The organism is Citrobacter freundii complex sp. CFNIH9 (genome assembly GCF_002903305.1).
GTDB classification, from domain to species: Bacteria; Pseudomonadota; Gammaproteobacteria; order Enterobacterales; family Enterobacteriaceae; genus Citrobacter; species Citrobacter portucalensis.
Genome location: NZ_CP026238.1, coordinates 2,757,873 through 2,815,543 on the forward strand (window position 1 = coordinate 2,757,873; position 57,671 = coordinate 2,815,543).

At 51.7% G+C, this 57,671-nt stretch carries 54 protein-coding genes and 1 pseudogene (2 of these 55 cut by a window edge); 34 read left to right on the forward strand and 21 right to left on the reverse strand.

What is annotated here, in order from left to right:
- The 5 genes from C2U43_RS13945 to C2U43_RS13965 all read right to left on the reverse strand — a co-directional run.
- Window positions 1-220, reverse strand: the beginning of a protein-coding gene (locus C2U43_RS13945; RefSeq protein ID WP_103285328.1) for a mandelate racemase/muconate lactonizing enzyme family protein. Its footprint begins 881 nt before the window's first position; 220 of the gene's 1,101 nt are visible here — the first part of the coding sequence; its start codon is at window positions 218-220; its stop codon lies beyond the left edge, outside the window.
- Window positions 221-267: 47 nt separating this feature from the next.
- Window positions 268-1,263 (reverse strand): aldo/keto reductase, encoded by a 996-nt coding sequence (locus tag C2U43_RS13950; RefSeq protein WP_103285329.1) that lies wholly within the window; start codon window positions 1,261-1,263, stop codon window positions 268-270.
- A gap of 28 nt (window positions 1,264-1,291) precedes the next feature.
- Window positions 1,292-2,671 carry a PTS transporter subunit IIC gene (locus C2U43_RS13955; protein WP_053069329.1) on the reverse strand — a complete coding sequence of 460 codons (1,380 nt, stop codon included), beginning with the start codon at window positions 2,669-2,671 and terminating at the stop codon, window positions 1,292-1,294.
- A 13-nt stretch (window positions 2,672-2,684) separates the two neighbouring features.
- Window positions 2,685-3,539, reverse strand: a complete 855-nt coding sequence (locus C2U43_RS13960; protein ID WP_053071041.1) for an amidohydrolase family protein — start codon at window positions 3,537-3,539, stop codon at window positions 2,685-2,687.
- A gap of 522 nt (window positions 3,540-4,061) precedes the next feature.
- Window positions 4,062-5,057 (reverse strand): LacI family DNA-binding transcriptional regulator, encoded by a 996-nt coding sequence (locus C2U43_RS13965; RefSeq protein WP_048216224.1) that lies wholly within the window; start codon window positions 5,055-5,057, stop codon window positions 4,062-4,064.
- Window positions 5,058-5,231: 174 nt separating this feature from the next.
- Here C2U43_RS13965 and C2U43_RS13970 point away from each other — a divergent pair, with 174 nt between their 5' ends.
- The 3 genes from C2U43_RS13970 (at window position 5,232) to C2U43_RS13980 (ending at window position 8,971) form a co-directional block, all read left to right on the forward strand.
- Complete coding sequence (locus C2U43_RS13970; protein WP_103285330.1) at window positions 5,232-6,668, forward strand: glycoside hydrolase family 32 protein; 1,437 nt, start codon at window positions 5,232-5,234, stop codon at window positions 6,666-6,668.
- Between the two features lie 30 nt (window positions 6,669-6,698).
- Window positions 6,699-7,646, forward strand: coding sequence for an aminoimidazole riboside kinase (locus tag C2U43_RS13975; protein WP_103285331.1), 948 nt, complete (start codon window positions 6,699-6,701; stop codon window positions 7,644-7,646).
- A gap of 65 nt (window positions 7,647-7,711) precedes the next feature.
- Window positions 7,712-8,971, forward strand: coding sequence for an MFS transporter (locus C2U43_RS13980; protein WP_071446227.1), 1,260 nt, complete (start codon window positions 7,712-7,714; stop codon window positions 8,969-8,971).
- A 76-nt stretch (window positions 8,972-9,047) separates the two neighbouring features.
- Here C2U43_RS13980 and C2U43_RS13985 read toward each other — a convergent pair whose 3' ends face one another.
- The 4 genes from C2U43_RS13985 to ycgZ all read right to left on the reverse strand — a co-directional run bounded on the left by C2U43_RS13985 (window position 9,048) and on the right by ycgZ (window position 10,583).
- A complete protein-coding gene (locus C2U43_RS13985) occupies window positions 9,048-9,599 on the reverse strand; it encodes a LuxR family transcriptional regulator (RefSeq protein WP_103285332.1) in 552 nt (183 codons plus the stop codon).
- Window positions 9,600-9,732: 133 nt separating this feature from the next.
- Window positions 9,733-9,999 carry a biofilm development regulator YmgB/AriR family protein gene (locus C2U43_RS13990; RefSeq protein ID WP_008784990.1) on the reverse strand — a complete coding sequence of 89 codons (267 nt, stop codon included), beginning with the start codon at window positions 9,997-9,999 and terminating at the stop codon, window positions 9,733-9,735.
- 34 nt (window positions 10,000-10,033) lie between these two features.
- Complete coding sequence (locus C2U43_RS13995) at window positions 10,034-10,306, reverse strand: hypothetical protein (protein ID WP_008784991.1); 273 nt, start codon at window positions 10,304-10,306, stop codon at window positions 10,034-10,036.
- A 40-nt stretch (window positions 10,307-10,346) separates the two neighbouring features.
- Entirely contained in the window at window positions 10,347-10,583 is a 237-nt protein-coding gene (gene ycgZ, locus C2U43_RS14000; protein ID WP_003833500.1) for a regulatory protein YcgZ, read from the reverse strand.
- A 318-nt stretch (window positions 10,584-10,901) separates the two neighbouring features.
- On the opposite strand from ycgZ, the gene C2U43_RS14005 reads away from it, so the two are divergent.
- The 17 genes and pseudogenes from C2U43_RS14005 to C2U43_RS14085 all read left to right on the forward strand — a co-directional run bounded on the left by C2U43_RS14005 (window position 10,902) and on the right by C2U43_RS14085 (window position 31,575).
- The gene (locus tag C2U43_RS14005) at window positions 10,902-12,131 is read left to right on the forward strand and encodes a diguanylate phosphodiesterase (protein ID WP_103285333.1); all 1,230 of its coding nucleotides are present in this window, start codon (window positions 10,902-10,904) and stop codon (window positions 12,129-12,131) included.
- 203 nt (window positions 12,132-12,334) lie between these two features.
- Entirely contained in the window at window positions 12,335-13,066 is a 732-nt protein-coding gene (locus C2U43_RS14010) for a MerR family transcriptional regulator (protein ID WP_008784993.1), read from the forward strand.
- A gap of 309 nt (window positions 13,067-13,375) precedes the next feature.
- Entirely contained in the window at window positions 13,376-13,906 is a 531-nt protein-coding gene (locus tag C2U43_RS14015; RefSeq protein ID WP_003833507.1) for a Csu type fimbrial protein, read from the forward strand.
- A 14-nt stretch (window positions 13,907-13,920) separates the two neighbouring features.
- Window positions 13,921-14,643, forward strand: a complete 723-nt coding sequence (locus C2U43_RS14020) for a fimbrial biogenesis chaperone (RefSeq protein WP_003833508.1) — start codon at window positions 13,921-13,923, stop codon at window positions 14,641-14,643.
- 55 nt (window positions 14,644-14,698) lie between these two features.
- Window positions 14,699-16,984, forward strand: a complete 2,286-nt coding sequence (locus tag C2U43_RS14025) for a fimbria/pilus outer membrane usher protein (RefSeq protein WP_103285334.1) — start codon at window positions 14,699-14,701, stop codon at window positions 16,982-16,984.
- Between the two features lie 13 nt (window positions 16,985-16,997).
- Window positions 16,998-17,970 (forward strand): annotated as a pseudogene (locus C2U43_RS14030) (Csu type fimbrial protein).
- A gap of 322 nt (window positions 17,971-18,292) precedes the next feature.
- The gene (locus tag C2U43_RS14035; RefSeq protein WP_020996616.1) at window positions 18,293-19,567 is read left to right on the forward strand and encodes a Glu/Leu/Phe/Val family dehydrogenase; all 1,275 of its coding nucleotides are present in this window, start codon (window positions 18,293-18,295) and stop codon (window positions 19,565-19,567) included.
- A gap of 325 nt (window positions 19,568-19,892) precedes the next feature.
- Complete coding sequence (gene dhaK, locus C2U43_RS14040; RefSeq protein ID WP_003833521.1) at window positions 19,893-20,963, forward strand: dihydroxyacetone kinase subunit DhaK; 1,071 nt, start codon at window positions 19,893-19,895, stop codon at window positions 20,961-20,963.
- An 11-nt stretch (window positions 20,964-20,974) separates the two neighbouring features.
- Window positions 20,975-21,607: a dihydroxyacetone kinase subunit DhaL gene (dhaL, locus tag C2U43_RS14045; protein ID WP_103285335.1), complete on the forward strand. Its 633-nt coding sequence runs from the start codon at window positions 20,975-20,977 to the stop codon at window positions 21,605-21,607.
- Between the two features lie 10 nt (window positions 21,608-21,617).
- A complete protein-coding gene (gene dhaM, locus C2U43_RS14050; RefSeq protein WP_103285336.1) occupies window positions 21,618-23,048 on the forward strand; it encodes a dihydroxyacetone kinase phosphoryl donor subunit DhaM in 1,431 nt (476 codons plus the stop codon).
- Between the two features lie 170 nt (window positions 23,049-23,218).
- On the forward strand, window positions 23,219-24,931 hold the full coding sequence (locus tag C2U43_RS14055) for an alpha,alpha-trehalase (RefSeq protein ID WP_103285337.1): 1,713 nt from the start codon (window positions 23,219-23,221) through the stop codon (window positions 24,929-24,931).
- A 207-nt stretch (window positions 24,932-25,138) separates the two neighbouring features.
- Window positions 25,139-26,161, forward strand: coding sequence for an ABC transporter substrate-binding protein (locus C2U43_RS14060; protein ID WP_079934752.1), 1,023 nt, complete (start codon window positions 25,139-25,141; stop codon window positions 26,159-26,161).
- Window positions 26,162-26,187: 26 nt separating this feature from the next.
- A complete protein-coding gene (locus tag C2U43_RS14065; RefSeq protein ID WP_416242372.1) occupies window positions 26,188-27,147 on the forward strand; it encodes a FecCD family ABC transporter permease in 960 nt (319 codons plus the stop codon).
- Window positions 27,144-27,905 carry an ABC transporter ATP-binding protein gene (locus C2U43_RS14070; protein ID WP_103285339.1) on the forward strand — a complete coding sequence of 254 codons (762 nt, stop codon included), beginning with the start codon at window positions 27,144-27,146 and terminating at the stop codon, window positions 27,903-27,905. The genes C2U43_RS14065 and C2U43_RS14070 overlap by 4 nt, the downstream gene beginning before the upstream one ends.
- A 9-nt stretch (window positions 27,906-27,914) precedes the next feature.
- On the forward strand, window positions 27,915-28,727 hold the full coding sequence (locus tag C2U43_RS14075) for a class I SAM-dependent methyltransferase (RefSeq protein WP_032943738.1): 813 nt from the start codon (window positions 27,915-27,917) through the stop codon (window positions 28,725-28,727).
- Window positions 28,724-29,581 carry a ModD protein gene (gene modD / locus C2U43_RS14080; protein WP_103285340.1) on the forward strand — a complete coding sequence of 286 codons (858 nt, stop codon included), beginning with the start codon at window positions 28,724-28,726 and terminating at the stop codon, window positions 29,579-29,581. The genes C2U43_RS14075 and modD overlap by 4 nt, the downstream gene beginning before the upstream one ends.
- A gap of 23 nt (window positions 29,582-29,604) precedes the next feature.
- Window positions 29,605-31,575 (forward strand): TonB-dependent receptor plug domain-containing protein, encoded by a 1,971-nt coding sequence (locus tag C2U43_RS14085; protein WP_103285341.1) that lies wholly within the window; start codon window positions 29,605-29,607, stop codon window positions 31,573-31,575.
- A 41-nt stretch (window positions 31,576-31,616) separates the two neighbouring features.
- Here the strand turns inward: C2U43_RS14085 and C2U43_RS14090 are convergent, their stop codons facing one another.
- On the reverse strand, window positions 31,617-31,871 hold the full coding sequence (locus C2U43_RS14090) for a GlsB/YeaQ/YmgE family stress response membrane protein (RefSeq protein ID WP_048212573.1): 255 nt from the start codon (window positions 31,869-31,871) through the stop codon (window positions 31,617-31,619).
- Between the two features lie 201 nt (window positions 31,872-32,072).
- Between C2U43_RS14090 and ycgR the strand changes: the two genes are divergently transcribed.
- Entirely contained in the window at window positions 32,073-32,807 is a 735-nt protein-coding gene (ycgR, locus tag C2U43_RS14095) for a flagellar brake protein YcgR (protein ID WP_008785008.1), read from the forward strand.
- An 11-nt stretch (window positions 32,808-32,818) separates the two neighbouring features.
- Here the strand turns inward: ycgR and emtA are convergent, their stop codons facing one another.
- Window positions 32,819-33,430 (reverse strand): membrane-bound lytic murein transglycosylase EmtA, encoded by a 612-nt coding sequence (gene emtA / locus C2U43_RS14100; protein ID WP_016153365.1) that lies wholly within the window; start codon window positions 33,428-33,430, stop codon window positions 32,819-32,821.
- Between the two features lie 98 nt (window positions 33,431-33,528).
- Here emtA and ldcA point away from each other — a divergent pair, with 98 nt between their 5' ends.
- Complete coding sequence (gene ldcA, locus C2U43_RS14105; protein WP_103285342.1) at window positions 33,529-34,443, forward strand: muramoyltetrapeptide carboxypeptidase; 915 nt, start codon at window positions 33,529-33,531, stop codon at window positions 34,441-34,443.
- A gap of 97 nt (window positions 34,444-34,540) precedes the next feature.
- The gene (locus tag C2U43_RS14110) at window positions 34,541-36,271 is read left to right on the forward strand and encodes a potassium/proton antiporter (protein WP_103285343.1); all 1,731 of its coding nucleotides are present in this window, start codon (window positions 34,541-34,543) and stop codon (window positions 36,269-36,271) included.
- Window positions 36,272-36,375: 104 nt separating this feature from the next.
- Here C2U43_RS14110 and dadX read toward each other — a convergent pair whose 3' ends face one another.
- Window positions 36,376-37,446 carry a catabolic alanine racemase DadX gene (dadX, locus tag C2U43_RS14115; protein ID WP_103285344.1) on the reverse strand — a complete coding sequence of 357 codons (1,071 nt, stop codon included), beginning with the start codon at window positions 37,444-37,446 and terminating at the stop codon, window positions 36,376-36,378.
- Window positions 37,447-37,458: 12 nt separating this feature from the next.
- Complete coding sequence (locus tag C2U43_RS14120) at window positions 37,459-38,757, reverse strand: D-amino acid dehydrogenase (protein ID WP_003833553.1); 1,299 nt, start codon at window positions 38,755-38,757, stop codon at window positions 37,459-37,461.
- Window positions 38,758-39,079: 322 nt separating this feature from the next.
- On the opposite strand from C2U43_RS14120, the gene C2U43_RS14125 reads away from it, so the two are divergent.
- Window positions 39,080-40,612, forward strand: coding sequence for a SpoVR family protein (locus C2U43_RS14125; protein WP_003833557.1), 1,533 nt, complete (start codon window positions 39,080-39,082; stop codon window positions 40,610-40,612).
- A gap of 102 nt (window positions 40,613-40,714) precedes the next feature.
- Here the strand turns inward: C2U43_RS14125 and fadR are convergent, their stop codons facing one another.
- The gene (fadR, locus tag C2U43_RS14130) at window positions 40,715-41,434 is read right to left on the reverse strand and encodes a fatty acid metabolism transcriptional regulator FadR (protein WP_003833559.1); all 720 of its coding nucleotides are present in this window, start codon (window positions 41,432-41,434) and stop codon (window positions 40,715-40,717) included.
- Between the two features lie 236 nt (window positions 41,435-41,670).
- On the opposite strand from fadR, the gene nhaB reads away from it, so the two are divergent.
- From nhaB to C2U43_RS14145, 3 genes are all read left to right on the forward strand, one after another.
- Complete coding sequence (gene nhaB, locus C2U43_RS14135; protein WP_103285345.1) at window positions 41,671-43,215, forward strand: Na(+)/H(+) antiporter NhaB; 1,545 nt, start codon at window positions 41,671-41,673, stop codon at window positions 43,213-43,215.
- A gap of 141 nt (window positions 43,216-43,356) precedes the next feature.
- Entirely contained in the window at window positions 43,357-43,887 is a 531-nt protein-coding gene (gene dsbB / locus C2U43_RS14140; protein WP_103285346.1) for a disulfide bond formation protein DsbB, read from the forward strand.
- A gap of 110 nt (window positions 43,888-43,997) precedes the next feature.
- Window positions 43,998-44,339, forward strand: a complete 342-nt coding sequence (locus tag C2U43_RS14145) for a DUF1971 domain-containing protein (RefSeq protein ID WP_003020940.1) — start codon at window positions 43,998-44,000, stop codon at window positions 44,337-44,339.
- 29 nt (window positions 44,340-44,368) lie between these two features.
- On the opposite strand, the gene C2U43_RS14150 is transcribed toward C2U43_RS14145, so the two are convergent.
- The 3 genes from C2U43_RS14150 to C2U43_RS14160 all read right to left on the reverse strand — a co-directional run bounded on the left by C2U43_RS14150 (window position 44,369) and on the right by C2U43_RS14160 (window position 45,930).
- Window positions 44,369-44,815, reverse strand: a complete 447-nt coding sequence (locus C2U43_RS14150) for a YcgN family cysteine cluster protein (protein WP_003020944.1) — start codon at window positions 44,813-44,815, stop codon at window positions 44,369-44,371.
- Between the two features lie 92 nt (window positions 44,816-44,907).
- Window positions 44,908-45,567 carry a fumarylacetoacetate hydrolase family protein gene (locus tag C2U43_RS14155; protein ID WP_057066794.1) on the reverse strand — a complete coding sequence of 220 codons (660 nt, stop codon included), beginning with the start codon at window positions 45,565-45,567 and terminating at the stop codon, window positions 44,908-44,910.
- A gap of 69 nt (window positions 45,568-45,636) precedes the next feature.
- Window positions 45,637-45,930, reverse strand: a complete 294-nt coding sequence (locus C2U43_RS14160; RefSeq protein ID WP_103285347.1) for a YcgL domain-containing protein — start codon at window positions 45,928-45,930, stop codon at window positions 45,637-45,639.
- A gap of 126 nt (window positions 45,931-46,056) precedes the next feature.
- On the opposite strand from C2U43_RS14160, the gene minC reads away from it, so the two are divergent.
- From minC to minE, 3 genes are read left to right on the forward strand one after another with little or no spacing between them, the layout of a single operon-like run.
- Window positions 46,057-46,764: a septum site-determining protein MinC gene (gene minC, locus C2U43_RS14165; RefSeq protein WP_003833736.1), complete on the forward strand. Its 708-nt coding sequence runs from the start codon at window positions 46,057-46,059 to the stop codon at window positions 46,762-46,764.
- 23 nt (window positions 46,765-46,787) lie between these two features.
- Window positions 46,788-47,600: a septum site-determining protein MinD gene (gene minD, locus C2U43_RS14170; RefSeq protein WP_003020956.1), complete on the forward strand. Its 813-nt coding sequence runs from the start codon at window positions 46,788-46,790 to the stop codon at window positions 47,598-47,600.
- A 3-nt stretch (window positions 47,601-47,603) separates the two neighbouring features.
- Entirely contained in the window at window positions 47,604-47,870 is a 267-nt protein-coding gene (gene minE / locus C2U43_RS14175) for a cell division topological specificity factor MinE (protein ID WP_003833739.1), read from the forward strand.
- Window positions 47,871-47,956: 86 nt separating this feature from the next.
- Here minE and C2U43_RS14180 read toward each other — a convergent pair whose 3' ends face one another.
- Window positions 47,957-48,874 carry a LysR family transcriptional regulator gene (locus C2U43_RS14180; protein ID WP_103285348.1) on the reverse strand — a complete coding sequence of 306 codons (918 nt, stop codon included), beginning with the start codon at window positions 48,872-48,874 and terminating at the stop codon, window positions 47,957-47,959.
- Window positions 48,875-48,977: 103 nt separating this feature from the next.
- Here C2U43_RS14180 and C2U43_RS14185 point away from each other — a divergent pair, with 103 nt between their 5' ends.
- The 4 genes from C2U43_RS14185 to C2U43_RS14200 all read left to right on the forward strand — a co-directional run bounded on the left by C2U43_RS14185 (window position 48,978) and on the right by C2U43_RS14200 (window position 54,119).
- A complete protein-coding gene (locus C2U43_RS14185) occupies window positions 48,978-50,060 on the forward strand; it encodes a tartrate dehydrogenase (RefSeq protein ID WP_103285349.1) in 1,083 nt (360 codons plus the stop codon).
- 251 nt (window positions 50,061-50,311) lie between these two features.
- Window positions 50,312-51,913, forward strand: coding sequence for a BCCT family transporter (locus tag C2U43_RS14190; RefSeq protein WP_048216200.1), 1,602 nt, complete (start codon window positions 50,312-50,314; stop codon window positions 51,911-51,913).
- A gap of 44 nt (window positions 51,914-51,957) precedes the next feature.
- Window positions 51,958-53,082: a carnitine monooxygenase, oxygenase subunit YeaW gene (gene yeaW, locus C2U43_RS14195; protein ID WP_048216199.1), complete on the forward strand. Its 1,125-nt coding sequence runs from the start codon at window positions 51,958-51,960 to the stop codon at window positions 53,080-53,082.
- 71 nt (window positions 53,083-53,153) lie between these two features.
- Window positions 53,154-54,119: a PDR/VanB family oxidoreductase gene (locus tag C2U43_RS14200; RefSeq protein ID WP_103285350.1), complete on the forward strand. Its 966-nt coding sequence runs from the start codon at window positions 53,154-53,156 to the stop codon at window positions 54,117-54,119.
- 49 nt (window positions 54,120-54,168) lie between these two features.
- On the opposite strand, the gene rnd is transcribed toward C2U43_RS14200, so the two are convergent.
- From rnd to C2U43_RS14220, 3 genes are all read right to left on the reverse strand, one after another.
- On the reverse strand, window positions 54,169-55,284 hold the full coding sequence (gene rnd / locus C2U43_RS14205; protein WP_133158640.1) for a ribonuclease D: 1,116 nt from the start codon (window positions 55,282-55,284) through the stop codon (window positions 54,169-54,171).
- 84 nt (window positions 55,285-55,368) lie between these two features.
- Window positions 55,369-57,054, reverse strand: a complete 1,686-nt coding sequence (gene fadD / locus C2U43_RS14210) for a long-chain-fatty-acid--CoA ligase FadD (protein ID WP_122984213.1) — start codon at window positions 57,052-57,054, stop codon at window positions 55,369-55,371.
- A gap of 204 nt (window positions 57,055-57,258) precedes the next feature.
- Window positions 57,259-57,671: the 3' portion of a Slp family lipoprotein gene (locus C2U43_RS14220; RefSeq protein WP_003020975.1), read on the reverse strand. 172 nt of this gene lie beyond the right edge of the window; 413 of the gene's 585 nt are visible here — the last part of the coding sequence; its start codon lies off the right edge, out of view; the stop codon is at window positions 57,259-57,261.

Sequence of the window (57,671 nt, forward strand, 5' to 3'; positions counted from 1 at the left end):
CCTGACCAATCAATTTCGGTAACAGGTGATCTCGTAACAGCGCAACCACAGATGAGCCGCCGGTGCCAATTGTGTAGGTATAGCCCTCACCAATTTCTCCACTCGATGTTGTTAAACGAATAATCGGCGTCTCTTGTGAGACAAAAGACTGAATCGCATCGACACGTTTTACTTTAGGTTTCAAATCAACCATAAAGATTTCGGCTTTAACTATTTTCATTACATCCTCAATATCTGTTAATTTTTTCGCAAAGTTACAAATGATGCTTACTGAATACCAATGCTGGCCAGTTCATCCCACAATTCCTGCGGAATATCCCAGTTAGCCCAGGCAAAATTAGTCAACGCTTGTTCTACGGATTGAACGCCGCAGGTTACGGTGACCACATTTTGGTTTCTTAATGGGAATTGCAGCGCCGCAGCACCAATCGGTACGGCATGTTTTGCACATAGCGCTTCTATCGCATTTACTTTTTCAATAACCTGCGCTGGCGCGGAACCGTATTCATACAACGCCTTAGATTTATCTTTCGCGACTAAAACTCCGGTAGCGAAAGGTGCAGCAACAGCCACCGAAACATTGTTGCTTTCACATTTGGCAAAGAACGCCTGGCGGTCTGTTTCCAGCAGGTTGTAGCGGTTGGCGAGCATTAAGATATCCGGGGCAGCGTTATCCATCACCTCCATCAGGATTGCCTCTTCATTCGCGCCTGCACCCCAGGCTTTGATATCACCATTGCGCTTTAGCTCTTCTAAAGCCTTCTGCCCTGACTCGCAGAAGGCTTTAAAATGTTGGCGTTCCAGTTCCGTATTGCCGTAGGTATAAGTGCCTAGATCGTGTACATAGAGAATGTCGATATAACGGGTTCCCAGCCGCTGGATAGAGTTTTCGTATGAGCGCATGATGCCCTCATAGGAGTAATCAGCCTGTCGGTTAAAAGGGTTCTCATCATAAAAAAATTCCCCTGCGTCAAGGCCTGGCTCTTGTTTCCGGGATTGCAGCAGGCGACCAACCTTGGTGGACAAAACATATTCGCTACGCTCCAGTCCACGTAATCCCAGACCTAAACGCAGTTCAGAAAGTCCGCTGCCATAATGTGGTGCAGTATCAAAGTAGCGCCAGCCAACCTGAATGGCCTTATCAACAATGTCCATGGCTTCGTTATTGCTCAGCGTTCTGAATAAATTAGCCAGGCTGGCTGCGCCGAAGGTTAAAGAAGGTACACTAAGCCCTACACTTTTAATTGTATTCTGAGTGATCATAATATTCCCCTGATGTTTATCAGTATTCTTAGTCAACTTTGTTAGCAGTTAATGAGGCCGCGGTCGTTGATTTATTATTAATATTAAAAATCAACTTCAGCACATAAATAATAATCCCAGTCACTACGATAGAAAAAAGACACAAGAGTGCAGGATTCATTCCTTTTAACAGCTCGAACATTTTGTAGAAGATATAAGATATAGCGTGTGAGCCACCATCAATTGATGAGGCCATCATCTCTTTTGGCACATTCAGTTGCGCCTTTTCGGCCAAAGCCTGCGACACAACCGCGAGATCCGAACCAAACCACAGGATCCCACACACGATGACAATGCCATTAATTAATCCGCGGAACATGTTTCCGTTGCATGCAACCGTGCCAAAGACAACAAATATCGGCAGATAAGGAATATCGGCGAATGGCATCATGGTATTAAAAGGCAAAATAGTACTAATCAGGATCGTGAGTGGCACCATCAAAATACCTACAGACAATACCGCAGGATTTTTAAAAGCAATTTCACCGCTGATACCAAAATAAAGTGACTTTGTTGGAAAACGTTTCTTTACCCATTCAGAAGCAATTTCAGTAATCGGTACCAGACCACTGACCAGCACTCCCGCCATCGTCGGTAATAACACCATGACCGCAGCAAAATTCATTCCACTCTTAATAATATCGCTGAACGGTAGCGCGCCAAGCATACCGATGATCACCCCAAGAATGGCCCCCATCGCTAACGGACTACCAAAAAACCCTAGTTTGGCTTCAATTTTGCTGAGATTAAGGTCAATTTTGTTAATCAACGGAATGCGATCAATTACACGGTCCATTAAAAATGCCAGCGGGGCCCATGCGACGATCTCCGCCTGAGTAATGGTCACGTTTGGCGTGTCACAGAATTTCTGCACATGTGGGGCAATGTAATCGGCGATTTTTAGCGTAATAATAAATGTGATCCAACTTGCAAAAATCCCCATCCAAAATGAACCCGTCACCTGTTCAACGATGATTCCGGCAAATACAAAGTGCCAGTAATTCCAAAAATCAACGTTAAGAGTTTTGGTGGTATTGGTTGAAATCATCAACAAATTAGTGGCAAAACATAACGCATAAACAATCGGCAGAGAAAGCGCAGCCAGACTGAAGGCGCTAATTAACGGCCAGCCCAGATCCAATACTTCATAATGAAGATTGAGGTTTTTTACCATCGCTTCTGTCGAGCTGCTAAGTGATGTCACCATAAAACCGATCAGCAACGAAAGACCGAGAAACCCAATACCTACCGTCATTGCATTTTTCGCCGCATCGGCAAGTTTCGCGCCAAATAGCACGGCAAATAAAAACATAATCATTGGAATGACCACTGCCGGGCCAAATCCGAGGATATATTGAACGACTTCCATAAGTGCCCCCCTGTTACTTTAATGAGTAAACCTTCTCTGCCACGCGATAAAAAAAGTTATCGCTGGAAAGAGCCTGGTGAGATTGCAGGTAGTTCTGGTAAAGCCCTAAAGTGTCGGCATACGGTAATGCCAGTAGAGAAACAGGCCAGTCGGATCCATACATCACTCGCTCATCACCAAATGCGGCAAAAACCGAGCTAAAATAAGGTTCAAGCTCCTGGCTCGCCTGCCCAGGTCCCGTCCAGCGGGCATAATCTGCTTCCGTGACCAGGCCTGATAGTTTGCAAAAAACATTGCTGTAAGCCTCACCAATCAACATTAACTGTTCACGCCAGCGGGTAATTTCTCCGTCGCGAACTGCGGGTTTTGCCGCATGTTCGATAACAAAGGTCACTTCCGGACAAGCAGAGATAAGCTGGCTTGCCGCCTCCAGCTGTTGGTGCGTAACCAGCAGTTCATACACCAGCCCCTGCTCTCCAACGCAACGTACCCCCTGGATAAATTGCGGGGTCACTAAATGGCTCTCAGGCAAGCCCTGAGACATATAGCGGATCCCTTTCAGATAGCGGGATTTTCTCTGCAGTCTCTGCAAATCCTCTGCGATCCCAGCCCCGTGGTTTATATCCACCCATCCCACAACACCTTTTACTTCATCGTGATGCTCAGCTATTTCCAGCAGCCATTCGGTCTCCTCAATTGAAGGGATGGCTTGTACTAAAATGGCGCCTTCGATGTGGTTTTCAGCCAATACGGCCTGCAAATCGTCAATAAGAAAATCACGGCGAATTGCCGCCAGATCGTCTGTGATCCAGGCAAAATGCTCTCCCTGGCAATGCCAAACATGGTTATGGGTATCAATCACTTTCATACTCACCATCCTGTATTTTAATTGTATACAATGAGAATACAATAAAAGTCTGTGTTTAAAAGGCAACCACGGAATGCACTATCTGAGTACGGGATCACAATTTTCACGGTTTATCTGTAGGCTAAAAAAGGGACGTAAAAGCCTATAACCGCCGTAGAATCCGATGTCACTGAGCTGAACTATTGCATGCGGTTAATGTGGTGGACGCTTGTGCGTCCCGCTGAAGTTACAGAAGCAGAATGAGCAGAGAAGAGCGATAGATGGGTAAGTACGAACTAAAATCTAAACGTTTCGTAAGTTACGATGTATTGATACGTTAACATTAATAAATAACGGTTATTTTCTTGAAACCCTAAATTACGACGAGAGCTTAATACACGCCCCAACTTTGAGCCTTGCGCGCTAAACCGTGACTTAGCAGTACCCCCACGTTTCAGTTTTGTAACATCCACCAGCAAATTAGCGCCCCCCCCACATAATTCACACATCCCTCCGGTTGATGAAACGAAGCAGTTAGGTTAATCATATTGAGGCGCGCGGAAGCCAGGGGCTGTCTACCCGCACGGTATCCCGGTGATCGAGCCCCTGGATAAGATGCAGCGCGCTAAGACGACCGATTTCATAGTGCGGCAGCTGTACCGTTGAGAGCGGCGGCAAAAATAGCTCGCCGGTGCCCACCATATTGTCATAGCCCAGCACAGCGACGTCCTGCGGAATGCGCAGCCCTCGCCCCAGCAAGAGCTGGTAGATAACAAAAGCCACGCGGTCGTTACCGCACACCACCGCATCGAACATCGGGCGCGCGCCGCTCAGGTAATGCCCGGCAATCTCCGCCGCATCAATATGGTGGCGCTCGCCCGGCGGAAGATAGTGGTGGAACATTGCATCAGGGTCGACACCCGCTTCACGACAAGCCCTCTCCATTCCCGCCCGACGGCGATCGGTCGCCACAATTCCTTTCGGTAGGTGGATACACAGCAGTCGGCGATAGCCTGCGGCCAACAGAGCTTTCACGCCAAGATATTGCCCTTGTTCATCATCGGGAATATAGGTGGGGAAAGGGCCGCTTGTGCTTTCACAGTTCGCCAGCACGCAGCGATACTTATGCAGCTTTTCCGGTACCGGTACCTGGCGCAGTCCCATCGCGGTGTAGATAATACCGTCCGGGCGATGCGCCAACAGCAGATCAACCATTTTCTCTGGCTTGTCATTGCTGAACATATTCACTACAAAGCTATTCCAACCGTGCGCCCGCGCAGTCTCTTCGATAGAGAGCGTTATCTCCACGGAAAATGGCGTAGTCATGGTGTCCAACGCCAGCACCCCAATCGTGTTAGCTGTGGTTTTCGCACCACGAATTTTTTTAGCGGAGAGATCGGAGACATACCCCAGCGCATCTACCGCTTCCATCACCTTTTTATAGGTTTCAGGCCGTAGTCGTTCGGGCTCGTTAATCGCCCGCGATACGGTCATTAACGAGACGTTAGCCCGCTGCGCCACATCCTTTAAAGATGCCATACCCTCTCCTTCGCCGATGTTCACTTTGCCGGGGTCTGAAAATGCGATCTCGATAACGCCCGCAAAATGTTAACGTTAACTTTTGTGATTAACATCGATATTACCATCAAATCTGCGAGAAAACCGAGAATGTTAACGTTATCTTTTGGACAATTCACTTACAGGGACAAGCAAATGTCGTCACTACTTTCCAAAGCCAACGAAGCCTTAAGCCAGCAGAAAGACCTTATAAACCCGCGCTGGTATCCACGCTATCACCTGGCGCCACCGGCGGGTTGGATGAATGATCCCAACGGTCTGTCCTGGTTCGATGGTTACTACCATGCGTTCTATCAGCACTATCCGTGGCAGGCGGTCTGGGGACCAATGCACTGGGGCCATGCGCGCAGCCGCGATATGGTGAACTGGGAGCACTTACCCATCGCACTGGCACCAGAAGGGCCGGAAGATAAAGACGGCTGTTTTTCCGGTTCAGCGGTGGTTGAAGGTAATAAGCTGGCCCTGATCTACACCGGACACAAGTTTGACGGCGAGGCGAAAGAGGAAAACCTGTATCAGGTACAGTGCCTGGCCACCAGCACCGACGGGATTCACTTTGAACGCCAGGGCATGATTCTGGATACCCCGCGAGGCGTACACCATTTTCGCGATCCGAAAGTCTGGCAAGAGGGAGACAACTGGTACATGGTGGTGGGCGCCCGGGTCGATGACGTGGGCGAAGTGCAGCTCTATCGCTCGCAAGATCTACAGCACTGGCAGTTTGCCAGCACGCTCGGCAGGGCCGATGACGGCATGGGCTACATGTGGGAGTGCCCAGACCTCTTCCCACTCAACGATAAGCTCGTCTTCATGTTCTCGCCTCAGGGCATCGCCGCAGACGGATACGATTGCCGTAACCTGTTCCAGAGCGGCTATATGGTCGGCGAATGGCAGGATAATCTCCATTTTCACGTCACCCACGCCTTCCAGGAGATGGATCACGGGCATGATTTTTACGCCCCCCAGTCATTTACCACCCCGGATGGGCGCCGCATCGTGATTGGCTGGCTGTCGATGTGGGAATCGCCAATGCCAGAACAAGCCGACGGCTGGGCGGGCATGCTTACCCTCCCCCGCGAGGTGACGCTCGATACCGATCAGCGGCTGCGTATGAACCCGGTGAAAGAGCTGGAATTATTACGCGGTGAGCTTCATGTCTGGCCGGTCAGCGAACTGCACAATCGCATCCTGATGGTAGAGGAGCAGGCGCACGCTATTGAAGTCGAACTGAGCATCGATATCGCCCGCAGCAGTGCTGAAGAATATGGTATCGCGCTGGGTGGCGGACTACGGGTCTACGTCGATGCTCAGGCACAGCGTCTGGTGCTGGATCGTCGCTACCCGCAGCATGGTCTCTCTGGTTATCGCAGCGTGCCGCTGCCAGTTGGTGACCGGCTGGATCTGCGCTTATTTATCGACAGCTCCTCGGTAGAGGTATTTGTCAATCACGGTGAATATACCCTTAGCAGTCGTATTTATCCTGAACCGGACGATCGCCAACTGACCTTATTCAGCCTGAACGGACACGCCATTTTTAATCAAGGGCATGCCTGGCCGCTCAGCGCCAAATAAACACCCGTCCTACTGCTTTGGGGAAAAATAATGACTATCTGGACGCTCGGAGACGCTGTGGTGGATTTATTGCCGCGCGACAATATGCAGTTTGAAGCCTGCGCGGGAGGCGCTCCCTTCAATGTGGCAATCGGCGTGGCTCGCCTTGGCCGCGCCAGCGGTTTTATTGGCCGTGTGGGCAATGACACTTTTGGTCGCTTTCTGCATCAGACGCTGGAAACAGCGCAGGTGGATACAGGAAGTCTGGAGTTTGATGCACATCAGCACACCAGTACCGTACTGGTTTCACTGGCTCCCAACGGCGAGCGGCAGTTTGAGTTTTTGGTCAATCCGTCTGCCGATCAATTTCTCAGCCCGGCGAGCCTGCCCGACTTTGGTGCCGATATTCTGCACTTCTGCTCGCTGGCGCTGGTTGCCCCTGACTGCCGCGCCACCCTCGCCCAGGCTATGGCCGCATTGCGACAGACCGGCGGCACTCTGAGCTTTGACATCAATCTGCGTCCGCAGATGTGGAGCAACGAGATGCAGATGTTTGACCTTGTCAACGAGTTTGCCCGGCAGAGCGACATTCTGAAGATGTCGGAAGAAGAACTGCTGTGGCTAACGCAGACCAACTGTCTCAGTAGCGCCTGCGAACGTCTGGTTGATTTTCCTGCACGCCTGAAAATCGTCACCCGCGGTGCCGACGGCGCTATCGCTTTCTGGCAAAACAGCAGGCTAACTTTAAGCGGCTATAACGTCGAAAGTATCGATACCACTGGCGCCGGTGATGCCTTTATGGCCGGGTTGCTGGCGGCACTCGCCGAGGAAGGCTGGCCCAAATCGACGTCAACGCTACTTCCACTTATCGAGCAGGCCAGCGCTTGTGGTGCTCTGGCGACCACCCGGCGTGGCGCGCTAAGCGCGTTTCCCGACAACCAACAACTGAGCAGCTTTATTCAGTCACAACCGTCGCTACGGAGGACGATTACCCCGTAATAAAGCGCACTCGTTACGTCGTATCAGAAAGACCTTACAATGACCTGATCTGGATTGGAAAAATCATGAAGATAAATATGCCGTTCAGTAATGACAAATATCGGTACTCGTCCGGGTATCTGCTTTTTTTCTTTGCCGCCTGGTCGTTGTGGTGGTCTTTTTATGCGATATGGCTAAAAAATAAACTTGGCCTGTCCGGAACGGAGCTGGGAATGCTGTATGCCGTAAACCAGTTCTTTAGCATGCTGTTTATGCTGGTCTACGGTTTTCTGCAGGATAAGCTCGGCACCCGTAAACACCTTATCTGGCTGATGGGGATAGTCATCACGCTCAGCGGCCCGTTCCTGATTTATGTTTACGAACCGCTGCTGACCTCCAACTTCAAACTTGGTATGGCGCTGGGAGCCATTTTCTTTGGCCTTGGCTACCTCGCGGGTTGTGGTCTGGTAGAAAGCTTCGTCGAAAAAGTGAGCCGCAAATTCAACTTTGAATTCGGCACCGCCCGCTTGTGGGGATCGCTTGGCTACGCCGCAGGGACATTTGTTGGCGGTATCTTCTTCAGCATCAACCCACACATTAACTTCTGGTGCGTATCGGTAATGGGGGTGTTATTCCTGTTGATTAACGTGTTGTTCAAAACCAACTCACCCGCCCCATCTTCTGTAAAAACGCGTTCTCCTGAACCCGATGCGCTGACCCGAAAGGATTTTCTCACTATCTTTAAAGATACGCAGTTCTGGTTTTTCGTTATCTTTGTCGTCGGTACCTGGTCGTTCTATAGCATCTACGATCAGCAGATGTTCCCGGTGTTTTACGCCAGCTTATTTGACGATCCCGAACTGGCACCACGCGTATACGGCTACCTCAACTCGGTACAGGTCTTTATGGAAGCCGTCGGTATGGCGCTGGTTCCATTCCTGATTAACCGCATCGGGCCTAAATCCGCATTGCTGCTGGGTGGCACAATCATGACCTGTCGAATCCTGGGTTCAGCACTGTTCACCGATATCTATATTATCTCCTTGATTAAAATGCTTCATGCGCTGGAAGTCCCACTGTTTGTTATTTCAGTGTTTAAATTCAGCGTAGCAAATTTTGATAAACGCCTGTCATCAACGATATATCTTATTGGCTTCAATATCGCCAGTTCCATTGGCATTATCGTGCTGTCACTGCCTGTCGGTAAGTTGTTTGATAAAGTGGGCTATCAGGAAATCTTCCTGATTATGGCCAGCATTGTGGTAATAACGCTAATATTTGGCTACTTCTCGTTGAGCAAAAAACATCATCAGCAGAAGATGGGAAATGAACTGGTGACAGAGTAGCGAAGTTTAAAATATATCGGACAGGGCCATTAGCCCTGTCGTATCCCCCAAAAGTAAGTACGAACTGTCGATTTACTCAGGCATGTTCCAGCCATTTGCGGAATATTTTCGCTCGCAGTATTCCCTGAAAATCAATCAGCCCAGAACAACCAAGCTTCTTGATCAGATTCTGCCTGGCCTGGTAAATCGTTTTCAAATGTAGATTTAACAAGGCGGATATCTCAAAAATAGTTCGACCTTCTCCTAACTGCATTAGAATATATTTATCTCGCGCAGTCAGCGAAATATTTAGTTCTGACTGATTGTCGTGTATACCGCCAGAACGAGTAATATCAATAATAAATTGTTTGAATGTGGCAACGCTAACATCTATTGGCAGTCTGTAAAGTGATAAATCATTGAGATATCTGTACAGATGACCATCAATCAGCAGTACCAGACGATGCGTTTTCAGATCGTAATTTTGCCTTTTTACCGCCTCAAAGTGATTGGCGGTGAAAAAAACCAGATGCGTCTTATCATCTTCGAAAACAATATCTGCAAGAATATTCTTTAGCCCTTGCCTGATAAAAATATCATCAATCCATAACTCTGCGTTTCCAGTGTGTTCCTGAACGATGTTCATCATTATGGCCTCAATGAAAAATCACAATTGTTCTAGAGAGGGTGCTATGTATAGTCTTAATCAAAAAAATGCTCAGCATGAGTGCTTTCAGCATATAACAAAGGTACTGTACATATTATATTAACATGAAGACTTTTTAGACGTCGTCAGCTGTGTAGCGCAGCACTATTTCCAGGGTTTTTCTGATAACATCTGCCTGGACAACGTCAACTGTTGATTCCAGAGAACTAATCAGGCTTAAAATGATGTTTTTATTATTAACATTATCACCTGCCAGAATTACATTTGTTACCGCCTGTCCCAATACCACAGACTCATCTGCTAATAGCTCACCTGCATTATGGAAGTAACTTGATAAAGCTTTATCCGTCATTACACTGTGGACATTAATTTCATGAAGCATGGTAACCTCGCTTGTATAGTCTGGAAGATTATCTTTAATGTAATTTAGGGTTTTTGCTGGCACTGAAAGCACTCTCATCTCTGGTTTTATCCGGTTTTCTACTTATCTTCCCCGGATTAATGTTTGTAAAATCATTGATAACGCTGTCAATTAATTGCTTGCGTGTGCCATCTATTTCACTGGCCTGCATAAGTCGCAATTGCTTAATCACTGCAGCTAACGAAACGTCTGTATGCATTCGCAAAATTTCTAGCACAGCCAAACCTGTAATTTCATGTTTCAGGCGTTCACTATCAGTTTTCTTCATAACTCCTTCACTACTTACCCCTATAAGTAAGGGGTTTATTTTATTCAAAAAGCAGACCAATTAACGCATTGTAATGTTTCTGTTCTTTCTCCCCGGATGCTTTTTCAAGACGACACAGAAGCTTGGTGCAAAGTGATTTGCGGTTCAGATTTCGTCCATCCTTGAGTATCTCAGTGACGATTTCTCCCAATGTTTCCTGTTGAGTTGGCAGATGCGCCTTCGCAAAGTAACGAGAAATCGCGCTTGCAGTATCAGTGCGAACGGTATGCTGCTGCATGTCATGCTCCTGTAACAAAATGCTGGTGAATATTAAGTTTTATAACAGTAGCAAAGTTGTACCAAAAATGTGTACAACGCGAACCATCAATTTTTATCAAAAAGTGCTAAATAAATATAATCAGTAACTTATATCAATATCAAACTACATAAAATCAAATCCAGTTGTACAATCCACTTCATTTAACGAATGAATTCGATCTTTTTAAGGGCCTTTGTTTGTAAAAATAAAGTTAGAATAATGTATTAAAATCAGGACATAAGATGGTTTGTTTGATACTGTCCATATCTCTTCCCTTCCCTTGATACCGGACTGTCCATGCTCACGACCATTATTTATCGTAGCCATCTACGTGATGACGCCCCCCTCAGAGCGCTTGAGGATATGGTGACAGCCGCAAATCTAAAAAACCGGCGATCCGATGTTACGGGAATTTTACTCTTTAATGGCCACCACTTTTTCCAACTGCTTGAAGGACCTGAGGAGCAGGTAAAAGAGATTTATCGTTGTATATGTAACGACCCACGGCACCACAATATCGTTGAGCTGATGTGTGATTACGCGCCTGCGAGAAGATTCGGAAAGGTGGGAATGGAGTTATTTGATTTACAAAAACATGAACGCAATGACGTCCTGCAAGCGGTACTTAACAAGGGAACATCAAAATTTCAGCTCACCTATGATGACCGGGCATTACAGTTTTTCCGCACATTTGTCCTTGCGACGGAAAAATCGAGTTATTTTGAAATACCTGCGCCTGATTACTGGAGTTTTATTGCCGACAACTCTTGTACTCTCCTGGATGGAAGCACACTCCAGCCCAATATCGATTTCAGCTTTGCTTTTCAACCCATTATCGATCCTATGTCGCAGCGCGTCATTGCTCTGGAAGCACTTATTCGTGGTAGAGACGGTGAAACGCCCGCAACTTATTTTGGCAACTTAAATCCTGAAGAACTGTATACCGCGGATCTGCAGAGCAAAAAGACTGCTTTTGCAATGGCAAGCGCGCTGGGACTTAACGACAAAATGCTGTCAGTCAATCTGCTCCCCATGACCCTGGTAAACAAACCCGATGCAGTCAGCTTTCTGATAAACGAAATCGCGGCGCACGGACTGGTGCCTGAACAAATCATTGTAGAGTTTACCGAAAGCGAAGTTATATCGCGCTTTGATACGTTCGCGCAGGCCGTAAAGTCACTCAAGGCTGCGGGGATCTGTGTGGCGATAGATCATTTTGGGGCAGGTTTTGCCGGGCTTCAGCTTCTGTCTCGTTTTCAACCCGACCGAATTAAGATAAGCCGCGAGCTGATCACGGATGTGCATAAAAGTGGACCAAGACAGGCCATCATTCAGGCAATTATCAAATGTTGCACTTCACTGGAAATCATGATTTCCGCAGTCGGCGTTGAAAAACCTGAAGAGTGGATGTGGCTTGAGTCCGCAGGTATTGAGATCTTCCAGGGTAACCTTTTTGCACAAGCCTGCCTGAATGGTATTCCGTCTGTTGCATGGCCAGAGAAAAATGATTTCTCAGCGTCAAAATAACTAACGCATTGTTATAAATAAACAATCACCACAACCGCCCTCATGCTGAACATAAAAATTCAGCATTTACTCCCTGCGTGATAGTAAAGTAAATCTTAATTTTGCTAGAATCCTCTGTATGTTTTGTACAATTTGATGCATGTTGTACAAAGTAACAGGAACCGCATATCGGTGACGGAGAATCAGGGGTGCCCGGGGGAACTATGGCTTATTACAGCATTGGGGATGTCGCAGAACGTTGCGGGATAAATCCTGTCACCCTTCGGGCATGGCAACGACGTTACGGTTTACTCAAACCTCAACGCAGTGAAGGTGGCCACCGACTCTTTGATGAAGAAGATATTCAGCGTATTGAAGAAATAAAACGTTGGATTAGCAATGGCATACCTGTTGGGAAAGTTAAGGCATTGCTGGAAACCAGTACCCGTCAAGCTGACGACGACTGGAATCAATTACAAGAAGAGATGATGAGCATTCTTCGCATGGCGCATCCGCCGAAGCTGCGAGCCAAAATTACCGCACTCGGTCGCGTTCACCCCGTAGATGCGCTGATCGATCACGTTTATCTTCCCGTACGTCAACGGCTGATACTTGACCATAATACATCCCGCATAATGAACAGCATGCTTGATGGCGCATTGATTGAATATGTTGCCACACTGCTGTCTGAAACGCGGCGCAAGTCAGGAAAGGATGCCCTCCTGATGGCCTGGGATGTTGAAGACAGAACCCGTCTGTGGCTCGAAGCCTGGCGCTTATCGCAATCTGGTTGGCATATTGCCGTTCTGGCTGAACCCATTGAATCGCCAAGACCTGAACTTTTCCCTGGGCAAACCCTTTTTGTCTGGACCGGTATTACGCCAACCCGCAGACAAAATGAACTGCTCCAACACTGGAATGAACAAGGTTATAAGGTCATTTTCCACAGCCCGTAACCTACACGTAATACGTGTAAGATAAATCATACAACTCTCATTTTTTGGCTGGTTATTTTGAGTACCCCCCAAGGAATATGTTGCCCTCTATCCTCCTGACTTAACCCCGGCCATAGCATAAAAATAAAACAATATACTAACCCATTGGTATTATTTTTTTGCAGACGACATCACCTTTTTCCTAAGTAAAATTCATTAGATCAACTGGCGTACGTCTAATACTTATTCTAGGGTTAAATTATGTCTTCTTATGCCACATTATTGTTTTTCTAAAGTAATAAATGTGGTTATTTGAAAAAGGTAAAGGATATGGCTCTAGTCTTAGACAAACGCTTAATTCTTTGTTGCTGCGCCTTTTCCATTATTTCTGTGGCAAATGCAGCAACCGTTAACGGAACATTTCAGGTGCTGATGACGATTCAAAAGGCCTGTACCGTAACTGCCGGTTCGGCTTCAAATATTACACTTGGTCCGGTGAATACCACGGCGACAAATACCAGTGCAAGCAACACTATTTCAATTAATTGCTCAAAAACCACGCCCTACTTTATCGGTCTGGCACCGTCGGCTGCCAATGGAGGGACGACAACAGGATCTGGCGCCATGTCCTCCGTAGCTAACGCTGCCACCAATACCGACAAAGTGCCCTATCAGCTAAATCGTACATCAGCAACAGGTCCGGTGTGGGGGAATACCGCCACCGACACCGCACCTGGAAATGGGGTAGCGGCGACGGGTACAGGTCTGGCGCAAACGTATACTGTTTATGCCACCGCACCGAGCGCCAACTTCACTCCTGACGACTATGCCGACACGGTAACGGTTAACGTTAACTACTAACTTCAGGAAGCCATATGAGAGTAAAACTGCCTGTAAAGCAGTGTGCCTGCGCATGCCTGCTAGGGATGGTTGCGAGCGTCAATCTTGCCACCGCCAGCGGACTGCAAATAGCCCCGGTCACGTTAACGTTGCAAGCGACGCAAAATGCCGATGGTATCTGGCTGAGTAACGCGGGTGAAAATGTGCTCAATGCCCAGGTTCGGGTTTTTCGCTGGAGTCAAAGCGCTTATGACGACAAACTCTCCCCCTCTCAGGGGCTGGTGATTAGCCCGCCGATGTTAGCATTGGCCCCTGGAGAACGACAGCTGATACGCGTTATTCGTACAAGCCCTCCCTCGGCACATGCCGAAGACGCTTATCGTTTGTCGATAGATGAGTTACCGCCTGCAAAAGTAGAAAAAAACAAGCTTCAGTTTGTGCTGCATTATTCTGTTCCCGTTTTCATTCAACCAACATCAGCGGCACAAACGCAGGCAAAACTGCAATGGAAATTACAGCAACTGGATGGCAAAAAATTTATTGAAGTCAGTAATCAGGGAAATGGGCATGCACAGTTATCTGCTGCAACATTTATAAGCCCTGACGGTACTAAAAAAGTCATTACACCCGGACTATTAGGCTACGTTTTACCCGGATCAACAATGCGCTGGATAGTTTCCCCGTCAGCCAGGAATAATCATTACGGCGGGAAAGTTGAAGTCACAATCAATGGCCAAAAAACAGTACAAGATCTGTAACAGATCCTGGCTTCTGGTGAAATATTGCTTTCTCAATGGAGTATTAATATCGGGAATGGTTTGCGCACAAACGCTGAATAATAACCAGAACGAAAATGATGTTATTAATAGCGCCTCGCAGATTACGGGAGTCGATTTGTATCTCGACGTCACCTTAAATGGGAATCCCGTTGGGCTGGTACATTTTGGCTACGATAATGGAAAGCTTTATGCAGGAGCAGATACTCTGCGTAAAATGGGCTTTCGCTTTGCTCCAGACGCCACTAACGCCGTCTGCCTGAACGATATCCCCCAGCTAACCATTGACTACAACGTTCAGTTGCAAACGCTCTCGCTTACTGCGCCGCTCAGTTCACTCGATCTTGCGACCACGCAGCTTAACTCGCCCACCGAAACCGCGCCAACGGCAACAACATCACGCGGGGCGCTGCTCAATTATGATATCTATACGCAACAGGGGGATGAAAGCGCAATCAATACCTTCAGCGAAATTCGCGCCTTCAATGCGACCGGCGTGCTCAGCAACACTCAGTTGACGCAGTACTCTACCGAGGAATATGCCGATAACAGCGTTGAGCGCCTCGACACCAGCTGGCGTACGTCATTTCCTGATTCGATGTTGGCGTTAACCGTGGGCGATACCCTGACTAGTTCACTCATCTGGTCCCGACCGACGCGAATCGGCGGCATTCAGATAGGCACCGATTTTGGGTTACAGCCCTATATGCCAACCACCCCGCTTCCAGCATATCTGGGATCCGCGACGTTACCGTCAAACGTTGAGCTGTACGTCGACGGCGTCAGGTACTACAACGGAGAAGTCCCCGCAGGTAGCTTTCAGATCAACACAATGCCTAACATCAGCGGCGCGGGAACGGGTCAGGTGATGATGACAGATGCGTTGGGCAGAACGAGCGTACAAAATTTCTCGTTCTACAACGATCAGCAACTCCTGCGGGAAGGATTAACCGCCTGGTCGGCAGAATTAGGCACGGTACGCGAAAATTATGGTTACTCCTCTTTTGATTATGCCAGCGCACCAGTATTGAGCGCTACGTGGCGTCGCGGGTTTAGCAATACGTTCACCGCCGGGACTCACGCGGAAACCAGCGATGGACTGATTAACGCGGGCTTCAGTAACGACTGGATCCCAGGAACCCGCAGCGGCACGTTTTCGACCTCACTTGCCGCAAGTACCGACTCAGGAAAGAACGGGTTTTTGTATAGTTTTGGTTACCGTTGGTCCGGCGAACGGTTTAATTTCAGTACCAGTACCACGGCAACTTCCGGCGATTATCGCGATGTCGCCACCCATTACGGTGAGCCGCCCCCCACGCTTAACAGCAACACGGTTATTGGTTATTCGCTGGAAGCAGCTGGAAATGTCAGCCTGAGCTATTTGCAGTTTCGATATCCACACGAAAATGCGGTGCGCTACGCCAATGCCAGCTGGTTTAAATCTCTCACCGACAACATCTCACTCAATGCCGGATTCAACCAGAACATTGACGACAACCGCGATCGCAGTCTCTATTTGATGGTGACCATCACGACCGACAACAATCTGAGCGCCAGCAGCACCCTACAACGTACCAACGACGAAACCGGTTACCAGCTCAACGCCAGCCTGACGCCCCCTGCCGACGGCGGCTGGGGCTGGAATCTGGCTGCCAGTCAGCAGGCTTCCCGGCAAAGTGGCCAGGGCGAAGTGGGATATCTGGGACGTTATGGTAAAGCGTACGCGGGATTCAGCCGTTTACCGGATAACCATTACGGTTATGCAGGCGCAACCGGATCGCTGGTGACCATGGGAGGCGGCCTGTTTGCAGCAAGAGAAATCAATAATGGTTTTGCCGTCGTCTCAACTGACGGCGTGCCTGATGTTCCGGTCAAATTGCAAAATAACCTGATTGGTCGCAGCGATGACCAGGGACTACTGCTGGTCACACCGCTTAACAGTTATCAAAAAAACCTGATCAGTATTGACCCGATGGATCTCCCTGCCAATATGCGGATCGCACGCGTTGAGACGAATGCCACGCCAGCCGATCGTTCCGGTACTTTGGTTAGCTTTGGCATCACCCCCGTCCGCGCTGCGCAGATTATCCTCGTCGATAATCAGGGTAAGCCAATTCCTGAAGGCAGCATGGCTTACGCCATCAACGGAAAAGGACAATCGTCTGTCGTTGGCTTTGATGGAATGACATGGTTCGACACTCTTGAGCAGCACAACACGCTGCGCGTTGATATGGACACCGGTAGTTGTCGCGTGCAATTTGACTATCCCGCGTCAGCAAAGGGGATTGTGCAAATAGGTCCACTGGTTTGTCGCCCACACTAACAGGAGTGCGCTCATGAGGTTAAGACATCTGCTACTCATCGCTGCCGTACTTTTTTGTCCGGCAATTAGCCATGCGGTAACCTGTTCGGTGAGCAATGTGCAAGCCATAAATTTAGGTTCGGTCAATCCACTGTCTGCGACAGGCGCAACGTCATCAATGACGTTCAGTTACACTTGCACCAAAGAGCTTGGTGACGTGCTGGCAGGGATCAATCTCTGTTTTAATATTGGCGCCTCGGCCGTCAGTGGCCAGGTGACACCGCGAAATATGTCGTTAAGCGGAAACCCCGCCAGAACGCTGGCATACCAGCTTTACCAGGATCCCGGACACAGCAAAATTTGGGGGAGCCAATACCTGACCGGAACCACTTTTCCGATGGTACAGCTTAACCTGCTGAATCTGACGCCAGTGACGGGTTCACTCACGGTATCGGCGCAGATCGTCACGCCACAAACGGCAGCCGTCCCCGGAAATTATCAGGATAGCTATACGACGGCAACAGCCCTTGTCACCCTTAATCCTGGATTGCTTTTCCCACCGACCACCTGTGGTGATACCGTTGCCGCCAGGTTTCCTTTCACCGTCACAGCTGCTGTCAGCAAACAGTGTAATATCACCTCCGCGACTAACATCAGCTTTGCTCCCACCAGCGGAACGGGTCGTAATCTCACGGCGTCAAATAACGTAGGCGTAGCCTGCTCTAATAACACCCCTTACACCATCGGACTTCAACCCTCCAACGGCAATACGGCAGGCAGCGGCGTGATGGCAGGCACGGGGTCAAATACGGATAAAGTCCCCTACCAGCTTAGTTCGACGCCAGGTCCTTCCGGTACGATCTGGGGCAATACTGCGCTTAATACCGTTGCGGGCAACGGCACCGGGACAACGACTACCTACCTACCCGGTTTACGCCACCGTTCCCAGCGCGAACTACACGCCAGACAACTATGCCGATACTGTCACCATCGCCGTGACCTACTGACGCCCAGCTTAACAGCAATAAAGCAAACACATTTTATTATCATATTATTTACTTTTAGAGGTGCGTCATAAATCTGACAAATTGCGATTTTTACAATTTATGCATATTAAACTACACAAACCGCAAAACAACCGCGATGATAGCCAAAACAAAGAATAACTATTCACCACCAAGCCAAAGCCCACACTACTCATACCGATAATCCGTGTTAGCCAGGCAGGCTGTTCTATGAAAAAAATGTTAAATTTAGGTTTATATGGTGAGATTCACTGTATACCACGGCCAAATTAAGAACATATTACTTTTATAACTAAGGTTTATCATGGATAAGTTATCTTACGCTTCAGATAGCAGCACATCTGCCTGGAATACCTACCTGCAACAAATCGAGCGTGTGGCCCCTTACCTGGGCGAACTTTCCCATTGGGTGGATACCCTGCGCCACCCAAAACGCGCGCTGATTGTCGATATCCCGGTGCAGATGGATGACGGCACTATCCGTCATTTTGAAGGGTATCGCGTGCAACATAACCTCTCCCGCGGTCCGGGCAAAGGCGGTGTGCGTTATCATCCTGATGTTGATCTTAATGAAGTGATGGCCCTGTCTGCATGGATGACCATCAAATGCGCAGCGTTGAACCTGCCGTACGGCGGCGCTAAAGGCGGTGTGCGCGTCGATCCGTTCTCACTTTCTGAAGGTGAACTGGAGCGTTTAACCCGCCGTTATACCAGCGAAATCGGCATTATCATTGGGCCGCAGAAAGACATTCCTGCGCCGGATGTAGGTACTAACGGAAAAGTCATGGCCTGGATGATGGATACCTACTCCATGAACCACGGCACCACCGTGACCAGTGTGGTCACCGGTAAACCTATTCACCTCGGCGGCTCGTTAGGCCGTGATAAAGCCACCGGTCGCGGCGTTTTCGTCAGCGGTCTGGAAGTCGCGCGTCGTGCGAACATTGAAGTTGAAGGCGCTCGCGTGGCGGTACAAGGTTTCGGTAACGTCGGCAGCGAAGCCGCCCGCCTGTTCGCCGCAGCGGGTGCGCGTGTCGTCGCTATTCAGGATCACACCGCAACGCTGTTTAACTCCACGGGTATCGACATGACCGCGCTGTCTGCCTGGCAGTTAGAGCACAAACAGATTGCCGGTTTCCCGGGCGCTGAAACCATCGCCAGCGAAGCCTTCTGGAGCGTGGAGATGGATATCCTGATCCCTGCCGCGCTGGAAGGACAGATTACCCGTCAGCGTGCAGAAATGCTGACCTGCAAACTGGTACTTGAGGGCGCTAACGGCCCGACTTACCCGGATGCCGATGATATGCTGGCAAGCCGCGGTATCATCGTGGTACCTGACGTCGTATGTAATGCAGGCGGCGTAACCGTCAGCTACTTCGAATGGGTCCAGGACATGGCAAGCTTCTTCTGGAGTGAAGAAGAGATCAATAATCGCATGGACAAAATCATGACTGATGCAATGGTGCACGTATGGGAAAAAGCAGCTGAGAAATCCTGCTCCCTGCGTACCGCAGCCTACATTGTTGCCTGCGAACGCATTCTGCTGGCACGTAAAGATCGCGGAATTTATCCGGGCTAATACCGATAATTTTCCCTCGCATAAACCACCTGCCTGGCAGGTGGTTTTTTTTAGCAAAATCCTGCACGTAGTCTTTCCCCATTAAATACTGCCCGATCTCTCATTTTCGCTGTTTTATGCACCACTACGTTTCAATATGGAACGTTATAAAATGATGGCGTTCCGTATTGAAACGCCCTTCACAGCAATTTTCTTTTGCGTACCCGTGTGCAAAATTACCTTATCGGCAGCGAGCGGTCGCCGTGACGTTGAACCAACCGATACCCTACATCAGATGCCTGCCCGAATTTGGCAGCCATCCAGGACTGTCTGCGGAGCATAAATAATGAAAAAATTGATCAACCGTGTTGAAGACGTACTGAATGAACAACTCGCCGGACTGGCGAAAGCGTATCCTTCCCTGGCACTGCATCAGGATCCTGTATATGTCACCCGCGCAGATGCGCCGGTGATGGGCAAAGTGGCTCTGCTTTCCGGTGGCGGCAGCGGACACGAACCTATGCACTGCGGCTACATTGGTCAGGGCATGCTCTCTGGCGCCTGTCCAGGTGAGATTTTTACCTCACCCACGCCGGATAAAATGTTCGAATGCGCCATGCAAATTGACGGTGGCGAAGGCGTGCTGCTGATAATCAAAAATTACACCGGCGACATTCTTAATTTCGAAACCGCCACCGAGCTGCTGCATGAAAGCGGTGTCAAAGTCACCACCATGGTGGTGGATGACGACGTGGCGGTGAAAGACAGTTTGTATACCGCCGGTCGACGTGGCGTGGCGAATACCGTATTGATCGAAAAACTGGTCGGCGCGGCCGCCGAACGCGGTGATTCGCTGGAAGCCTGTGCGGCGTTGGGCCGTAAGCTGAATAACCAGGGCCACTCCATTGGCATAGCCATTGGCGCCTGTACCGTTCCAGCCGCTGGACAACCGTCGTTCACGCTGCAGGATAACGAAATGGAGTTTGGCGTAGGTATCCACGGGGAACCCGGCATTGACCGTCGCCCCTTCACCTCTCTCGATCAGACCGTTGATGAAATGTTCGATACCCTGCTGGAAAACGGTAACTACAGCCGTACACTCCGCCACTGGGACAACGTCCAGGGCGCGTGGCAGGAAGGTAAAGAAAGCAAGCGTGCGTTACAAAGTGGCGATCGCGTTATTGCGCTGGTCAATAATCTCGGCGCGACGCCGTTGTCTGAACTCTTCGGCGTGTATAACCGCCTGGAAAGCCGTTGTCAGGATGCAGGCATCGTCATTGAGCGCAACCTGATCGGTTCTTACTGTACCTCTCTGGATATGACCGGTTTCTCGATCACCTTGTTACAGGTAGATGACGAAACGCTGAGCTTATGGGATGCACCGGTTCACACCCCTGCCCTCAACTGGGGTAAATAAGGAGATTCATGATGTCCCTCAACAGAACGCAAATTGTTAACTGGCTCTATCGTTGCGGCGAGATCTTCACCACAGAAAGTGATTTTCTCACCGGGCTTGACCGGGAGATCGGCGATGCCGACCACGGTCTGAACATGCATCGTGGTTTCAGCAAAGTCGTTGAAAAGCTGCCGTCCATCGCAGACAAAGACATCGGCTTTATTTTGAAAAACACCGGTATGGTGCTGCTCTCAAGCGTCGGCGGGGCCAGTGGGCCGCTGTTTGGCACCTTTTTTATTCGCGCCGCCCAGGTGACTCAGGCTCATCAAAGCCTGACGCTTGAAGAGCTGTATCAAATGATGCGTGATGGCGCAGAAGGTGTGATTAGCCGCGGTAAGGCTGAACCTGGCGACAAAACCATGTGCGACGTCTGGCTACCGGTTGTCGAATCCTTACGTCAGTCCTGCGAGCAAAAGTTAAGCGTACAGACAGCGCTGGAAGCGGCAAGCCAGCAAGCGGAAGCCGCAGCGCAAAGCACCATCACCATGCAGGCTCGCAAAGGCCGTGCCAGCTATCTTGGTGAGCGCAGTATTGGGCATCAGGATCCCGGCGCAACGTCGGTCATGTTTATGATGCAAATGCTAGCTCAGGCGTCCAGAGAGTAAGGATAAAACGATGGTAAACCTGGTTATTGTTTCTCACAGCGCCCAACTGGGCGAAGGCGTCGGTGCGCTGGCCCGGCAGATGTTAATGGGCGGTGATTGCAAAATCGCCATTGCCGCAGGCATTGATGATCCTGAGAATCCGATTGGCACCGATCCGATCAAGGTGATGGAAGCCATCGAGTCCGTGGCCGATACGGACCACGTGCTGGTGATGATGGATATCGGTAGTGCATTACTGAGTGCGGAAACCGCGCTGGAACTGCTCGACCCTGGCATTGCCGCCAAAGTGCGTTTGTGCGCAGCACCACTGGTTGAAGGCACACTGGCCGCGACGGTTAGCGCCGCCGCGGGTGCTGATATCGATCGGGTCATCCGTGATGCCATGAACGCCCTCGACGCCAAATGTGAGCAACTGGGTTTACCTTCGCCATCCGCAGCGAAACCCGCATCTGCTGCACTGTCTCCCGATGCAGATGCCCGTTCTGTTGCCATTGTGGTGAAAAACCCTAACGGCATCCACGTTCGCCCGGCTTCGCGGCTGGTTTCCGCGTTGTCTGGTTTTAACGCCGACATGTGGCTGGAGAAAAACGGCAAGTGTGTGGTTCCTGATAGCCTGAATCAGATAGCTCTGCTGCAGGTACGCTGTAATGACACGCTGCGCCTGATTGCCAAAGGCGAACAGGCAGAGGATGCGCTGGCCGCATTTAAACAGCTGGCAGCAGAGAATTTTGGTGAATCGCTCGAGTCCGCTAATGCTGATAACAAGGCAACTCAGGCTCCCTCAAAAGTCACGGGGACGGCATTCTGTTACATGCCGTTCTCGCCCGAGGTAAACCCGCAGCCAGCCGCATCACTCCAGGCTGAGCAACAGCGATTACAGACCGCCATCCAAAGTACGCTGAACGATCTGAGCGAACTCACTGCACTTGCTGAAGAACGATATTCCGCAGATATCGCCGCCATCTTCTCCGGTCACCATACGCTGTTGGACGATCCTGAACTGTTTGAAATGGCCTGCGATGTAATGCGCGAAAAGCAGTGCAGCGCCGCCTGGGCCTGGCATCAGGTGCTGAGCGATCTCAGCCAGCAGTATTTACAGCTCGATGATCCTTATCTGCAGGCGCGATACATTGATATTGAAGATTTGCTGTCCCGTTCACTGCAGCATTTGACGGGAGAGAGCGCACAAATTCCCGCGTTCTTGCGCCCCACTATCCTGGTCGCTGATGTCATTTATCCGTCTACGGTACTGCAACTCGATCCGAAGACCATCAAAGGTATCTGCCTGCGGGACGGCAGCGAAGCCTCACATCCGGCGATTATCGCTCGTGAAATGGGCCTGTGCTGGATGTGTCAGCAAGGCGCGGCTCTCGATAGCATCAAGATGGGCGATACTCTGACCATTGACTGTGTCACACAGCGGATAACCCGCGCAAACTGATTCCGAAGCACACCCTTTCCAACAAAGGGTGTGCTTCTTCTCTATTCACGCCGGGAAATGTCTGTTTATTCGCAAAATGGGGAGCCGATCACGCGCAACGGTCATTCCTGAACTAAGGTTTTCTCATGGTAAATGCCGCTACTTCGGCACGCCGCTAAGGAGATTAACCGATGATAACGCCAGCAACTCGCCATCCTGGCCTGCTCTCTGTTGCAATAAAACTGACGCTCGCAAGCACCTTTTTTGCCCTTTCCTCTTTTACTGTCAACGCCGAGGACGCACCAGCCGCTACGCCTGCGCCGCCTGATATTCTGCTTGGCCCCCTGTTTAACGATGTACAAACAGCCAAACTGTTTCCTGACCAGAAAACCTTTGCGGACGCGGTGCCAAACAGCGATCCATTAATGATCCTTGCCGATTATCGGATGCAGAAAAATCAGTCCGGATTCGACTTACGTCATTTTGTCGAGGTGAATTTTACGTTGCCGAAAGACGGCGAGAAATACGTGCCCCCTGCCGGGCAATCATTACGCGAACATATTGACGGACTGTGGCCAGTACTCACTCGTTCGACCACCGACGCTGAAAAATGGGATTCGCTGCTGCCGCTCCCGGAACCGTATGTGGTACCTGGCGGGCGTTTTCGCGAAATATATTATTGGGACAGCTATTTCACCATGCTGGGGCTTGCCGAGAGCAATCACTGGGATAAGGTCTCGGACATGGTGGCAAACTTCGCTTACGAGATTGATTCCTGGGGACACATTCCTAACGGCAACCGCACCTACTACCTGAGTCGTTCGCAACCGCCGTTCTTTGCCTTTATGGTTGAACTACTGGCGCAGCACGACGGGAATGACGCGCTGAAAAAATACCTCCCACAGATGCTCAAAGAGTACAGCTACTGGATGGAAGGCGTCGAAACACTCCAGCCCGGTCAGCAAAATAAGCGCATAGTTAAACTGGATGACGGCACCATTTTGAACCGCTACTGGGATGAGCGCGATTCGCCTCGGCCAGAGTCGTGGGTAGAGGATATCGCCACCGCTAAAAGCAACCCGAACCGCCCGGCCACAGAAATCTACCGCGACCTGCGTTCAGCAGCCGCGTCCGGCTGGGATTTTAGTTCCCGCTGGATGGACAATCCTAATCAGCTGGGCACTCTGCGCACCACCAGCATCGTTCCGGTCGATCTCAATGCGCTGATGTACAAAATGGAAAAAATGATCTCCCTCGCCAGCAAGGCTGCTGGTGATGATGCCAAAGCGGCGCAGTACGATGGCTTCGCTAATGCCCGACAAAAAGGGATCGAGAAGTACCTGTGGAACGACAAAGAAGGCTGGTATGCCGACTACGATCTGAAAAGCCACAAAGTACGCAACCAGCTCACGGCTGCCGCCCTGTTCCCGCTATATGTCAATGCAGCGGCAAAAGATCGCGCCAGTAAAGTCGCCACGGCCACCCAGGCACATCTGCTGCAACCGGGCGGCCTTGCTACCACGTCGGTGAAAAGCGGCCAGCAGTGGGATGCTCCCAATGGCTGGGCCCCGCTCCAGTGGGTAGCAGCATCCGGGTTACAGAATTACGGTCAGGATACTGTCGCCATGGACGTGACCTGGCGATTCCTCACCAATGTTCAACACACCTACGATCGCGAGAAAAAGCTGGTTGAGAAGTATGACGTGAGCACCACTGGAACCGGCGGTGGCGGCGGTGAGTATCCGTTGCAGGATGGTTTCGGCTGGACCAACGGCGTAACGCTGAAAATGCTCGACCTGATTTGCGCCAAAGAAAAGCCCTGTGACAACGTACCCGCATCACGACCTACCCCGGCAAGTACTGCGCCAGTCGAGTCTAAAAAACAGACTCAACCGACGCCATAACATCATAGCCTGAGCCGTTTCACTTCCTGAATCCGCGCTTCGTCGCGGATTTTTCTTTCTTATATTTCCCCCTTCCAGCTGTCTCTATGGCCTCTAGCCCTTATGGGGTATCCGGGGTTTTCATCCGTGAGAAATTGATTCTGAACATGTTTTTATTCGCTGTATATGTAAATATATAGCGATTTTGTAACCTTCAGGATAACAATAATGCCACTGACAAGACGGATGTTTGCCCAACTCGTGGCATCTGCACTGCTGCTACGCCATCTTCCCGCGTTTGCTCAAACCTCGCTGACTGTGGCCATTGGAGACTCTCCGAAGCCAGAAACGACCCAACGCGTGGTCAGCGCGGGCGCGCCTGCTGACATGCTGCTGCTGGCCGTCGCACCGGAAAAACTGGTGGGGCTTTCCTCCTTTGATTTCTCTCGCCAGACCGCCATCCCGTTTAACGATAACATTCGGACTTTGCCGAAACTCGGCAGGCTGGCGGGGCGCGCCAGCACGCTCTCGCTTGAAGCACTCCTGGCGCTTAAACCTGACCTGGTTATTGACTGCGGTAATGCCGATGAAACCTGGCTTTCTCAGGCCAGACAAGTGAGCGCACAAACACAGATTCCCTGGCTGCTGATTAACGGCGAATTGCGCCATACCCCAGAACAGTTTCGCGCAGTCGGTGAAGTATTGGGCGTCGTCTCGCGAACCGCAATGCAGGCCGCGCTGGCCCGTCGATTTATCGATGATGCAATAGCTTTCTCGCATTCACCCGCGGCGAATCTGCGTTTTTATGCCGCGCGCGGTGCCAGAGGACTGGAGACTGGTTTACAAGGTTCTCTGCATACCGAAGCAGCAGAACTACTGGGGTTGCACAATGTGGCGCACATCCCCGGACGACAGGGGCTCACACAGGTCTCAATGGAAAATCTGCTCAGCTGGCAGCCGGATATTATCCTGGTGCAGGATGCGGTGACAGCGCAGTTCCTACGAGAAGATCCGGTCTGGCAAGGGGTCAAAGCGGTTGCTGACCGGCGCATTCTGTTTCTCAGCGGTCTGCCGTTTGGCTGGCTGGATGCACCTCCTGGCATCAACCGTTTACTGGGGTTACGCCGCCTGCACGCCTGGCTTGATCCACAGGTTGAAGCGAGCTTTAAAACCGATATGCAGCGCTACAGTGAATTGTTCTGGCACACCACGCTAAGCGACGCACAGTATCAAAGGTTGGTGGCAGTCTGATGAAAACATCAACCCTCGGTTTTCTGATGATTGCTGCGGTGGTGCTTTGCGCGAGCGTCGCCGCGGTATCAGGCGCGTATCGCCTGGATGCACAACAGGTTTTGAATCTCGTGGCCGGTGCAGATGGCGTTCCAATGCAGGACAAAATCGTCTTCTGGCAAATCCGCCTGCCACGCATACTGGCTGCATTGCTGCTCGGCGCGGCGCTGGCGGGCGCAGGAACCACCTATCAGGGCATGTTCCGCAACCCGCTGGTCTCGCCGGATATTCTCGGAGTGGCGGCGGGTGCGGGTTTAGGTGCCTGTTTAGCAATCCTGTTAGGTTTACCGATCCTGTTTATTCAGCTGTATGCGTTCATAGGCGGTTTATTCGTGGTCGCCGGTGTCTGGTTAATTACCCGGCGAGTCAAGCGACACGACCCGGTGTTAACACTGGTGCTGGTCGGGATTGCGCTGGGCACGGTATGCGGCGCGGGAATTTCACTCATCAAAACGCTGGCCGACCCGTATACCCAACTCCCCTCTATCACTTTCTGGCTGCTTGGCGGTTTATCGACGATCACGCCGCACGACCTGTGGTTCTCGGCACCGCTGATCTTCGCAGGACTGGTCCCGCTATTGCTGCTGCGCTGGCGCATGAACCTGCTCACCCTGTCGGATGATGAAGCACGATCGCTTGGGATCAACGTCTCGCGATTGCGGCTGGGACTGATCGTCTGCGCAACGCTAATCACCGCCTGTACCGTTGCCATCGCGGGCATTATCGGCTGGATTGGGCTGGTTGTACCGCACATCGGCAGACTCCTCAGTGGCAATAACCACCAGCAGTTGCTGCCAGTTTCCATGGGGATCGGCGCCATTTTGCTGCTGCTCACCGATACTCTTGCCCGCACGCTGAGCAGCACAGAAATCCCGCTGGGGATCCTGACGGCATTTATTGGCGCACCGTTCTTTTTGCTGCTTTTGCTACGGGGAAATCGCCCATGACGCTTCTGACCGTTCGCCATGCGTCGTTGGGATACCACAGTCACCAGCCCGTGTTACGCGATGTCTCATTTCAGGTTTCGCCCGGCTCCGTCTGTTGTCTGATTGGGGCCAACGGCAGTGGAAAAACCACCCTGATGCGCACCATTCTCGGCGTTCTTCCGCCGCTTCACGGTGACATTCTGCTTGATGGCGTCGCCATAAATCATCTCAGCGATCGGCAACGCGCCGCCGCTATCGCCTGGGTTCCTCAGGCACATGACGGCGCGTTTGCCTTCACTGCGCTGGACATGGTGATGATGGGGCTGGCCCCGCAACTGGCGGCATTTGCGGTTCCCGGCGCTAAAGAGCGTGAAAATGCGCACCAGCAGATGACGATGCTGGGAATCTCTCACCTGGCGCCCCGACGCTGGAACACGCTGAGCGGCGGAGAGCGGCAACTGGTGTTAATTGCCCGCGCGCTGGCGCAGCGTCCGCGTCTTTTGTTGCTGGATGAACCCGCTTCCAGCCTGGATTTTGGGCATCAGATCCGTCTGCTCGACACGCTAGTGACGCTGAAAAACTCGGGTATGGCCCTGCTGATGTCGACCCATCATCCGTTGCACGCCCGGGCAATCGCCGACAGCGTGGTACGCGTTGAACCGAACGGTGCAGTGTCGCAGGGGCTTCCTGAACATCAGCTCGCCACCGATCGTCTGGCAGCGCTGTATCGCGTTACACCGTCACAAATCACCCATCACCTCTTTGGCTCACATAACTAAGGAATAATAATGCTCATTGACGACATTGATTTTGCCGATCTTTACCGTAAACAGTTACAGCTGGCGAACAGAACCGAGAAAAAGCCGGAGCACTGGGATAAACGTGCGGAAAAAATGGCGGAAAATTGCGCCTCATTAACCGACAGCTATCTGCTGCAACTGCTGGGGAAAATCGACCTGAAAGGGGCGGAGTCGCTGTTTGATATGGGCTGCGGTCCCGGTACGGTTTCGCTGGCGTTGGCTAAAAAGATGCCAATAATTTACGGCGTAGATTACAGCCAGGGCATGCTTAGCGTAGCTGCCCGCCGCGCTGCGCAAATGAACGCCCGTCACGTGCAGTGGGTGCAGCGGGCCTGGGAGGAACACTGGGATGATTTACCCCAGTGCGATATCGCCGTCGCTTCGCGCTCTACGCTGGTTGCCGATATGCGCCAGGCGATGACCAAACTGAATAATCAGGCCCGACTGCGGGTTTACACCACTCATCTCGTCAGTTCATCTTTCGTTTCCCCCACCATTCAGCGTGCACTGGGCCGCGAAGTGATTGAGCTTCCCAACTATATCTATGCGCTTAATGTCCTGTATCAGATGGGGATCCACGCGCATGTTGATTTTATCCGCGGACCCAACTGCCAGCAGGACAACAGCACCTGGACGCGTTTTCTGGAAAACGTGCGCTGGAGTATGGGTGAACTGAGCGCCGACGAGGTCGAACGTCTGGAAACCTGGTATCAACAGCAGGATCCACGCACGATTGCCCCCGCCAGCCGTGACTGGGCGCTTATCTGGTGGGACAGCGTGCCGCGGGAGGCGCTGCGATGATCTACTTTTCGCAGGCGCAAACCGACGCGCTGCTGCTGGAAGATATTCAGGGCGGCGACCTGACTACCCGCGCGTTGGGTATTGGCGCACAGCCGGGCGTTATGGAATTTTACCATCGCCAGGGCGGATGCGTTAGTGGCACCGCCGTTGCCAGACAAATGCTCACCTCATTAGGGCTGACCGTCAGCGACATGGTGGCCGATGGTGAACAGGTAAGTGCAGGACAACGATTGATTTGCGCACATGGGAATGCGGCGGCGCTGCACCAGGGCTGGAAAGCGGTACAAAATGTCCTGGAGTGGTGCTGCGGGGTTTCGGGCTATCTTGAGAGCATGTTGAGCCAACTGCGCCAACGCTATCCTGATGGGCAGATTGCCTGCACCCGCAAAGCCATTCCCGGCACGCGTTTGTTGGCGACTCAAGCAATACTCGCCGCGGGAGGCATTATCCATCGCGGAGGATGCGCCGAAACGGTACTGCTGTTTGCTAATCACCGCCATTTTCTTACCAATCCAAACGACTGGACAGGCGCGATTGCGCGCTTACGCAGCCATGCGCCAGAAAAAAAGATTGTGGTTGAAGCAGATACGCCAAATGAGGCATTAGCCGCGCTACGCGCCGCGCCCGATGTCCTGCAACTCGACAAATTTACCCCTGAGCAAGCAACAGAAATTGTCCGCCAGGCCCCTTCTCTGGCCCCCCATTGCACGCTGGCGCTGACTGGCGGCATTACCCTCGCCTCGCTGGCGAGTTATCTCGACTGTGGCATCAGACTTTTCATCACTTCCGCGCCTTACTACGCTCCGCCCGCGGATATCAAAGTTAGCCTGAGCCCGGACGCACGTGGCATATAACATTAATAAATGGACTAAAAATAATGAATTTCAACAAAAGTTGTCTTTACACAGCCCTGTCGTTTGCTTTCGCGCACAGTGCTTTTGCTGGGCAGGAAAGCGAAACCATGACCGTCTGGTCAAGTCCGGCCTCCGCTGCAACCACTACGGTTCTCGGCCAGGAAACGATGCAGCAACTGGATAAGCAAAACGTGGCGCAGGCACTGAGCGTTGTCCCCGGCGTCGTGCTGCAAAAGTCAGGCAACCGCAATGAACAGCAGGTGAAAGTCCGCGGTTTTGACAGCCGTCAGGTTCCCGTCTATTTTGACGGCGTGCCGGTATACATCCCCTATGATGGCAACCTCGATTTAGGCCGTTTTCTGACCTCCGATATCGCTTCGGTTGAAGTCTCCAAAGGCTACTCGTCGCTGTTACAAGGGCCGAACCAGATGGGCGGTGCCATCAATATCACCACCCAAAAGCCCACCAAACCGATTGAAGGCAGCATTGGCTATCGCCAGGGCTGGAGTCGTAGCAAAGACAATGCCCACGATATGCACGCTTCATTTGGCGCCAGCAACGATCTCGGCTACATCCAGCTCAGCGGCAGTCAGTTGAAGCAGGATTTCCTTGGCTTACCGCACGGCGTGGACAACCCTATTGCGGGCAGCAACGGCAAGATGATTAACTCCTCCGCCGATGACAAACGCGGCATCGTGAAGCTGGGCTTTACCCCACGTGGTAATGACGAATATGTGCTGACCTATATTAATCAGGACGGTGAAAAAGATAACCCGCCGTACGCTGGAACCAGCAGTCAGAAATCACGCTACTGGCAATGGCCACAGTACGATAAAGAGAGCTATTACTATCAGGGCACCACCCATCTGGGCGATCGTTTCACCCTGAAAAGCCGTCTGTATCGCGATACCTTTGAAAATACGCTGATGATGTACAACTCGCTTGCCGATCTGAAAAACAAAAAAGGCAGCTACAGTCATTATTCAGACTATAGCGATGGGGCTGGTCTGCAGCTCGCTGCGGATATGCGTGAAAACGACCAGCTCTCTTTCGCGGTGAACTGGAAGGATGATGTTCACCGCGAGAAAGGCGCACCGAATGCGGCTTACGATCGCTACGAAGACCGCACCTGGTCCGTTGCCAGCGAATACCAGTGGGCAGCAGCGGATAACGTCGATGTCGTGGCGGGAATAAGCTATGACTGGCGCGACAGTCTGGAAGGCATGAAGCACGAAAAAAATGGTAGCGTCACCCACTATGATGACAACAATCAGTCGGCCTTCAACTGGCAGATGATGACCAAATATCACTTTGAAAATTCAGACACATTAGCGCTGTCCTACTCTGACAGAACACGTTTCCCAACACTGAAAGAGCGCTACACCACCTCGAAACCGGCCTATAACCAGGTGGCGCTGGTCAATCCGCAGCTTAAACCGGAACGCGCCCGCAGCGTGGATCTGACCTGGAATGGTTCACTTGGTAAAGACTGGGGATTCGAAGCCAGCGTCTATTACAACCGCATCAGCGATGCCATTCTTTCACACAATATTGATGCCGATACCATCCAGAATCAGAACAGCGGCCGGGTGGATTACACCGGTCTGGATGCAGGCGTTAAAGGTAAAGTCTTTGATATGCTGGATGTTGGGCTGAGCTATGGCCTGATTCATGCGGACGTCAAACGCAGCGACATCGGCAAAATAACCGATTTGCCAACACAAACCCTCACCGCCTGGATGACGCTGAAACCGTGGGATCCGCTGAGCATTACGCTGTCTGAAGAGGCCCGCTCATCGAGCTATAGCAATAGCGACGGCTCGCAGAAAGCCGCAGGTTTCGCCATTACCCATTTACGCGCCGACTACGCCATCGGTCACGGGCTTAGCGTCAACGCTTCGGTCAATAACCTGTTCGATACACAATACGTGTACAGCGAAGGATTTATCGAAGAAGGCCGTAATTACTGGGCGGGAATTGAGTATCAATTCTGACTTAGCGACATAGAGAAACGGCCCCCACAGGGGCCGTTCGATTAATCTCGTCGTACAAGCCGGAAGACACCCAGCACAACAATCGCGCCGACCACGGCCACCAGGAAGCTGTGGAGATTAAATCCGCTGACATCGCCGCCAATACCAAACATCGTTGCCAGCCATCCACCGACCACAGCACCGACAATACCGAGAATACAGGTCAGGATAAACCCACCGCCATCACGCCCCGGCATAATCAGTTTGGCGATAACCCCCGCAATCAGACCAAAAATAATCCAGGCAATAATTCCCATTTTCAGGCCCTCTTTCCAGTGAACGCACGCGCAAGACGTTCCTGCGCCAGCACTTAAAGTATAGGCAAGCCATCGCGACATGCTTTTATCACTCAGACTTAATTCATTGGGTTTGGTAAAAAATTTCATCCATTTGTATTAAGTTCCGTCGATTAATGCCGATAACCCAACGACAAACCAGGCATCCAGGAGTCATTAGGTGTGAGTAACTACAATGAGCAGTTCCTGAAGCAAAATCCGTTAGCGGTGTTAGGTGTACTTCGGGACTTAAAGTCGCAGCAGGTTCCACTGCGTATCTCCTGGTCAGGCGGCCAGTTCATCAGCAAAATTCTGACCGTCAGTCCCGATGAACTGATCATGGATTTTGGCAGCCAGGAATATGAAAACCAGGCCGTACAGCGGGCCAGCCAGATCTCAATTATCGCCGAAACGCAGGGAGCCAAAGTAGAATTCACCCTGCCACAGCTGAAAAAAGGCGAGTATCAGCAACTGCCGGCGTTTATTTCATCCTTGCCGCCTTCTCTGTGGTTTGTGCAGCGTCGGGAATATTTCCGTATCGGCGCTCCGCTGCATCCTCCCTATCGCTGCACGGCAAAAATGCCGGACAACAGCATTCTGCATTTTCGCTTATTCGATCTGTCTCTCGGCGGCATGGGCGGGCTGTTAGAAGTGGCAAAACCAGAGGGGTTGGCAGAAGGTATGCGCTTCTCGCAGGTTGAACTAAATATGGAGCAATGGGGGGTGTATCACGTTGACGCCCAACTTATTTCCATTAGCGAACGCAAGGTTATCGATGGGAAAAACGAAACCATTACCACTCCCCGCCTGAGCTTTCGTTTTCTCAACGTCGGCCCGGCGGTGGAGCGGAACTTACAGCGGATTATTTTTTCCCTTGAACGTGAGGCCCGGGAAAAATCGAATAAGGTGCGCGAGTAAACTCACACGAACTACATCACATCCAGCGCTTGTTGAAGCTTCCAGATATAGCGCGGGGCCTGAGGCGCCGGATGATTATCAGCGACATGTTCAATAAATTCATCCGGGCTGAGGTCGTTGATTTTATTGATCGCTTTTTTCCTGTCGGAGGAGAACGTGCGTAACAGTGCGCCCGCACCGTTGGCGTACGATACTACCAGCGCGTACTGCATCACCTGCGGATCTTCAATCCCGGCCAGCGGCCCGGTTTCGAGAATACTCAGGTATGCGGCCCCCATTGAGATATTGCGCTCAGGGTTTTTCAACTCGCTGGTCGACGGCTCTCCGCTCCAGCCCATGCGCCGATAAACATCGCGTCCTGAAGTTGAGGCTTTCAACTGCATCAGACCAATCGCATTGGACTTACTGACCGCATTCGGATTTCCGCCTGATTCAATGGCGATAATAGCGGTAATCAATTGTGGACTGACACCCCAGGCCGCACCGGCTTTTTCACTGATCGGCATCCATTGCATTGCGCGTTTAACCGGAACTTCAGCATTCCACGGCGGGTTTTTGTAATCCTGTTTTGAACTACAGCCCGCAAGTAATACAACCAAAAAAGCAAACCATCTCAATTTCACGTCATCTATCCTTATAGCCGGAACCTGTCGCTGAGGTGACAACGACATACCTACGCGGCATGATATACATTTGGTTTTAGTTGTAGCAAGGAAATGCCATGTCCCGGTTTCACTTAATTGCCCCATCGGGCTACTGTATCAATCAGCAGGCTGCCTTACGTGGGCTTGCGCGTCTTACTGAGGCCGGTCATCAGGTCGACAATTCAGCGGTCATTGCGCGCCGCTGCCAACGTTTTGCGGGGACAGAGGCAGAAAGGCTTGCTGATGTGAACTCGCTAGTTAATCTGAAAACCCCCGATACCGTTGTGATGGCGGTACGCGGCGGCTATGGCGCGAGCCGTTTACTGGAAGATATTGACTGGCAGGGGCTGGCAGCCCGCCAGCAACAAGATCCGCTGCTGCTGTGCGGACACAGCGATTTTACGGCGATCCAGTGTGGTCTGCTGACACAGGGGAATGTGATTAGCTTCAGCGGCCCGATGCTGGCGGCGAACTTCGGCGCCGAAGAAATGAACGCATTCACCGAGCACCATTTCTGGCAGGCTTTGCGTAATGCCCAATTTACCCTCGAATGGCAGGGTGACGGTCCGCAGTGCGCAACTGAAGGTACACTGTGGGGCGGAAATCTGGCGATGATCATTTCGTTGATGGGTACACCGTGGATGCCGGCCATCAAAAACGGCATTTTGGTGCTGGAAGACATTAACGAGCATCCATTCCGTGTCGAGCGCATGCTGCTGCAGCTGTACCACGCCGGAATACTGGCCCAGCAAAACGCCATTATCCTCGGCAGTTTTAGCGGTAGCGCACCCAATGACTACGACGCTGGTTACAATCTTGATTCAGTTTGTGATTTTCTGCGCGCCAGATTGTCAGTACCGTTGATCTGCGGCCTCGATTTTGGCCATGAACAACGCACTGTCACTCTGCCTTTGGGAGCCAATGCGGTGCTGAAAAATGATAAAAACGGCACTCAGCTCACCTTAAGTGGGCATCCGGTACTAAAATCGTAAAAAAAGCGGCTAATGGGGCTAAGCAAAACGCTGTTTCTGTCGTTATTATGGTAGGGTTTATTAATACGAAACAGCGTAATTCAGGAGTAACCGAACGTTGGATGCCGCAGCAATTATTAGCCTTTTTATTTTGGGTTCCGTTCTCGTCACCTGCAGTATCTTACTCAGTTCATTCTCATCACGTCTTGGTATCCCTATCCTGGTGATATTTCTCGCTATCGGTATGTTAGCGGGCGTAGATGGTATAGGCGGCATACCTTTCGATAACTATCCATTCGCCTACATGGTGAGTAACCTGGCACTGGCAGTTATCCTGCTCGACGGCGGGATGCGCACCCAGGCCAGCTCTTTTCGCGTTGCGTTAGGCCCGGCGCTATCGTTGGCGACGGTCGGTGTGCTGATTACTTCCGGACTCACTGGCATGATGGCCGCGTGGCTGTTTCATCTGGATCTTATCGAAGGACTCCTGATTGGCGCGATTGTTGGTTCAACCGACGCCGCGGCGGTCTTTTCCCTGCTTGGCGGTAAGGGGCTTAACGAACGCGTTGGCTCTACGCTGGAAATTGAATCCGGCAGTAATGACCCGATGGCCGTGTTTTTGACCATCACGCTCATCGCCATGATCCAAAACCACGAAACCGGTTTAAGCTGGATGTTCGCGGTGCACATTATCCAGCAGTTTGGCTTAGGCATCGTTATCGGTCTGGGCGGTGGATATATGCTCCAGCAGATGATTAACCGCATTTCTCTGCCTGCCGGACTGTATCCGCTATTGGCGTTAAGCGGTGGGATCCTGATTTTTGCCCTGACCACTGCGCTGGAAGGCAGCGGTATTCTGGCGGTTTATCTGTGTGGTTTCTTGCTGGGTAATCGCCCTATTCGCAACCGGTTTGGCATTCTGCAAAACTTCGACGGTCTGGCCTGGCTGGCGCAAATCGCCATGTTCCTGGTGCTCGGACTGCTGGTTACGCCGTCCGACCTGCTGCCTATCGTGGTTCCTGCGCTGATTTTGTCTGCGTGGATGATTTTCATTGCCCGCCCACTTTCGGTTTTCGCCGGACTGCTGCCGTTTCGCGGCTTCAATCTGCGCGAACGCATTTTCATCAGTTGGGTGGGGCTGCGCGCGGTACCCATCATCCTCGCCGTCTTCCCAATGATGGCGGGTCTGGAGAACGCACGCCTGTTCTTTAACGTCGCGTTCTTCGTGGTACTGATCTCGTTGCTGTTTCAGGGAACCTCTCTTTCTTGGGCCGCTAAAAAAGCCAAAGTGGTGGTCCCTCCTGTTGGCTGGCCCGTGTCGCGCATTGGCCTGGATATTCATCCGGATAACCCGTGGGAGCAGTTTGTTTATCAGCTCAGCGCCGATAAGTGGTGCGTAGGAGCCGCATTGCGCGACCTGCATATGCCGGAAGAAACGCGAATAGCCGCCCTGTTTCGTGACAACGTGCTGTTTCACCCCTCCGGCAGCACACGTCTGCGTGAAGGCGACGTATTGTGTGTTATTGGCCGCGAGCGCGATCTCCCGGCTCTTGGCAAGCTGTTCAGCCAGTCGCCACCTGTGTCGTTAGACCAGCGCTTCTTCGGTGATTTTATTCTTGAAGCCAGCGCAAAATATGCCGATGTGGCGCTGATTTATGGCCTGGAAGATGGCACCGAGTATCGTGATAAGCAGCAAACGCTGGGTGAAATTGTCCAGCATCTGCTTGGTGCCGCGCCGGTCGTCGGTGACCAGGTGGAATTCGCTGGCATGATCTGGACCGTAGCCGAGAAGGAAGATAATGCGGTGCTGAAGGTCGGTGTTCGCGTTGCTGAAGATGAGGATGAGTAAAGCGGATGTTTTGCCGGGTGGCGGCTGCGCCTTACCCGGCCTACAAAATGCACTGACTCTGGAGGCCTGATAAACGCAGCAGCATCAGGCAATGCTATATAAAGTTACACCGTCACAACTGGCACGCGCAGCGCCAGAGAACACATTAACTCGTAGCCTACCGTACCTGCGGCGGTGGCCACATCGTCAATTTTAATCTCTTTGCCCCACAGCTCTACCGGCGTCCCGATCCCTGCCTGCGGGCATGGTGTCAGATCTACCGCCAACATATCCATTGAGACTGTCCCCACCGTCCCGGTACGTACACCGTCCACCAGCACCGGAGTACCACTTGGCGCATGGCGTGGATAACCGTCTGCATAGCCGGTCGCTACAATGCCAATGCGCTGCTCGCCGCTGGAAGTGTAGCGTCCACCGTAGCCCACCCGATCGCCAGCTTTCAGCGTCTGTATGCCGATGATCTCACTGCTCAGCGTCATCACTGGCTTCAGGCCGGTGTTAGCGATGTCCCGCCATTGTCCTGAAGGCGACGCACCATACAAAATAATGCCCGGACGAACCCAGTCATAATGCGCTTCAGGGTGCCACAGCGTGGCTGCCGAATTCGACAGCGATCGTCTGCACTCCAGCCCTTCAGTTGCCTGCGCAATACGTGTCATAGCCTCCTGGATACCTTCCGGGTGCTCTGCATCGGCAAAATGTGACATCAGCGTCATTTCACCGACGTTGGGCATCGTCCGCAGCTGTTGCCAGACCGTGGGAACTCTTTCCGGTAAAAAACCAAGGCGGTTCATACCACTGTTCACCTTCAGGTAAACATCGAGCGGCGCCTTCAGGCGCGCATTCTGCAATGCTTTTAGCTGCCAGTTACTGTGTACACAGGTGGTGAGTCGATAATTGTCATATACGGTCAGGTCTTCGGCGTGGAAAAAACCCTCCAGCATGAGTACCGGGCCTTTCCATCCGCGCTCGCGTAGGGTTATCGCCTCTTCAAGATTGAGCATGGCAAAACCATCGGTTGTGCCCAGCGCATTCCAGACGCGTTCAATACCGTGTCCATACGCATTGGCTTTCACCACCGACCAGACGCGGGCGTCCGGTGCGGCCTGGCGGGTAATGGTCAGATTTTGTTTCAACGCCTGCAGGTCAATGCTGGCCAGTATCGGGCGGGTCATCTCACGTCCTTATCAGTTATGTGCGCCATGTAAATGCCGTGGACGAGAGGGGGTAAACCCCGGACTGTAACGCGCCACGCTCAGATCGTCATAAGGTATGGCTGGCGTGCGGCCAGAAAGGATATCGCTCAGCAGCTGACCGGAGCCGCAGGCCATGGTCCAACCCAGCGTGCCGTGTCCGGTATTGAGCAGCAGATTCTTAAAGCGGGTGCGCCCCACCACCGGCGTTCCGTCCGGCGTCATCGGACGCAGCCCGGTCCAGAAGGTTGCCTGCTCCACATGACCGCCGCGCGGGAAGAGATCGCGTACGACCATTTCCAGCGTTTCACGACGAGGTTGTAGCAGTTCTGTATTAAAGCCGACAATCTCCGCCATGCCGCCAACGCGAATACGATTGTCAAAGCGGGTAATAGCGATTTTGTAGGTTTCATCGAGGATAGTAGAAACCGGCGCACCGTCGTCTTGCGCCACCGGAATAGTCAACGAATAGCCTTTGAGCGGATAGACCGGGATATCAACGATCCCTTTCAGCATTGCCGTGGAGTACGAACCAAACGCCATCACATAGGCATCGGCTTTAACTATCTCTTCGCCGCACTGGACGCCATAAATCTGCTCACCATCGCTCAGCAGCTTATCGACCGGGGTGTTAAAGCGAAACTTAACGCCCGCCTGCTCCGCCATCTGAGCCAGACGCTGGGTAAACAGCTGGCAGTCGCCGGTTTCATCATTCGGTAAGCGCAGACCACCGGTCAGTTTGTGCGCCACTTCTGCCAGTGCGGGTTCGACTTCCGCCAGACGGTTTGCTTCCAGCAGTTGATATGGCACGCCAGCGTCTTCGAGCACGGCGATGTCGCGGGTGGCGTTCTCATACTGTTGGGCAGTACGGAAAAGTTGCAGGGTTCCGCCCTGGCGCCCTTCGTACTCGATACCGGTAGAGGCGCGCAGCGCTTTCAGGCAATCACGGCTGTATTCCGCCAGTCGCACCATGCGTCCTTTGTTTTCCATGTAGTGGCTGGTGTCGCAGTTGCGCAGCATCTGCCACATCCATTTCAACTGGAACTGGGTTCCGTCAAGACGGACGGCCAGCGGAGCGTGGCGCTGAAACATCCACTTAATTGCTTTTAGCGGTACGCCTGGTGCCGCCCATGGTGCTGCATAACCTGGAGAGATTTGCCCCGCGTTCGCCGCACTGGTTTCCAGTGCCGGACCGGGCTCACGATCAATGACGGTGACATCGTGTCCAGCCTGACTTAAGTACCAGGCGCTGGTCACGCCAACGACACCACTTCCCAGTATGACAACTCGCATAGCCACTCCGTTAACAGTAAAAGAACAATCATCTAATTACATCTTGATAACTCAGTTGAAAATATTATTCAACATATGGCTTTTTTATGGTGACTTACCTCACATATAGCGGTGATAGCTGGGGACTCTCCGCTTTGGCATCTCCTGCTGTGCGTTATTTTTATCCAGCATAAAATTTTGCGGCCATGCCATTTTTCGACGCCTCGCTAACGTGAAATCGCAAAGAAAAAATTTCTGCCGCAGCACGTTTTTTAACACCATGATCTATGCTTGACATGAGGTACTCCAGACAGAGAGTGCCGCCAACAATGAGGGTGCGCGAATGGCTACGATTGATTCCATGAACAAGGACAGCACACGGTTAAGCGATGGACCCGACTGGACGTTTGATCTGCTGGATGTCTATCTGGCAGAGATAGACCGCGTGGCGAAACTCTACAGACTGGATACCTACCCGCACCAAATCGAGGTGATCACCTCCGAACAGATGATGGACGCTTATTCCAGCGTCGGGATGCCGATCAACTATCCTCACTGGTCGTTTGGTAAAAAGTTTATTGAAACCGAGCGCTTGTATAAGCATGGTCAGCAGGGGCTGGCCTATGAGATTGTTATCAACTCCAATCCGTGTATCGCGTATCTGATGGAGGAGAACACCATCACTATGCAGGCGCTGGTGATGGCGCATGCCTGCTACGGACACAACTCCTTTTTTAAAAACAACTACCTGTTCCGAAGCTGGACGGATGCCAGTTCCATTGTCGATTACCTGATCTTCGCGCGAAACTATATTACCCAGTGTGAAGAGCGTTACGGCGTGGATGAAGTCGAAAAGCTGCTCGACTCCTGCCATGCGCTGATGAACTACGGCGTTGACCGTTACAAACGCCCGCAAAAAATTTCCCTACAGGAAGAGAAAGCCCGTCAGAAAAGCCGTGAAGAGTATCTGCAAAGCCAGGTGAATATGTTGTGGCGCACGCTGCCGAAGAAAGAGGAAGAGAAAACCGTGGCGGAAGCCCGGCGTTATCCCTCTGAGCCACAGGAGAACCTGCTGTACTTCATGGAGAAGAACGCCCCACTGCTGGAGTCCTGGCAACGCGAAGTCCTGCGCATTGTACGCAAGGTCAGCCAGTATTTTTATCCGCAGAAACAGACGCAGGTGATGAACGAGGGCTGGGCCACTTTCTGGCATTACACCATCCTGAACCACCTTTATGATGAAGGTAAAGTCACCGAACGGTTTATGCTGGAGTTTCTGCATAGCCATACCAATGTGGTATTTCAGCCGCCCTACAACAGCCCTTGGTATAGCGGGATAAACCCGTACGCTCTGGGATTTGCCATGTTCCAGGATATCAAACGTATTTGTCAGTCGCCGACCGAGGAGGACAAATACTGGTTCCCGGACATAGCGGGTTCTGACTGGCTGGAAACCCTGCATTTTGCGATGCGCGATTTCAAAGATGAGAGCTTTATCAGCCAGTTCCTGTCGCCAAAGGTGATGCGTGATTTCCGTCTGTTCACCGTGCTGGATGACGATCGTCACAACTATCTGGAGATTTCAGCGATTCATAACGAGGAAGGATATCGTGAGATCCGCAACAGGTTGTCGTCGCAATACAACCTCAGCAACCTGGAGCCGAATATTCAAATCTGGAATGTCGATCTGCGTGGCGACCGTTCGCTCACCTTACGCTATATTCCGCATAATCGCGCACCGCTGGATAAAGGACGCAAAGAAGTGCTCAAGCACGTACACCGGCTTTGGGGTTTTGACGTGATGCTGGAGCAACAGAATGAAGATGGTAGCGTGGAGCTGTTGGAGCGTTGCCCGCCAAGGATGAACGGTCTGTAAATCTTATTACCGGAGGCGGTGTAAACACCATATCCGGCCTACGAAGTGCACGTATTGTAGGCCGGATAAGACGCTTTGGCGTCGCCATCCGGCTTTGAGCAATTAACGGCCCTGAATCGCCAAATCGCCCGGCAGGCTCTTTTGCATGCGATGCCAAATTTCGCCACTGTCATGACCATAGCGACGCACCGTTTCATACACTTGCTCATGAGCGCCCTGCTCGCAGAGTTCTGACAGTTTACGGTAGAAGCTCAGCGCCAGCGCGCGCGCTTCCGGATTGGCAAAATAATGACGACCAATGCGGGTATATAATCCTTTCATACCGTTGAGGATCAAACCGTAAATCGGATTGCCGGAGGCAAATGCCAGGCCGCGGAAAATGTTATAGTCCAGATCGGCAAATGCGTCAGCGTGGTCGGCCACCTGATTTGCCGTCGCCAAAACCTCCTGTGCTTTATCAGGATGCTGGCGAAACGCAGTGCGAACAAAGATCGTCGAAATATTGGTACGCACGGACAGCAGATTATCAATCAACTGCGGGACACTCTCGTGATCGAGACGCGCCAGCGTTTCAAGAATATTCAGCCCGGAAGTTTCCCAGAAGTTATTCACCTTCGTCGGCTTGCCGTGTTGAATGGTCAACCAGCCATCTCGCGCCAACCGCTGCAATACTTCGCGTAGCGTGGTACGTGTCACCCCAATAAGTTCGGAGAGTTCACGTTCAGCGGGCAAAATAGTGCCAGGTGGGAAGCGGTTATTCCAGATACTTTCAATGATGTACTCTTCCGCGAACCCAGCCGGGCTTTGCGCCTTAATGACCATAGTAAAAATTCCATTACACAGCAAAATATAGTTACACACATCATACCAGATGGGTATCTTAGCTGATAGCTGACGCAATGAAGAAAAAGTGGATCAAGGCTTCATTTTCCAAATAACGCTACAGCACAGCCAACCTTACCAGTCTCGTGAATAGCTTGCCTGTGCTCCCTCCTCCCGCTAAGCTTTGCGGTCAAACATAAAAACATGATTTCATTTTTAAAGGTAGGGAAATCACCATGGAGCTATCATGGGGCCGCGCTATGTGGCGCAATTTTTTAGGTCAATCACCAGACTGGTACAAACTTGCACTGCTTGTCTTCTTAGTCGTTAACCCGATTATTTTTTTCATCAACCCTTTTATCGCCGGCTGGTTGCTGGTGGCCGAGTTCATTTTCACGCTGGCGATGGCGTTAAAATGCTACCCACTGCTGCCAGGCGGGCTGTTGGCTATCGAAGCTGTCATTATTGGTATGACCAGCGCCACGCATGTGCGTGAAGAGGTTGCCGCAAACCTTGAGGTGTTATTGCTGCTGATGTTTATGGTGGCAGGCATCTACTTTATGAAGCAGTTATTACTGTTCATTTTCACGCGTCTACTGCTCACTATTCGCTCCAAGACGCTGCTGTCACTGTCTTTTTGTGTTGCAGCCGCTTTCCTCTCTGCGTTCCTCGATGCGTTGACCGTCGTTGCCGTGGTAATCAGCGTTGCGGTCGGGTTTTATGGTATCTACCATCGCGTTGCTTCTTCTCGCGCGGAAGACAACAACATGCTCGATGACAGCCATATCGATCAGCACAATAAGGTCGTTCTTGAGCAGTTCCGCGGTTTTCTGCGTAGCCTGATGATGCACGCGGGGGTCGGTACGGCGTTAGGCGGCGTGATGACCATGGTGGGCGAACCACAAAACCTGATTATCGCCAAAGCGGCTGGCTGGCATTTTGGCGACTTCTTCCTGCGCATGTCGCCAGTTACCGTCCCGGTACTGATTTGCGGCCTGTTAACCTGTGTACTGGTCGAGAAATTGCGCTGGTTTGGCTATGGCGAAACGCTGCCGGAGACCGTCCGTGATGTCCTGCAACAGTTTGACGATCAGAGCCGCCAACAACGTACCCGCCAGGACAAAATCAAACTGATTGTCCAGGCGATTATTGGCGTCTGGCTGGTCGTTGCTTTGGCCATGCATCTGGCAGAAGTCGGATTGATCGGTTTGTCGGTCATCATTCTGGCAACCTCGTTGACCGGCGTAACCGACGAACATGCGATAGGTAAGGCCTTTACCGAGTCGCTACCCTTCACCGCGCTGCTGACCGTGTTCTTCTCTATTGTCGCGGTGATTATCGATCAACAACTCTTTTCACCGATTATTCAGTTTGTGTTGCAGTCGTCTGAACATGCACAACTGACGCTGTTTTATCTCTTCAACGGCCTGCTGTCTTCGATCTCTGATAACGTTTTTGTTGGTACGATTTATATCAATGAAGCCAAAGCCGCGATGGAACATGGGACCATCAGCCTTAACCAATTTGAGCTGTTGGCAGTGGCGATCAATACCGGGACCAATCTGCCTTCGGTGGCCACGCCAAACGGCCAGGCTGCATTCCTGTTCCTGCTGACCTCTGCACTGGCGCCGTTGATTCGCCTCTCTTATGGTCGCATGGTGTGGATGGCCCTGCCTTATACTCTCGTCCTGACGCTCGTCGGCCTGCTTTGCGTCGAGTTCACGCTAGTTCCGGTGACCGAGTGGATGACCCAAACGGGCTGGTTAGCTACACTTTCATAACAATTAACCGGGCAAATCACTGCCCGGTTTGACTTTTTGCATGATAAATATCCGATTACGCAAATTTTCAATTCCCGCTAGTGGCGCATAAAGTGAATTGGTTTAAACTGCGGTCTCTACGCATGTTGCAGGGAAATGATTATGTTGCGATTTTTAAACCAGTGCTCCCGAGGTCGTGGAGCATGGTTATTGTTGGCGTTAACCGCCTTTGCGCTGGAGCTCGTCGCGCTGTGGTTCCAGCACGTCATGCTGCTAAAACCTTGCGTGTTGTGTATTTACGAACGTAGCGCATTATTTGGCGTGATGGGTGCAGGGCTGGTGGGTGCTATCGCACCAAAAACACCGCTGCGCTATGTGGCGATGATAATCTGGATTTACAGTGCCTGGCGCGGACTTCAGTTAGCGTATGAGCACACCATGATTCAGCTGCACCCATCCCCGTTTATGACCTGTGATTTTGCCGCACGCTTCCCAAGCTGGCTGCCGCTGGACAAATGGCTGCCACAGGTGTTTTTAGCGTCCGGTGACTGTGCTGAGCGCCAGTGGTCTTTTTTAACCCTGGAAATGCCGCAGTGGCTGTTGGGGATCTTCGCCGCCTACCTGGTGGTCGCCGTGCTGGTACTGATAGCACAGCCGTTCAAACCGAAAAAACGTGACCTCTTCGGTCGCTAACTGAGACGCTCCTTCGGGAGCGTTTTTTTTGCCTTAAATTCATTGCCTGCTGGCATCTATAAGATGTATATTAAATACATCTTATAGATGCCACACCAAGGAGATGTCTTATGTCCCATTTACGCATCCCGGCAAACTGGAAAGTTAAACGCTCTACTCCCTTCTTCACGAAAGACAACGTCCCGGCAGCACTTCTTTCTCACCATAACACTGCAGCAGGCGTTTTTGGCCAGCTTTGTGTGATGGAAGGTACGGTAACGTATTACGGCTTTGCCAATGAAGACGCAAAAGAGCCTGAAGTGAAAGTGGTGATTAATGCCGGTCAGTTTGCGACCAGTCCGCCGCAGTACTGGCATCGCGTTGAATTAAGCGACGACGCCCAATTCAACATCAATTTCTGGGTTGAAGATGACAACCATGGCGATGAGATGTATCAGGCGAAAAAGTCTTAAGCCTTAACGCCTGCTAATCGATGGGCGGTTTAGTCCGCCCATGAAGGTTTGTTCAAAATATGATCCTGCCAGTCACGCACTTCCGATTCTTTCACCGCAATATGACGTACTGAAATACGTTCACCGTGCATCGCCGCTTTTGATCCCGTCAGCAGTGGATGCCACTCCGGCAGCCCTTTACCTTCCGCTAGCAGACGATACGCACAGGTCATCGGTAGCCATTCAAAGGTGGGCAGATTATCGCGCGTCAGTTTGATACAGTCAGGCTCGTACTCGAATCGGCGTTCGTAATTACGGCACTGACAGGTTTTGATATTGAGCTGCTTACACGCGACGTTAGTAAAATAGATTTCGTCGGTGTCTTCATCCATCAGCTTATGCAGGCAGCATTGACCACACCCGTCACATAATGACTCCCACTCGGCATCGGTCATTTCATCCAGGGTTTTACTTTGCCAGAAAGGTATGTCGCTCATCAGGGTATCCGCTATTGCAATAAAGCTGCACCTTATAACCAGTCTGGCACGCTGATGCAAGTTTTGCCGCCCGAAAAGGCGGCAAGAAGAGATTACAGCACGCGTGTCGTCAGCGTTTGACCATGAAAACTGATAGCCAGCTCATCACCGCTGTTTAACGGCCCAACTCCTGCTGGCGTCCCCGTCAACACAACATCGCCCGCTTTGAGGGTAAAGAAACGACTCATGTAGGCAATCAAAGGAACGATGTGATGGATCATATCCGCCGTGGTGCCGTGCTGGCGCTGCTCACCGTTAACCGTTAACCCGAGCATCGTATCCTGAGGATCACCATTAAATTCCGCCACCGGAATAAACCCTGACAGCGGGCAAGAGTTATCAAAGCCCTTCGCTTTTTCCCACGGTTGCCCCGCCTTCTTCATTTTGCCCTGAATATCACGCAGGGTCAGATCCAACGCGACGCCATAGCCCGCAATGGCTTTGCGCACATGTTCTTCAGTCGCCTGACGTAGGGTCGCGCCAATCAAAACAGCCAGCTCAACTTCATGGTGAACCGAACCCATATCAGATGGGATCACCAGCGGCTGGCGTAAATCGCACAGCGCGGTTTCCGGTTTAATAAACAGCACCGGTTCTTCCGGAGGCGTTCCACCCATCTCTTTAATATGGTTGGCATAGTTACTCCCTACGCAAACCACCTTACTCACCGGATAATCCAGCAGAGCACCATGCCAGTTATGATGTTGATACATTACTTTCCCCTAACGTAGTTATCAATTTCAGGTACTGCATCGATGGGGCGTGCTGCTGCCGGATGCAGTTTAACGTTTATCGTCTGGTGTATTTTGTTTCGTCGCGGCCAGATGCTGTTTAAGTAAATCTTCTGGCGGCGGTGGTATTTGTAAATAATAGCCCTGCTCGGTGAGTGCCTGTGTTACTTTTTCCAGATCGGCATTAACCAGCTTTTTACGGCCATCAAGCGGCAACATCATTGCCAGCGTCGGCTGACCAAATCCTTTCATCAGTTCTTCAGGAACTCGCGAGAAATCGTCTTTTTTTTCGACATATAAATAGGTCTGGTCACGTTTACTGCTTCGGTAGATCACACAAAACATATCTTTTACTCTGAATTCACGGAATGGTGGCTTGCCTCAATATAATACTGACTATAACATGCCTTATAGTCTTCGGAATATCACCCCGCGCTGGGGATGATAAATAGCAAATTGAGTAAGGCCAGGATGTCAAACACGCCAATCGAGCTTAAAGGCAGTAGCTTCACCTTATCAGTGGTTCATTTACATGAAGCAGAACCCGAGGTTATTCGTCAGGCGTTGGAAGACAAAATCGCGCAGGCACCTGCTTTTTTAAAACATGCTCCCGTAGTGGTTAACGTGAGTGGTCTTGAAAGCCCGGTAAACTGGTCAGCGCTGCAGAAGGTTGTCGCGTCTACCGGATTGCGCATTATCGGCGTTAGCGGATGCAAAGATGCCAGACTCAAGGCAGAAATCGACGAAATGGGTCTTCCTTTACTGACTGAAGGTAAAGAAAAAGCTATTCGTCCTGCGCCCGTTGAGGCCCCGGCTCCCGTCGCTCCGCCACAAAACGTTACTCCCATCACAAAAACACGATTAATAAATGTGCCGGTTCGTTCCGGTCAGCGCATTTATGCACCACAATGTGATCTGATTGTTACAAGCCACGTCAGTGCAGGCGCAGAGCTTATCGCTGATGGCAATATTCATGTTTATGGAATGATGAGAGGCCGTGCGTTGGCAGGCGCAAGCGGTGACCGGGAAGCGCAAATTTTTTGTACCCATCTGACGGCAGAACTGGTGTCTATCGCAGGTGTTTATTGGCTGAGTGATAAAATCCCAGCAGAATTTTATGGCAAAGCGGCACGTCTGCAATTAGCAGAGAACGCTTTGACAGTTCAACCGTTGAATTGATCCCTTTTTAACAAGGAATTTCTATGGCACGCATTATTGTTGTTACTTCGGGTAAAGGGGGCGTTGGCAAAACCACCTCCAGCGCGGCCATCGCTACAGGTTTGGCCCAGAAGGGAAAGAAAACTGTCGTTATTGATTTTGATATCGGCCTGCGTAATCTTGATCTGATTATGGGTTGTGAACGCCGCGTCGTTTACGACTTCGTCAACGTTATTCAGGGCGATGCGTCGTTAAATCAGGCGCTAATCAAAGATAAGCGTACCGAAAATCTCTTTATTCTTCCGGCCTCACAAACTCGCGATAAAGACGCGCTGACGCGTGAAGGCGTCGCGAAAGTTCTGGACGATCTGAAAACGATGGAATTCGACTTCATCGTCTGCGACTCTCCGGCGGGTATTGAAACTGGTGCGCTGATGGCCCTGTATTTTGCCGATGAAGCGATTATTACCACCAACCCGGAAGTCTCCTCTGTACGTGACTCTGACCGTATTCTGGGTATTCTGGCGTCGAAATCTCGTCGCGCGGAAAACGGTGAAGATCCAATTAAAGAGCATTTGTTGCTGACGCGCTACAACCCTGGCCGCGTAAATAAAGGTGACATGCTGAGCATGGAAGACGTACTGGAAATTCTGCGAATCAAGCTGGTTGGCGTGATTCCTGAAGATCAGTCGGTCCTGCGCGCGTCTAACCAGGGTGAGCCGGTTATTCTCGACATCAATGCTGATGCCGGTAAAGCCTATGCTGATACCGTAGACCGTCTGTTGGGAGAAGAACGTCCTTTCCGCTTCATTGAAGAAGAGAAGAAAGGTTTCCTCAAACGCCTGTTCGGAGGATAAGTTATGGCATTACTGGATTTTTTTCTCTCGCGGAAAAAGAGCACAGCGAACATCGCTAAAGAGCGACTGCAGATTATTGTTGCGGAACGTCGTCGTAGTGACGCCGAGCCACATTATTTACCGCAGCTGCGCAAGGATATTCTCGACGTTATCTGCAAGTATGTACAAATTGATCCCGAAATGGTCACAGTACAACTTGAACAAAAAGACGGCGATATTTCGATCCTCGAACTTAACGTGACATTACCTGAAGCGGAAGAGTCTAAATAAGCTCTTTTGTCGCTAAATCATGGTTACGAAAAAGGCAGATTATTCTGCCTTTTTTATTTTCTGTCTCTGACTAACCTATCGAGCATTTATTCCAAAGTAAACTTTGGGTAGTTTTCGGCAAAATAGCGGCGTAAATACTCAACCGTAATACGGATTTTTGCCGACGTCGCCAGCCGGGAGACATAAACCGCCCATATATTGGCGGGTTGATAATACTCAGGCAATATATGCACCAGATGTCCGCTGGCAATGTTGTCGCAAACGTCCCACCACGAACGCAAAGCAATTCCCTGCCCATCCAGACACCATTGATGTACCACTTCGCCATGGTTAGACGACAGCGGCCCCGTAACCTTTATTGAGTGTGCGCCCTCTTTATTACGCATTTGCCAGATACCAAACGGATGGTCGCGTTCTTTAATAACCAGGCAGGGAAAAGTAGAAAGATCGTTCAGTTGTTTCGGCACTCCATGCTGCGCCACAAACCCCGGCGAGGCGCACAGAATACGATAGTTAGTCGCCAGCTTGCGGGCAATCAGGTTCGGCGCGATATCATCCCCGATACGAATATCGAGATCGACGCCCTCATTGACCATATCTACCAGACGGTCTTCAACATCAAACCTCAGTTCTAACTGCGGGTACTCTTTTGCCAGCGCAGACAGCGCCGGAGCGACCACCCGGCGGCCAAAACCAAAGCTACTGATAATTCGTAGCATCCCCTGCGGGATCTGCCTGGCATCGGACAGCTCGTCCATCATCTGATCGACATCCTGCAGGATCCTCTGTGCCCATTCGTAGATCCGCTCCCCCTCTTCCGTGATGGTTACGCGCCGCGTTGTTCGGTGCAACAGCACCACGTTCAGCGTTTGCTCCAACAGGGCAACGCGCTTACTGATAAAAGCCGGAGATACGCCCAGCTCTTCGGCAACGGCGGCAAATCCCGCACGACGGGCAACCAGCATAAAGACGCGTAAATCATTTAGCAGAGGCAGATTATTCATGATCTGTGTTTTATGTTTCACCAGTTAGGGGGATTAACTATTAATCAGTCAATTATAGGATACGGGGAAAGTCAATTTTGATGGTGTACAAGTGAGAGCTGCTATGAAGAAAACCTGTCGTATTGCCGCTATCCCCGGAGATGGCATTGGTAAAGAAGTCCTGCCTGAAGGCATTCAGGTGTTGCAGGCAGCCGCCGAGCGTTGGGGGTTGTCACTCAGCTTTGAGCAAATGGAATGGGCCAGCTGCGAGTACTACGCCCATCACGGGAAGATGATGCCGGATGACTGGCACGAGCAGTTACAATCCTTCGATGCTATCTATTTTGGTGCCGTTGGCTGGCCGGACACCGTGCCGGACCACATCTCATTATGGGGCTCGCTGCTTAAGTTTCGCCGCGAATTTGACCAGTATGTCAACCTGCGCCCAGTACGCCTGTTTCCGGGCGTACCTTGCCCGCTGGCAGGCAAGCAGCCTGGCGACATCGATTTCTACGTGGTGCGCGAGAACACCGAGGGAGAATACTCTTCACTCGGCGGACGCGTAAGCGAAGGTACAGAACACGAAGTGGTTATCCAGGAGTCGGTCTTCACCCGTCGCGGCGTCGATCGTATATTGCGTTACGCTTTCGAGCTGGCACAAAATCGCCCGCGCAAAACCCTGACCTCGGCGACCAAATCCAACGGCCTGGCCATCAGCATGCCGTACTGGGACGAGCGCGTGGAAGCAATGGCGGCCCACTATCCCGAGATCCGTTGGGATAAACAGCATATTGATATACTCTGCGCCCGCTTTGTGATGCAGCCGGAGCGTTTTGACGTGGTGGTTGCCTCCAACCTGTTTGGCGACATCCTCTCCGATCTCGGTCCAGCCTGTACCGGAACGATTGGCATTGCGCCTTCAGCCAACTTAAACCCGGAACGCACCTTCCCGTCTCTGTTCGAGCCAGTACACGGTTCGGCCCCCGATATCTACGGCAAGAACATCGCCAACCCTATAGCGACTATCTGGGCTGGCGCCATGATGCTCGACTTCCTTGGCAACGGTGATGCTAACTATAAAGCCGCCCACGACGGTATTCTGGCGGCAATTGAGCAGGTTATTGCCAGCGGCCCGAAAACACCGGATATGAAAGGCAATGCCACCACCCAACAGGTTGGCGAGGCCATCTCTCGGGCATTGCGTTAGAGGTCAAACCACGGAATATGAGCCGCGTCACTGACGCGGCTTTTTTATGCTTTTTATGGCACCAATAACCTGCGCCAATTCACCTTTTATTATTTCCGTTCTGTGTTTTATTGCTTCACGCATCGAGCAATTGTTTAATTCATGTAAAGAACAAATAATAAAATTGTTAAATACAAGATCACTGATTCCCTACAGCATGATAACAACGACAGGCTAATGCCATACGCGGGCAACTGTGCCCAGGAGATCCCATGTTGAGCAACGTTAAGAAAAAAGACATGCCGCTGATAGCCATCAGTCTGGTGGCTATTCTTTTCATCGCCGCCACACTTAGTCTCTTCCCTCAGCAGTCTGCACAAGTCGCAAATACCCTTTTTAACGGCGTTACCCGGATGCTGGGTTCCGCCGTGCAGATCCTCGTTCTGATGGCGATGGGTCTGGTCGTCTGGCTGGCCACCAGCAAATACGGCAACATTCGTCTGGGAGAAGGAAAAGCGGAATACAGCACGCTGTCCTGGCTGTTTATGTTTATTTGTGCCGGACTAGGTTCCTCCACGCTCTATTGGGGCGTTGCTGAGTGGGCCTATTATTACCAGACCCCAGGTCTGAATATCGCTCCGCACTCGCAAAAAGCGCTGGAATACAGCTTACCCTACTCTTTTTTCCATTGGGGAATCAGCGCCTGGGCGACCTATACGCTGGCTTCATTAACCATGGCCTACCACTTTCATGTGCGGAAAAACAAAGGGCTGAGCCTGTCCGGAATAATCGCCGCTATCACCGGCGTGCATCCGCAGGGCGTCTGGGGCCGGCTGGTTGATTTGATGTTCCTGATCGCCACAGTTGGCGCGTTAACCATCTCTCTGGTTGTCACCGCCGCCACCTTTACCCGTGGTTTATCTGCTCTCACGGGTTTACCGGATAACTTCACAGTACAGGCGTTTGTTATCCTGTTCTCTGGCGGCATTTTCTGTCTGAGCTCCTGGATTGGCATCAACAACGGCTTGCAACGTCTGAGCAAAATGGTCGGCTGGGGGGCGTTTTTACTGCCGCTGCTGGTGCTGATTGTCGGCCCGACCGAGTTCATCACCAACAACATCATTAACGCCATCGGTCTGACGACACAAAACTTTTTGCAGATGAGTCTGTTCACCGACCCACTCGGCAACGGTGAGTTCACCCGCAACTGGACGGTGTTCTATTGGCTGTGGTGGATCTCCTACACCCCTGGCGTGGCAATGTTTGTCACTCGCGTATCCCGTGGTCGCAAAATCAAAGAGGTTATCTGGGCGTTAATCCTGGGTAGTACCGTTGGCTGCTGGTTCTTCTTTGGCGTGATGGAAAGCTACTCCATTCACCAATTTGTGAACGGTGTGATCGACGTACCGCAGGTTATGGCCACGTTAGGCGGCGAAACAGCCGTACAGCAAGTGTTGATGTCGTTGCCTGCCGGGAAACTGTTCCTGGTGGCGTATCTGGCGATCATGATTATTTTTCTCGCCTCGCATATGGATGCCGTCGCCTACACCATGGCGGCCACCAGCACGCGTAACCTGCAGGAAGGGGAAGATCCGCAACGTAGCTTACGTCTGTTCTGGTGCGTGGTCATCACCCTGATCCCATTATCGATTTTGTTCACCGGCGCGTCCCTGGAAACCATGAAGACCACGGTGGTTCTGACCGCACTTCCCTTCCTCGCCATTCTGTTGGTGAAGGTTGGCGGTTTTCTTCGTTGGGTACGGCAGGACTATGCCCACGTTCCTGCACATCAAATTGAAGGCCATCTCCCCGAAACGCCAGTGGACGTCCCCGTCGCACCACCGGCCGCGACATTACTCAAAGGCGACAACTAAGCGCCAGTAAAAAATCCTCTTACTCACAAATTAAAGGTATTCCAATGAGCAATCTGAGCCCTGAGTTTATTCTGCCGCAAAATTTCTGTGCCAACCCACAGGACGCCTGGACTATCCCTGCCCGGTTCTATACCGACCATCAGGCCTTCGAGCACGAGCAGGAGAAAGTGTTCGCTAAGAGCTGGATTTGCGTCGCCCACAGTAGCGAACTGGCGAAACCCAATGACTATGTAACCCGGGAAGTGATTGGCGAGAATATCGTGCTGGTACGTGGTCGCGATAACGTGCTGCGCGCGTTCTACAACGTTTGCCCGCATCGTGGTCATCAGCTGTTGAGCGGCGAAGGGAAAGCGAAAAATGTGATTACCTGCCCTTACCACGCCTGGGCATTCAAGCTTGACGGTAACCTGGCGCATGCACGTAACTGCGAAAACGTTGCCAACTTCGACAGTGAGAAAGCACATCTCACCCCGGTACGGCTGGAAGAATATGCCGGATTCGTGTTTATCAACATGGATCCGAACGCGGGCAGCGTAGAAGAACAACTCCCAGGTCTTGCAGACAAAGTTATCGAAGCCTGCCCTGATGTGCATGACCTGAAGCTGGCGGCGCGCTTTACGACCCGAACTCCAGCCAACTGGAAGAATATTGTCGATAACTATCTGGAGTGCTACCACTGCGGCCCGGCTCACCCTGGTTTTTCCGACTCGGTTCAAGTTGATCGTTACTGGCATACTATGCACGGCAACTGGACGCTACAATACGGTTTCGCCAAACCGTCAGAGCAGTCATTTAAGTTCGAAGAAGGTGTTGATGCCGCCTTCCACGGTTTCTGGCTGTGGCCGTGCACCATGCTCAACGTTACGCCAATCAAAGGCATGATGACCGTTATCTACGAATTTCCAGTGGATGCAGAAACTACGCTGCAAAACTATGACATCTACTTCACCAACGAAGATCTGACCGAAGAGCAGAAACAACTGATCGAATGGTATCGCAACGTCTTCCGCCCTGAAGATTTACGTCTGGTTGAAAGCGTCCAAAAAGGGTTGAAATCGCGCGGGTATCGCGGTCAGGGCCGCATTATGGCCGACACCAGCGGCAGCGGTATCTCCGAACATGGCATTGCCCATTTCCATAATCTGGTCGCGCAGGTGTTTCAGGAATAACCAGAGGCTGTAACGACAGGTTCCGGCGCATCGTTAAGCCGCGCCGGACAGATTTTTTAGGGAGTGCCGCAATGTCTGATTATCAAATGCAAGAAGTCCGGGTCAGCCGGATTGAGACGATTACCGCGCAGGTAAAACGCTTTACTTTAACGGCGACATCAGGCGAGCCGTTGCCCGCGTTTCAGGGTGGCAGCCATATTATCGTGCAGATGCGCGATGGCGAGAATCTGTACAGCAATGCTTACTCGCTGATGAGTTCCCCCTTTGATACGAGCGCCTGGCAAATCGCCGTACGACTGGAGGAAGCATCCAAAGGCGGCTCACGATATCTGCATCAAAACGTGAAACCCGGCGACACGCTCACGATCTCCACACCAAACAATCTGTTCGCCCTCGCCCCTCAGGCACAACAACATCTGTTGATTGCTGGAGGTATCGGCATCACACCGTTTTTATCGCATATCCCGGAACTGGAACACTCTAAGGCGCAATGGCAACTGCATTATTGCTCTCCAAGTCAGGACAACTGCGCGTTTTATGACGAACTTCTGCAACACCCCAGCGACGATCGTATTCATCTGCATCTGTCAAGCGCAGGGACACGCCTTGATTTATCTCGCCTGCTGGCCGATATCGAACCCGGCACACATATTTACACCTGCGGGCCAGCAGTGCTCAACGATGCCGTCAGAGAAGTGGCTTCCCTCCATAGACTGGACAGCAATACGCTACATTTCGAACAATTTGCGCTGGAAGATAAAAGCGGTGATGCCTTTACCCTGGTTCTGGCGCGTTCCGGACGCGAGTTTGTGGTCCCGGAAGAGATGACCATTTTGCAGGTTATCGAAAATAACAAAGCCGCGCGCGTTGAGTGCCTGTGCCGGGAAGGTGTTTGCGGCACCTGTGAAACGACGATTCTTGAAGGGGAAGCGGATCACCGCGATCAGTATTTCAGCGACGACGAAAAAGCTAGCCAGCAAAGCATGCTTATTTGCTGCTCACGCGCCAAAGGTAAGCGCCTGGTGCTTGATTTGTAGCGTTGCGCAGGCCGGGTTAGCAATGGCGCAACCCGGCGAGCCTGGTGACTTACTGCGGATATTCCTGCAGCAGCGCGTTGAGACGATCGGACATCAGTTCGCCACGCCAACCGGAAACCAACTCCGGCAGGGTCTGCTGCGGCTTTAATTTCCAGTGCCAGTTGAGTAGCTGGTTGATTTGACGGCGTGAAGCCAGCAGTTCGACGCTAAGATTATGCTCAGTACTTACCTCGGCAACCAGCGTCTTAATAGCTTTAAACGCTTTGCGGTATCCAGGCATATCCATCAAATTCAGCAGCGGCTGTGGCAGTGATTCTTCCGGTAAAGCCTGCGCTTTTTCTACCAGAGAAATCAGCGTTTTGCCGTGGAAGCGAATTTCACTACCGGAAAGGCCGAGGCTGTCCAGTTCACCCAGACTCCCTGGCATATAACGAGCGACCGCCCACAGGTGTTCTTCACGCACCACAAAGTTCACCGCCAGATCGCGCTCACGCGCTTTACGCAGTCGCCAGTCGGCAAGCAGTTGCAGGCAGGCCAACTGACGAGTACGCAACTGCCAGGCGTTAGTGATATCGCGCCATGCGTCTTCAGGCGCCAGAACCTCCTGGCGACGCTGCTGCATTAAGCGACATTCGTCCAGTGCGGCTGGCAGCCAGCCGCTGGCTTCAGTTTCGACCATCAGTTTTGTGGTGATCGGTAATAGATACCAGACATCAGCCGCCGCGTACTCACACTGACGCTCGGTCAGCGGTCTGGCCAGCCAGTCGGTGCGGGATTCGCTTTTGTCCAGCGCCACCCCCGTAAACTCTTCCACCATCGCGGCAAACCCCCACGACAGCGGACGACCGCAAAAAGCAGCCAGAATTTGTGTATCAATCAACGGCTGCGGCAGTTCGCCAAAAGCGTTGAGAAACACTTCCAGATCTTCGCTACCTGCATGCAGGAATTTGGTGATGGCAGTATCACGCAGAATATCGCGCAGCGGCGACCAGTCGGTGATCCCCTGCGGATCAATCAGAGCAACGTGTTTGCCATCAAACAGCTGGATCAGCCCCAACTGCGGATAATAGGTACGCGTGCGAACAAATTCTGTATCCAGGGCTATCGCCGGAAATTCACGGACGGCTTCGCACAGCGTGGCCAACGCGTCGTCCGTGGTGATCATTTGATAATTCAAATCGTGCTCTCTTAGGTTTGCGCCAAAAAAAACGCCGGATTTCCCGGCGTTTTCTACTGGCTGACTTAACGCTCAGCCTTTATTGTCCACTTTGGCACGCGCTTCGTCACGTAATTCTCGTCGCAAAATTTTACCAACGTTAGATTTCGGCAACTCATCGCGAAACTCCACCAGCTTTGGTACTTTATAGCCCGTCAGGTGACGACGACAGAAAGTGACCAGCGCGTCATCGGTTAACGAGGCATCTTTCTTCACTACGAAAATTTTCACCGCTTCACCACTGCTGCCGGACGGAACCCCAACCGCAGCCACTTCCTGCACGCCAGGGTGTTGCATAACCACGTCTTCAATTTCGTTCGGATAGACGTTAAAGCCGGATACCAGGATCATGTCCTTCTTACGATCGACAATACGCAGGAAGCCTTCATCATCCATCACCGCAATATCGCCGGTGTGCAGCCAGCCGTCTTTGATGATTTCGTCAGTGGCGTCCGGTCGCTGCCAGTAGCCCAGCATCACCTGTGGACCTTTCACACACAGCTCACCCGGTTCTCCCGGCGGCACTTCGTTGTCGTCGTCGTCCACCAGCTTGACCTCAGTGGAGGGAACCGGTAAACCGATACTTCCGCTGTGGTAGTCAATATCGTGAGGGTTAACACTCACCAGCGGGGCGCACTCCGTCAGACCATAGCCTTCCAGCAGATACTGCCCCGTCAGCTTCACCCAGCGCTCAGCTACCGCTTGTTGAACCGGCATTCCGCCACCTGCCGAGAGATGCAGTGACGAGAAGTCCAGTTGCTGGAACTCTTTGTTATTCAGCAGCGCGTTAAACAGCGTATTGACGCCGGTCATCGCGGTAAACGGATACTTCGCCAGCTCTTTTACCAGCCCCGGAATATCACGCGGGTTAGTAATCAGCAGGTTTTGACCGCCTAGCTCAATAAACAGCAGACAGTTCATCGTTAGCGCAAAAATGTGATACAGCGGTAACGCCGTCACCACTAATTCTTTACCCGGATGCAGCAACGGACCGTAGGTAGCATGAACCTGCTCAAGGTTAGCCAGCATGTTGCGGTGTGTAAGCATCGCGCCTTTCGCCACGCCGGTTGTCCCGCCGGTATATTGCAGAAACGCCAAATCTTCCGACACCACTTCGGGCTTCACATACTGCATACGATAGCCGTTTTGCAGCGCACTGCGAAATGAGATGGCATCCGGCAGGTGATACTTTGGCACCAGGCGCTTGATGTACTTCACGACAAAGTTAACCAGCGTTCCTTTGGCGGTAGACAGCTGATCGCCCATACGCGTCAGGATCACGTGTTGCACCGACGTTTTGTCGACCACCTTTTCCAGCGTATGAGCAAAGTTAGATACGATGACAATCGCCGACGCGCCGCTGTCGTTGAGCTGATGTTCCAGCTCGCGAGGCGTATACAACGGGTTCACGTTCACGACGATCATGCCGGCACGTAAAATCCCAAACAGTGCGACCGGATATTGCAGCAGATTCGGCATCATCAGCGCGACGCGATCGCCCTTTTTCAGCCCGAGCCCCTGTTGCAAATAAGCGGCAAACGCACGGCTACGCTCTTCAAGCTTGCGGAAGGTCATCACCTCCCCCATGTTTACAAACGCGGGCTGATCGGCATACCGTCTTACTGAGTGTTCAAAGAGTTCCACCAGGGATTGATAACGGTCAGGATTGATCTCCGCAGGAACACCAGCGGGATAACGGTTAAGCCAAACCTTTTTCAATACATCACCTCTAAAATGCGTATTCGTCGTCATCACAACCCCAGGCAATAAACAAACTGTTAACATAATATTAACTCAGCGTACCAGTTTGTTTATTACACAACGACAAGGTTGCGAAGCACGTCACTATTTATTTTTCTTATATCCACGTTAATGCAGAAACAGCGGACGAGCCGCTGTTTCTTTTACCATTAAAACAAAGAGTTACTCTGTTACTATGGTCTGAACCTGTGCCGGGCCGGGATTGTACCAGCCCCATCCGCCGTAGCCACCGTAAGGCCAGCCACGCGCACCGTAGAACCAGGGGTCGATAGGCTGAGGCGGCATGACAATCTGCTGAGTAATATGCCAGCGTTTATAACCAGTTACCTGCATCAGCATGAATTTATACGGCGTATTACCGATTTTTCCGTCCACTGTACCGCTTATCGGGCCGACGACGGTGACCAGTTGCCCGCGAAAGTCCACCGGGTCAAGGAAGCCATTTACATCAGCATATATCCGCCCACGAGAGGCTTCACCCAGCACGGGGCGTGCACCGCTATCGAGCGGAACGGTGGCAATTTCCAGACGGGATTTTCCCTGCTGGTTCTGAATATCCACCACTTTGCCGCCGA

Coding starts and splice junctions, on each gene's coding strand:
- C2U43_RS13950 (WP_103285329.1), bottom strand. CDS start 1,263: ATGATCACTCAGAATACAATTAAAAGTGTAGGGCTTAGTGTACCTTCT.
- C2U43_RS13955 (WP_053069329.1), bottom strand. CDS start 2,671: ATGGAAGTCGTTCAATATATCCTCGGATTTGGCCCGGCAGTGGTCATT.
- C2U43_RS13960 (WP_053071041.1), bottom strand. CDS start 3,539: ATGAAAGTGATTGATACCCATAACCATGTTTGGCATTGCCAGGGAGAG.
- C2U43_RS13965 (WP_048216224.1), bottom strand. CDS start 5,057: ATGGCATCTTTAAAGGATGTGGCGCAGCGGGCTAACGTCTCGTTAATG.
- C2U43_RS13970 (WP_103285330.1), top strand. CDS start 5,232: ATGTCGTCACTACTTTCCAAAGCCAACGAAGCCTTAAGCCAGCAGAAA.
- C2U43_RS13975 (WP_103285331.1), top strand. CDS start 6,699: ATGACTATCTGGACGCTCGGAGACGCTGTGGTGGATTTATTGCCGCGC.
- C2U43_RS13980 (WP_071446227.1), top strand. CDS start 7,712: ATGAAGATAAATATGCCGTTCAGTAATGACAAATATCGGTACTCGTCC.
- C2U43_RS13985 (WP_103285332.1), bottom strand. CDS start 9,599: ATGATGAACATCGTTCAGGAACACACTGGAAACGCAGAGTTATGGATT.
- C2U43_RS13990 (WP_008784990.1), bottom strand. CDS start 9,999: ATGCTTCATGAAATTAATGTCCACAGTGTAATGACGGATAAAGCTTTA.
- C2U43_RS13995 (WP_008784991.1), bottom strand. CDS start 10,306: ATGAAGAAAACTGATAGTGAACGCCTGAAACATGAAATTACAGGTTTG.
- ycgZ (WP_003833500.1), bottom strand. CDS start 10,583: ATGCAGCAGCATACCGTTCGCACTGATACTGCAAGCGCGATTTCTCGT.
- C2U43_RS14005 (WP_103285333.1), top strand. CDS start 10,902: ATGCTCACGACCATTATTTATCGTAGCCATCTACGTGATGACGCCCCC.
- C2U43_RS14010 (WP_008784993.1), top strand. CDS start 12,335: ATGGCTTATTACAGCATTGGGGATGTCGCAGAACGTTGCGGGATAAAT.
- C2U43_RS14015 (WP_003833507.1), top strand. CDS start 13,376: ATGGCTCTAGTCTTAGACAAACGCTTAATTCTTTGTTGCTGCGCCTTT.
- C2U43_RS14020 (WP_003833508.1), top strand. CDS start 13,921: ATGAGAGTAAAACTGCCTGTAAAGCAGTGTGCCTGCGCATGCCTGCTA.
- C2U43_RS14025 (WP_103285334.1), top strand. CDS start 14,699: ATGGTTTGCGCACAAACGCTGAATAATAACCAGAACGAAAATGATGTT.
- C2U43_RS14035 (WP_020996616.1), top strand. CDS start 18,293: ATGGATAAGTTATCTTACGCTTCAGATAGCAGCACATCTGCCTGGAAT.
- dhaK (WP_003833521.1), top strand. CDS start 19,893: ATGAAAAAATTGATCAACCGTGTTGAAGACGTACTGAATGAACAACTC.
- dhaL (WP_103285335.1), top strand. CDS start 20,975: ATGTCCCTCAACAGAACGCAAATTGTTAACTGGCTCTATCGTTGCGGC.
- dhaM (WP_103285336.1), top strand. CDS start 21,618: ATGGTAAACCTGGTTATTGTTTCTCACAGCGCCCAACTGGGCGAAGGC.
- C2U43_RS14055 (WP_103285337.1), top strand. CDS start 23,219: ATGATAACGCCAGCAACTCGCCATCCTGGCCTGCTCTCTGTTGCAATA.
- C2U43_RS14060 (WP_079934752.1), top strand. CDS start 25,139: ATGCCACTGACAAGACGGATGTTTGCCCAACTCGTGGCATCTGCACTG.
- C2U43_RS14065 (WP_416242372.1), top strand. CDS start 26,188: ATGATTGCTGCGGTGGTGCTTTGCGCGAGCGTCGCCGCGGTATCAGGC.
- C2U43_RS14070 (WP_103285339.1), top strand. CDS start 27,144: ATGACGCTTCTGACCGTTCGCCATGCGTCGTTGGGATACCACAGTCAC.
- C2U43_RS14075 (WP_032943738.1), top strand. CDS start 27,915: ATGCTCATTGACGACATTGATTTTGCCGATCTTTACCGTAAACAGTTA.
- modD (WP_103285340.1), top strand. CDS start 28,724: ATGATCTACTTTTCGCAGGCGCAAACCGACGCGCTGCTGCTGGAAGAT.
- C2U43_RS14085 (WP_103285341.1), top strand. CDS start 29,605: ATGAATTTCAACAAAAGTTGTCTTTACACAGCCCTGTCGTTTGCTTTC.
- C2U43_RS14090 (WP_048212573.1), bottom strand. CDS start 31,871: ATGGGAATTATTGCCTGGATTATTTTTGGTCTGATTGCGGGGGTTATC.
- ldcA (WP_103285342.1), top strand. CDS start 33,529: ATGTCCCGGTTTCACTTAATTGCCCCATCGGGCTACTGTATCAATCAG.
- dadX (WP_103285344.1), bottom strand. CDS start 37,446: ATGACCCGCCCGATACTGGCCAGCATTGACCTGCAGGCGTTGAAACAA.
- C2U43_RS14120 (WP_003833553.1), bottom strand. CDS start 38,757: ATGCGAGTTGTCATACTGGGAAGTGGTGTCGTTGGCGTGACCAGCGCC.
- C2U43_RS14125 (WP_003833557.1), top strand. CDS start 39,080: ATGGCTACGATTGATTCCATGAACAAGGACAGCACACGGTTAAGCGAT.
- fadR (WP_003833559.1), bottom strand. CDS start 41,434: ATGGTCATTAAGGCGCAAAGCCCGGCTGGGTTCGCGGAAGAGTACATC.
- nhaB (WP_103285345.1), top strand. CDS start 41,671: ATGGAGCTATCATGGGGCCGCGCTATGTGGCGCAATTTTTTAGGTCAA.
- dsbB (WP_103285346.1), top strand. CDS start 43,357: ATGTTGCGATTTTTAAACCAGTGCTCCCGAGGTCGTGGAGCATGGTTA.
- C2U43_RS14145 (WP_003020940.1), top strand. CDS start 43,998: ATGTCCCATTTACGCATCCCGGCAAACTGGAAAGTTAAACGCTCTACT.
- C2U43_RS14150 (WP_003020944.1), bottom strand. CDS start 44,815: ATGAGCGACATACCTTTCTGGCAAAGTAAAACCCTGGATGAAATGACC.
- C2U43_RS14155 (WP_057066794.1), bottom strand. CDS start 45,567: ATGTATCAACATCATAACTGGCATGGTGCTCTGCTGGATTATCCGGTG.
- C2U43_RS14160 (WP_103285347.1), bottom strand. CDS start 45,930: ATGTTTTGTGTGATCTACCGAAGCAGTAAACGTGACCAGACCTATTTA.
- minC (WP_003833736.1), top strand. CDS start 46,057: ATGTCAAACACGCCAATCGAGCTTAAAGGCAGTAGCTTCACCTTATCA.
- minD (WP_003020956.1), top strand. CDS start 46,788: ATGGCACGCATTATTGTTGTTACTTCGGGTAAAGGGGGCGTTGGCAAA.
- minE (WP_003833739.1), top strand. CDS start 47,604: ATGGCATTACTGGATTTTTTTCTCTCGCGGAAAAAGAGCACAGCGAAC.
- C2U43_RS14180 (WP_103285348.1), bottom strand. CDS start 48,874: ATGAATAATCTGCCTCTGCTAAATGATTTACGCGTCTTTATGCTGGTT.
- C2U43_RS14185 (WP_103285349.1), top strand. CDS start 48,978: ATGAAGAAAACCTGTCGTATTGCCGCTATCCCCGGAGATGGCATTGGT.
- C2U43_RS14190 (WP_048216200.1), top strand. CDS start 50,312: ATGTTGAGCAACGTTAAGAAAAAAGACATGCCGCTGATAGCCATCAGT.
- yeaW (WP_048216199.1), top strand. CDS start 51,958: ATGAGCAATCTGAGCCCTGAGTTTATTCTGCCGCAAAATTTCTGTGCC.
- C2U43_RS14200 (WP_103285350.1), top strand. CDS start 53,154: ATGTCTGATTATCAAATGCAAGAAGTCCGGGTCAGCCGGATTGAGACG.
- rnd (WP_133158640.1), bottom strand. CDS start 55,284: ATGATCACCACGGACGACGCGTTGGCCACGCTGTGCGAAGCCGTCCGT.